This is a genomic window from Janthinobacterium leeuwenhoeki (assembly GCF_051380795.1).
GTDB lineage: Bacteria > Pseudomonadota > Gammaproteobacteria > Burkholderiales > Burkholderiaceae_D > Janthinobacterium.
This window is the reverse complement of sequence record NZ_JBNYXT010000015.1, coordinates 56061-111395: the sequence shown is the minus strand read 5'-3', so window position 1 is coordinate 111395 and position 55335 is coordinate 56061. Positions and strand designations below refer to the sequence as shown.

General features: G+C 61.8%; 55 protein-coding genes, 1 tRNA gene and 1 riboswitch (1 of these 57 cut by a window edge). Of the genes, 17 read left to right on the top strand and 39 right to left on the bottom strand.

All coding sequences use genetic code 11. From position 1 onward, the window contains the following. Nucleotides 1-83 precede the first annotated feature (83 nt). The 10 genes from ACQ4WS_RS14150 to lepA form a co-directional block, all read right to left on the bottom strand. A tRNA-Gly gene (locus ACQ4WS_RS14150) sits at nt 84-159 on the bottom strand. Nucleotides 160-322: 163 nt separating this feature from the next. Beyond that, entirely contained in the window at nt 323-907 is a 585-nt protein-coding gene (gene pgsA, locus ACQ4WS_RS14145) for a CDP-diacylglycerol--glycerol-3-phosphate 3-phosphatidyltransferase (protein WP_034749601.1), read from the bottom strand. A gap of 127 nt (nt 908-1034) precedes the next feature. After that, nucleotides 1035-2915: an excinuclease ABC subunit UvrC gene (gene uvrC / locus ACQ4WS_RS14140; RefSeq protein ID WP_436477190.1), complete on the bottom strand. Its 1881-nt coding sequence runs from the start codon at nt 2913-2915 to the stop codon at nt 1035-1037. A gap of 7 nt (nt 2916-2922) precedes the next feature. After that, nucleotides 2923-3324: a holo-ACP synthase gene (gene acpS / locus ACQ4WS_RS14135; protein WP_436477189.1), complete on the bottom strand. Its 402-nt coding sequence runs from the start codon at nt 3322-3324 to the stop codon at nt 2923-2925. A gap of 14 nt (nt 3325-3338) precedes the next feature. Continuing rightward, the gene (gene pdxJ / locus ACQ4WS_RS14130; RefSeq protein ID WP_436477187.1) at nt 3339-4100 is read right to left on the bottom strand and encodes a pyridoxine 5'-phosphate synthase; all 762 of its coding nucleotides are present in this window, start codon (nt 4098-4100) and stop codon (nt 3339-3341) included. Between the two features lie 42 nt (nt 4101-4142). Beyond that, nucleotides 4143-4964, bottom strand: a complete 822-nt coding sequence (gene recO, locus ACQ4WS_RS14125) for a DNA repair protein RecO (RefSeq protein WP_436477185.1) — start codon at nt 4962-4964, stop codon at nt 4143-4145. A 27-nt stretch (nt 4965-4991) separates the two neighbouring features. Next, on the bottom strand, nt 4992-5894 hold the full coding sequence (era, locus tag ACQ4WS_RS14120) for a GTPase Era (protein WP_034749612.1): 903 nt from the start codon (nt 5892-5894) through the stop codon (nt 4992-4994). A gap of 1 nt (nt 5895) precedes the next feature. Continuing rightward, entirely contained in the window at nt 5896-6711 is an 816-nt protein-coding gene (gene rnc, locus ACQ4WS_RS14115; protein ID WP_034749615.1) for a ribonuclease III, read from the bottom strand. A 91-nt stretch (nt 6712-6802) separates the two neighbouring features. Further along, nucleotides 6803-7726 carry a signal peptidase I gene (gene lepB, locus ACQ4WS_RS14110; protein WP_436477183.1) on the bottom strand — a complete coding sequence of 308 codons (924 nt, stop codon included), beginning with the start codon at nt 7724-7726 and terminating at the stop codon, nt 6803-6805. A 3-nt stretch (nt 7727-7729) separates the two neighbouring features. Then, on the bottom strand, nt 7730-9520 hold the full coding sequence (gene lepA, locus ACQ4WS_RS14105; RefSeq protein ID WP_101481965.1) for a translation elongation factor 4: 1791 nt from the start codon (nt 9518-9520) through the stop codon (nt 7730-7732). Nucleotides 9521-9613: 93 nt separating this feature from the next. Here lepA and ACQ4WS_RS14100 point away from each other — a divergent pair, with 93 nt between their 5' ends. Next, complete coding sequence (locus ACQ4WS_RS14100) at nt 9614-9835, top strand: hypothetical protein (RefSeq protein ID WP_436477180.1); 222 nt, start codon at nt 9614-9616, stop codon at nt 9833-9835. 1 nt (nt 9836) lies between these two features. Here the strand turns inward: ACQ4WS_RS14100 and ACQ4WS_RS14095 are convergent, their stop codons facing one another. The 13 genes from ACQ4WS_RS14095 to ACQ4WS_RS14035 form a co-directional block, all read right to left on the bottom strand. Then, nucleotides 9837-10082 carry a glutaredoxin family protein gene (locus ACQ4WS_RS14095; protein WP_436477178.1) on the bottom strand — a complete coding sequence of 82 codons (246 nt, stop codon included), beginning with the start codon at nt 10080-10082 and terminating at the stop codon, nt 9837-9839. A gap of 112 nt (nt 10083-10194) precedes the next feature. Further along, nucleotides 10195-11697, bottom strand: a complete 1503-nt coding sequence (locus ACQ4WS_RS14090) for a DegQ family serine endoprotease (RefSeq protein WP_436477176.1) — start codon at nt 11695-11697, stop codon at nt 10195-10197. A 230-nt stretch (nt 11698-11927) separates the two neighbouring features. After that, entirely contained in the window at nt 11928-12215 is a 288-nt protein-coding gene (locus ACQ4WS_RS14085; RefSeq protein ID WP_436477175.1) for an RseA family anti-sigma factor, read from the bottom strand. Nucleotides 12216-12287: 72 nt separating this feature from the next. Then, nucleotides 12288-12911, bottom strand: a complete 624-nt coding sequence (gene rpoE / locus ACQ4WS_RS14080; protein WP_436477173.1) for an RNA polymerase sigma factor RpoE — start codon at nt 12909-12911, stop codon at nt 12288-12290. A gap of 66 nt (nt 12912-12977) precedes the next feature. Next, the gene (locus ACQ4WS_RS14075) at nt 12978-13499 is read right to left on the bottom strand and encodes a hypothetical protein (protein WP_436477171.1); all 522 of its coding nucleotides are present in this window, start codon (nt 13497-13499) and stop codon (nt 12978-12980) included. 133 nt (nt 13500-13632) lie between these two features. Then, nucleotides 13633-14883 carry a beta-ketoacyl-ACP synthase II gene (fabF, locus tag ACQ4WS_RS14070; protein ID WP_436477169.1) on the bottom strand — a complete coding sequence of 417 codons (1251 nt, stop codon included), beginning with the start codon at nt 14881-14883 and terminating at the stop codon, nt 13633-13635. 29 nt (nt 14884-14912) lie between these two features. Next, the gene (gene acpP / locus ACQ4WS_RS14065; RefSeq protein WP_008449912.1) at nt 14913-15152 is read right to left on the bottom strand and encodes an acyl carrier protein; all 240 of its coding nucleotides are present in this window, start codon (nt 15150-15152) and stop codon (nt 14913-14915) included. A 177-nt stretch (nt 15153-15329) separates the two neighbouring features. After that, nucleotides 15330-16073: a 3-oxoacyl-ACP reductase FabG gene (gene fabG, locus ACQ4WS_RS14060; RefSeq protein ID WP_436477167.1), complete on the bottom strand. Its 744-nt coding sequence runs from the start codon at nt 16071-16073 to the stop codon at nt 15330-15332. Nucleotides 16074-16122: 49 nt separating this feature from the next. Beyond that, nucleotides 16123-17064, bottom strand: a complete 942-nt coding sequence (fabD, locus tag ACQ4WS_RS14055) for an ACP S-malonyltransferase (RefSeq protein ID WP_436477165.1) — start codon at nt 17062-17064, stop codon at nt 16123-16125. A gap of 111 nt (nt 17065-17175) precedes the next feature. Next, nucleotides 17176-18174, bottom strand: coding sequence for a beta-ketoacyl-ACP synthase III (locus ACQ4WS_RS14050; protein WP_436477163.1), 999 nt, complete (start codon nt 18172-18174; stop codon nt 17176-17178). Nucleotides 18175-18189: 15 nt separating this feature from the next. Continuing rightward, complete coding sequence (plsX, locus tag ACQ4WS_RS14045; RefSeq protein WP_436477161.1) at nt 18190-19257, bottom strand: phosphate acyltransferase PlsX; 1068 nt, start codon at nt 19255-19257, stop codon at nt 18190-18192. 210 nt (nt 19258-19467) lie between these two features. After that, nucleotides 19468-19650 carry a 50S ribosomal protein L32 gene (rpmF, locus tag ACQ4WS_RS14040; protein ID WP_010399517.1) on the bottom strand — a complete coding sequence of 61 codons (183 nt, stop codon included), beginning with the start codon at nt 19648-19650 and terminating at the stop codon, nt 19468-19470. A gap of 324 nt (nt 19651-19974) precedes the next feature. After that, nucleotides 19975-20472, bottom strand: coding sequence for a YceD family protein (locus ACQ4WS_RS14035; RefSeq protein ID WP_101481975.1), 498 nt, complete (start codon nt 20470-20472; stop codon nt 19975-19977). A gap of 223 nt (nt 20473-20695) precedes the next feature. On the opposite strand from ACQ4WS_RS14035, the gene ACQ4WS_RS14030 reads away from it, so the two are divergent. Further along, nucleotides 20696-21304 carry a Maf-like protein gene (locus tag ACQ4WS_RS14030; RefSeq protein WP_436477210.1) on the top strand — a complete coding sequence of 203 codons (609 nt, stop codon included), beginning with the start codon at nt 20696-20698 and terminating at the stop codon, nt 21302-21304. A 94-nt stretch (nt 21305-21398) separates the two neighbouring features. After that, a complete protein-coding gene (locus ACQ4WS_RS14025; protein ID WP_436477158.1) occupies nt 21399-22148 on the top strand; it encodes an SAM-dependent methyltransferase in 750 nt (249 codons plus the stop codon). A gap of 76 nt (nt 22149-22224) precedes the next feature. Here ACQ4WS_RS14025 and ACQ4WS_RS14020 read toward each other — a convergent pair whose 3' ends face one another. Next, on the bottom strand, nt 22225-23142 hold the full coding sequence (locus tag ACQ4WS_RS14020) for a 23S rRNA (adenine(2030)-N(6))-methyltransferase RlmJ (RefSeq protein ID WP_034749665.1): 918 nt from the start codon (nt 23140-23142) through the stop codon (nt 22225-22227). Between the two features lie 280 nt (nt 23143-23422). Between ACQ4WS_RS14020 and ACQ4WS_RS14015 the strand changes: the two genes are divergently transcribed. Then, nucleotides 23423-23851 carry a thioredoxin family protein gene (locus ACQ4WS_RS14015; protein WP_436477155.1) on the top strand — a complete coding sequence of 143 codons (429 nt, stop codon included), beginning with the start codon at nt 23423-23425 and terminating at the stop codon, nt 23849-23851. A 6-nt stretch (nt 23852-23857) separates the two neighbouring features. Here ACQ4WS_RS14015 and ACQ4WS_RS14010 read toward each other — a convergent pair whose 3' ends face one another. Together ACQ4WS_RS14010 and ACQ4WS_RS14005 are read right to left on the bottom strand one after the other, a co-directional pair. Further along, nucleotides 23858-26131 (bottom strand): xanthine dehydrogenase family protein molybdopterin-binding subunit, encoded by a 2274-nt coding sequence (locus ACQ4WS_RS14010; RefSeq protein WP_436477153.1) that lies wholly within the window; start codon nt 26129-26131, stop codon nt 23858-23860. 18 nt (nt 26132-26149) lie between these two features. Continuing rightward, nucleotides 26150-29266 (bottom strand): bifunctional diguanylate cyclase/phosphodiesterase, encoded by a 3117-nt coding sequence (locus ACQ4WS_RS14005; protein ID WP_436477151.1) that lies wholly within the window; start codon nt 29264-29266, stop codon nt 26150-26152. 258 nt (nt 29267-29524) lie between these two features. On the opposite strand from ACQ4WS_RS14005, the gene ACQ4WS_RS14000 reads away from it, so the two are divergent. Continuing rightward, entirely contained in the window at nt 29525-30031 is a 507-nt protein-coding gene (locus ACQ4WS_RS14000; protein ID WP_034779265.1) for a DUF1993 domain-containing protein, read from the top strand. A 105-nt stretch (nt 30032-30136) separates the two neighbouring features. Here the strand turns inward: ACQ4WS_RS14000 and ACQ4WS_RS13995 are convergent, their stop codons facing one another. Both ACQ4WS_RS13995 and ACQ4WS_RS13990 read right to left on the bottom strand, forming a co-directional pair. Then, nucleotides 30137-30331 (bottom strand): DUF1289 domain-containing protein, encoded by a 195-nt coding sequence (locus ACQ4WS_RS13995; RefSeq protein WP_034779267.1) that lies wholly within the window; start codon nt 30329-30331, stop codon nt 30137-30139. Beyond that, nucleotides 30331-30903 carry a DUF1415 domain-containing protein gene (locus tag ACQ4WS_RS13990; protein WP_436477149.1) on the bottom strand — a complete coding sequence of 191 codons (573 nt, stop codon included), beginning with the start codon at nt 30901-30903 and terminating at the stop codon, nt 30331-30333. Before ACQ4WS_RS13990 ends, ACQ4WS_RS13995 begins: the two co-directional genes overlap by 1 nt. Nucleotides 30904-31242: 339 nt before the next feature. On the opposite strand from ACQ4WS_RS13990, the gene ACQ4WS_RS13985 reads away from it, so the two are divergent. The 3 genes from ACQ4WS_RS13985 to ACQ4WS_RS13975 all read left to right on the top strand — a co-directional run bounded on the left by ACQ4WS_RS13985 (nt 31243) and on the right by ACQ4WS_RS13975 (nt 35430). After that, a complete protein-coding gene (locus tag ACQ4WS_RS13985; RefSeq protein ID WP_436477147.1) occupies nt 31243-32655 on the top strand; it encodes a transglycosylase SLT domain-containing protein in 1413 nt (470 codons plus the stop codon). A 103-nt stretch (nt 32656-32758) separates the two neighbouring features. Then, the gene (gene fabI, locus ACQ4WS_RS13980; protein ID WP_436477145.1) at nt 32759-33547 is read left to right on the top strand and encodes an enoyl-ACP reductase FabI; all 789 of its coding nucleotides are present in this window, start codon (nt 32759-32761) and stop codon (nt 33545-33547) included. Between the two features lie 476 nt (nt 33548-34023). Continuing rightward, nucleotides 34024-35430, top strand: coding sequence for a DEAD/DEAH box helicase (locus tag ACQ4WS_RS13975; RefSeq protein WP_131686236.1), 1407 nt, complete (start codon nt 34024-34026; stop codon nt 35428-35430). Nucleotides 35431-35515: 85 nt separating this feature from the next. Here the strand turns inward: ACQ4WS_RS13975 and ACQ4WS_RS13970 are convergent, their stop codons facing one another. The 4 genes from ACQ4WS_RS13970 to ACQ4WS_RS13955 all read right to left on the bottom strand — a co-directional run bounded on the left by ACQ4WS_RS13970 (nt 35516) and on the right by ACQ4WS_RS13955 (nt 37140). Further along, complete coding sequence (locus ACQ4WS_RS13970; RefSeq protein WP_096238581.1) at nt 35516-35974, bottom strand: acyl-CoA thioesterase; 459 nt, start codon at nt 35972-35974, stop codon at nt 35516-35518. Between the two features lie 89 nt (nt 35975-36063). Beyond that, nucleotides 36064-36432: a hypothetical protein gene (locus ACQ4WS_RS13965; protein ID WP_436477142.1), complete on the bottom strand. Its 369-nt coding sequence runs from the start codon at nt 36430-36432 to the stop codon at nt 36064-36066. A gap of 129 nt (nt 36433-36561) precedes the next feature. Next, nucleotides 36562-36699: a hypothetical protein gene (locus ACQ4WS_RS13960; protein ID WP_219307004.1), complete on the bottom strand. Its 138-nt coding sequence runs from the start codon at nt 36697-36699 to the stop codon at nt 36562-36564. Nucleotides 36700-36966: 267 nt separating this feature from the next. Next, complete coding sequence (locus tag ACQ4WS_RS13955) at nt 36967-37140, bottom strand: hypothetical protein (RefSeq protein WP_436477140.1); 174 nt, start codon at nt 37138-37140, stop codon at nt 36967-36969. Nucleotides 37141-37276: 136 nt separating this feature from the next. Between ACQ4WS_RS13955 and ACQ4WS_RS13950 the strand changes: the two genes are divergently transcribed. The 3 genes from ACQ4WS_RS13950 to ACQ4WS_RS13940 all read left to right on the top strand — a co-directional run bounded on the left by ACQ4WS_RS13950 (nt 37277) and on the right by ACQ4WS_RS13940 (nt 40789). Then, a complete protein-coding gene (locus ACQ4WS_RS13950) occupies nt 37277-38509 on the top strand; it encodes a nucleotide disphospho-sugar-binding domain-containing protein (protein ID WP_436477138.1) in 1233 nt (410 codons plus the stop codon). A gap of 188 nt (nt 38510-38697) precedes the next feature. Continuing rightward, the gene (locus tag ACQ4WS_RS13945; RefSeq protein WP_436477136.1) at nt 38698-39681 is read left to right on the top strand and encodes an EDSAP-1 family PEP-CTERM protein; all 984 of its coding nucleotides are present in this window, start codon (nt 38698-38700) and stop codon (nt 39679-39681) included. Between the two features lie 115 nt (nt 39682-39796). After that, on the top strand, nt 39797-40789 hold the full coding sequence (locus ACQ4WS_RS13940) for an EDSAP-1 family PEP-CTERM protein (protein ID WP_436477134.1): 993 nt from the start codon (nt 39797-39799) through the stop codon (nt 40787-40789). A 44-nt stretch (nt 40790-40833) separates the two neighbouring features. Here ACQ4WS_RS13940 and ACQ4WS_RS13935 read toward each other — a convergent pair whose 3' ends face one another. The 5 genes from ACQ4WS_RS13935 to ACQ4WS_RS13915 all read right to left on the bottom strand — a co-directional run bounded on the left by ACQ4WS_RS13935 (nt 40834) and on the right by ACQ4WS_RS13915 (nt 47730). Continuing rightward, nucleotides 40834-41943 carry a nitroreductase family protein gene (locus ACQ4WS_RS13935; RefSeq protein WP_436477132.1) on the bottom strand — a complete coding sequence of 370 codons (1110 nt, stop codon included), beginning with the start codon at nt 41941-41943 and terminating at the stop codon, nt 40834-40836. Further along, nucleotides 41944-42813, bottom strand: a complete 870-nt coding sequence (locus tag ACQ4WS_RS13930; protein ID WP_436477130.1) for a ThiF family adenylyltransferase — start codon at nt 42811-42813, stop codon at nt 41944-41946. Between the two features lie 86 nt (nt 42814-42899). Beyond that, on the bottom strand, nt 42900-44459 hold the full coding sequence (locus ACQ4WS_RS13925) for a methyl-accepting chemotaxis protein (protein WP_436477128.1): 1560 nt from the start codon (nt 44457-44459) through the stop codon (nt 42900-42902). Between the two features lie 144 nt (nt 44460-44603). Next, complete coding sequence (locus ACQ4WS_RS13920) at nt 44604-44801, bottom strand: hypothetical protein (RefSeq protein ID WP_010399555.1); 198 nt, start codon at nt 44799-44801, stop codon at nt 44604-44606. 94 nt (nt 44802-44895) lie between these two features. Beyond that, on the bottom strand, nt 44896-47730 hold the full coding sequence (locus ACQ4WS_RS13915) for a M16 family metallopeptidase (RefSeq protein ID WP_436477126.1): 2835 nt from the start codon (nt 47728-47730) through the stop codon (nt 44896-44898). A 185-nt stretch (nt 47731-47915) separates the two neighbouring features. Continuing rightward, nucleotides 47916-48066, top strand: a riboswitch (FMN riboswitch). Between the two features lie 95 nt (nt 48067-48161). On the opposite strand from ACQ4WS_RS13915, the gene ribB reads away from it, so the two are divergent. The 6 genes from ribB to ACQ4WS_RS13885 all read left to right on the top strand — a co-directional run bounded on the left by ribB (nt 48162) and on the right by ACQ4WS_RS13885 (nt 53104). Continuing rightward, nucleotides 48162-48809, top strand: coding sequence for a 3,4-dihydroxy-2-butanone-4-phosphate synthase (ribB, locus tag ACQ4WS_RS13910; RefSeq protein WP_436477124.1), 648 nt, complete (start codon nt 48162-48164; stop codon nt 48807-48809). Nucleotides 48810-48854: 45 nt separating this feature from the next. After that, the gene (locus ACQ4WS_RS13905) at nt 48855-49052 is read left to right on the top strand and encodes a hypothetical protein (protein ID WP_436477122.1); all 198 of its coding nucleotides are present in this window, start codon (nt 48855-48857) and stop codon (nt 49050-49052) included. A 72-nt stretch (nt 49053-49124) separates the two neighbouring features. After that, nucleotides 49125-49940, top strand: a complete 816-nt coding sequence (locus ACQ4WS_RS13900; RefSeq protein WP_152254685.1) for an MlaE family ABC transporter permease — start codon at nt 49125-49127, stop codon at nt 49938-49940. Between the two features lie 56 nt (nt 49941-49996). Next, nucleotides 49997-51013 (top strand): MlaD family protein, encoded by a 1017-nt coding sequence (locus ACQ4WS_RS13895; protein WP_436477120.1) that lies wholly within the window; start codon nt 49997-49999, stop codon nt 51011-51013. Then, nucleotides 51010-51690: a hypothetical protein gene (locus ACQ4WS_RS13890; RefSeq protein WP_436477118.1), complete on the top strand. Its 681-nt coding sequence runs from the start codon at nt 51010-51012 to the stop codon at nt 51688-51690. The genes ACQ4WS_RS13895 and ACQ4WS_RS13890 overlap by 4 nt, the downstream gene beginning before the upstream one ends. Before the next feature lie 88 nt (nt 51691-51778). Further along, the gene (locus ACQ4WS_RS13885; RefSeq protein WP_436477116.1) at nt 51779-53104 is read left to right on the top strand and encodes an ATP-binding protein; all 1326 of its coding nucleotides are present in this window, start codon (nt 51779-51781) and stop codon (nt 53102-53104) included. Nucleotides 53105-53114: 10 nt separating this feature from the next. Here the strand turns inward: ACQ4WS_RS13885 and nosR are convergent, their stop codons facing one another. Together nosR and ACQ4WS_RS13875 are read right to left on the bottom strand one after the other, a co-directional pair. After that, on the bottom strand, nt 53115-54428 hold the full coding sequence (gene nosR, locus ACQ4WS_RS13880; RefSeq protein WP_436477114.1) for a response regulator c-di-GMP phosphodiesterase, NosR family: 1314 nt from the start codon (nt 54426-54428) through the stop codon (nt 53115-53117). Nucleotides 54429-54442: 14 nt separating this feature from the next. Further along, a protein-coding gene (locus ACQ4WS_RS13875; RefSeq protein ID WP_436477112.1) for an ATP-binding protein crosses the window boundary here: on the bottom strand, nt 54443-55335 show its 3' portion. 571 nt of this gene lie beyond the right edge of the window; the window shows 893 of its 1464 coding nt (coding positions 572-1464); its start codon lies off the right edge, out of view — the gene reads right to left on this strand; the stop codon is at nt 54443-54445.

Sequence of the window (55335 nt, the reverse complement as noted above, 5' to 3'; positions counted from 1 at the left end):
CATTGTATCAGAAGCTCTACCACATCGCCAGTACTACTTTTTACTGCATCTGCTGTTTTTACCTATGACACGATCCAGAAAACTGGAGCGGGAGAAGAGTCTCGAACTCTCGACCTCAACCTTGGCAAGGTTGCGCTCTACCAACTGAGCTACTCCCGCGTCATCAACAACAGGCCAGCATTATAGAGGGATTACAGGGGCTGTCAACGGGCAATATCTGGTCTTTTGCAAAATATTTGGGGTCAGACCCGTCGGGTCTGACCCCAGCTCTTGCGTTTGGGCTAAAAGGACGCCTAAGCAGCGCTAGCAGTATCGCCCCGTCTTAATGCAAGTTGCCGGCCTTTTCCTTGATGAGAGGCCATGCCAGGCGCAAATAATAGAACATCGACCACACCGTCAGCACGCAGGCGATCCACAGCAGCTTCTCGCCCCACACATGGGTGTCGATCGCGCCAAAGATTACTTCGTGATACAGCAGCAAGGGAATGGCCGTCATTTGCGCAGCCGTCTTGATCTTGCCGATCGAGCTGACGGCCACCGATTTCGAAGCGCCGATCTGCGCCATCCATTCGCGCAGTGCGGAAATGGTGATTTCGCGGCCGATGATGATAAAGGCCAGCACGGCATTGACACGGTCCAGCTGCACCAGCACCAGCAAGGCGCCCGCCACCATCAGCTTGTCGGCTACCGGGTCGAGGAAGGCGCCAAAGGCCGAAGTCTGGTTCCAGCGCCGCGCGAGGAAACCATCGAACCAGTCGGTGACGGCGGCAACAATGAAGACCAGGGTGGCAACCAGGTTCTGGTCGCCATGCAGCAGCATCGACGGCGGCAAATAAAACACGCCAACGACGAGCGGTATCAGGGCCACGCGCAGCCAGGTCAAAAGGATGGGAATATTAAAAGGCATAAGGAAGCAATCGGCCGACGGGTAAATTGAACATGAAGAAAGCATGAAGAAAGCGCCACTAGTCTACATGGCCCCAAGGTATTAGCCTAGTCCGGTTGCCGCAGCGCCGGACCAGGCCGTCCAGTCATTAGTGCAACTGCTTGTAAATTTCTTCCGCGAGTTGCGTGGAAATCCCCTCCACCGACATCAGATCCTCGACACTGGCATCGACCACGCCGCGCAAGCCGCCAAAGCGCGACAGCAGTTTCTGGCGGCGCTTGGCGCCGATGCCTTCTATCTCTTCCAGGCGCGAGGTCTGGCGCGTCTTGGCCCGCTTGGCGCGCATGCCGGTAATGGCGAAGCGGTGCGCCTCGTCGCGGATTTGCGCGATCAGCATCAGGGCCGCCGATTCCTTGCCCAGTTCCTGCGCCTGACGGCCATCGACAAACAGCAGGGTTTCCAGGCCCACCTTGCGCCCTTCCCCCTTGGCCACGCCGACAATCAAGCTGATATCGAGTCCCAGCTCGGCGAACACCTGGCGCGCCATTTCAATCTGCCCCTTGCCGCCGTCGATCAGTACCACGTCGGGCATCACGCCATCGCCATTGGCTACCTTTTCATAGCGGCGCATCAGCACCTGGCGCATGGCCGCATAATCGTCACCGGGCGTGATGTCGTTGATGTTGTAGCGCCGGTATTCGCCGTTCTGCATGGCGTGGTGATGGAACACCACGCACGAGGCCTGCGTCGCCTCGCCCTGCGTGTGGCTGATGTCGAAACACTCGACGCGCAGGCTGTCGAGATCTTCCGTTTCCAGGCGCAGCGCTTCGGCCAGCGCGCGCGTGCGCGACTGCTGCGAACCCTGCTCGGACAACAAGCGCGCCAGCGAAATCTCGGCGCCCTTCTGCGCCATCTCCAGCCACTGGCGGCGCTGCCCCTGCGGCTGGAAGATCAGGTTGATGCGGTGGCCGCACTGTTCCATCAGCGCCACCATCAGGGCCGGCTGGTCGAATTCGATATTCAGGATCAGGGTGCCGGGGATGAATTTTTCCGTGTAATGCTGCGCCAGGAAGGCGGCCAGCACTTCCACCTCAATGGGTTCCTCGGCAATCGCCGCCGCATCGCTGAGCTGGCTGGGGAAGTAGGCGCGGTCGCCCAGATGGCGTCCACCGCGCACCATGGCCAGGTTGACGCAGGCGCGCCCACCCTGCACCAGCACGGCGAGGATATCGACATCGGCGTCGCCCGTCGTCTCCATGCTTTGCTGGTGCAGCACGCGCGACAGCGAAGCGATCTGGTTGCGCACCACCACCGCCTGTTCGAACTTCAGCTCGGCGGCAAACGCATGCATTTTCTTTTCCAGGTCGGCCAGCACTTCGCTCTGGCGCCCGCGCAGGAAGCGCGCCGCGTTTTCCACGTCGTTCTTGTAATCGTCCTTGCTGATCAGGTCGACACACGGCGCGCTGCAGCGGCCGATCTGGTGTAGCAGGCACGGCCGCGTCCGGTTGGCGTAGACGCTATCCTCGCAGGTGCGGATCAAAAACACCTTTTGCAGGATCTGCATCGATTCCTTGACGGCCCAGGAGCTGGGAAACGGCCCGAAATACTGGTTTTTCTTGTCCACCGCACCGCGGTAATACACCATGCGCGGCGCGTCGCCATTGGTGATTTTCAGATACGGATACGACTTGTCGTCGCGGAACAGGATGTTGTAGCGCGGTTGCAGCGCCTTGATCAGGTTGTTTTCCAGGATCAATGCTTCCGCCTCGCTGTGCGTGACGGTCGTTTCCAGACGCGCGATGCGCTCGACCATCATGGCGATGCGGGGGCTGGCCAGGTTCTTCTGGAAGTAGCTGGAGACGCGCTTTTTCAGGTCGCGCGCCTTGCCAACGTACAACACCTTGTCGGCGGCGTCGAAATAGCGGTACACGCCGGGCAAGTTCGGCAGCTTGGCGACGGTGGCCAGCACCTGCGCGCGCGGGTCGGGTGGCGTTTCCACCAAGCTTGGTTCTGGGCTTGCTTCAGTCATTGCTGGCTCATTCTTGCGCTACTTGCTCCACGATCACGAACGCGACCGCATATTCTTCTTCATCACTGATCGTCACTTGCGCGCTCAGGCGGTGCTTTTCCATGAACTCAGCCAGCACGCCGCTGCAGACGATCATCGGCTTGCCGCTGGGATGATTCAGCATTTGCGCGGCAGGCCATGTCATCGGCATGCGCAAGCCCAGGCCGATGGCCTTGGAAAACGCCTCCTTGGCCGCGAAGCGCGTGGCCAGAAAGCGCACGCCGCGCACGGCGTTTTTTGCACTGCGGGCGCGGAATTTTTCCAGCTCCTGCGGCCCCAGTATCTTTTTCGCGAAACGCTCGCCGTGACGCGCCAGGGCCGCCTCGATGCGGGGGATCTTGCAGATATCGGTGCCGATGCCGTAGATCATGCCCTGCTCCTCTGTCAAGCCCTGTGGCCCAGGCGCGTGGCCACCATGATGGCCTTCATTTCGCGCACGGCATTTTCCCAGCCGACAAACACGGCATGGGCGACGATGGCGTGGCCGATATTCAGTTCAGCAATATCAGGAATGGCGGCGATGGCCTGCACGTTGCTGTAATGCAAGCCATGGCCGGCATTCACTTTCAAGCCCCGCCCCACGCCGAACAGCACGCCCGCCTTGATGCGCTCCAGCTCGGCCAGTTGCTCGGTGCCTGCCGTATCGGCATAGCGCCCCGTATGCAGTTCGATCACGGGCGCACCGAGTTCGGCGGCGGCAGCGATCTGCTGCTCGTCGGCATCGATGAACAGGCTCACGCGGATGCCCTCGCCTTGCAATTGTTTCACTGCCGCCTGCACTTCCTTGAAGTAGCGCACCACGTCCAGGCCCCCTTCGGTGGTCACTTCCGTGCGCTTTTCCGGCACCAGGCAGACGTCGGCAGGCTGGATACGACAGGCGAAATCGATCATTTCCTGCGTCACGGCCGCTTCCAGGTTCATGCGCGTCAATAATTGCGGTGCGATGGCGATCACGTCCGCATCCTTGATGTGGCGGCGGTCTTCGCGCAAATGCAGGGTAATGGCGTCGGCGCCCGCCTGTTCGGCCAGCAGGGCCGCGCGGATCGGATCCGGATAGGCAGTGCCGCGCGCATTGCGCAAAGTAGCAACGTGGTCGATATTGACGCCCAGGTCGATGACGGGGCCGGAAGGCTGCAAAAAGCTCATAGTGATGGTATCCGTAAAGTGCTGTCGTGTGGCAAACCGCAGCTACAGCTGCATTAAATCGATCAGTATCTGGCGCGTATTCAAGGTGGCGCCACCCAGTTGATGGGCCAGCAAAAAACGCATCAGCAGCTTGCTTTGCGCCTGCGTGGCCACGTCAAGATAATCTTCGCGCTCCATGTCGAGCAGGGTCTTGCCTGTGATCTTCGGCCAGGCGTCGGCGGCGCGCGCCGGGCGCGGCCCCCGTTCCGGGTCGACCACATACACCTGCCCCGCCTCGACGGCCTGGCGCGTGCCCGTGCAGCGCGTCAGGTCGGCCGCCACGCCCGTTTCCTTGAGCAGGGCGCGCTCGAACTTGCGCAGCACAATGGGCGGCGGCTCATTGTGCGCCAGTTGATTCAAGGTGGCAACGTAGTGGTCGAACAGGACAGGATGCGGGTCGTCGCGCGCCAGCAATTTGACCAGTAATTCGTTCAGATAGAAGCCGCACAGCAAGGCGGTCTTTTCCAGCGGCAACATGCCGCCCACCCATTCCGCGCCGGTGAGGATGCGCAGTTCGGATTTACCCGTCCAGCCCGCTTGCAGCGGCTGGAACGTCTGCAGCACGCCGCGCAACTGCGAATGGGGCCGCTTGGCGCCCTTGGCGACGAGCGCGATGCGGCCGTACTCGCGCGTAAACACGTCGACGATGAGGCTGGTTTCTTTATGTGGATAGCTGTGCAGTACGAAGGCGGGCTGGCCCGTGATACGGCCGTCGCGCGCGGGCGGACGGCTGCGCCGGGGTGGTACGGAAGGTGCGGCCGGCGGCGCGGGGACGGCGAGTGAGGCTGGCGCAGGATGGTGCTGCGCTGGCGTGGTGGTGCTCATGCGTGTGGCGTCGCCCCGGGTTGCGGATTACTCGTAGCCGTAGGCGCGCAAGCCCGCCTCGTTATCGGCCCAGCCCGACTTGACCTTGACCCAGATTTCCAGATACACGGGGCCGCCGAACAGCTTTTCCATATCCAGGCGGGCCTGGGTGGAGACTTCCTTCAGGCGCGCGCCCTTGTTACCGATGATCATGGATTTATGCGTATCGCGCTCGACCAGGATGGCGGCAAACACGCGGCGCAGATCGCCTTCCTGCTCGAATTTCTCGATCAGCACGGTGCTCGTGTAAGGCAGTTCGTCGCCGACAAAGCGGAAGAGTTTTTCGCGCACGATTTCCGAGGCGAGGAATTTTTCGCTGCGGTCGGTGATGTCGTCCGGCCCGAAGATGGGCTGGTTTTCCGGCAGGAAGCGTTTAATTTCGTTCTGCAAACCTTCCAGCTGGAAGTGCAGCTTGGCAGAAACAGGCACGATGGCGGCGAAGTCGCGCATGGCGGCAATTTTTTGCGCAAACGGCAACAATACAGCTTTATCCTTGACGCGATCAGATTTATTGATGACGAGGATGCATGGCACTTCCTTCGGCAGCAAATCCATCACTTGCTGGTCGGCCGGGCCGAAGGTACCCGCTTCGATCACGTACAGGATCACGTCCGAGGAAATCAGGGTGTTCGTGACGGTCTTGTTCAGCGTCTTGTTCAGGGCGTTCGAGTGGCGCGTCTGGAAGCCTGGCGTATCGACGTAGATGAATTGCGCGTCTGGCACCGTCTGGATGCCCGTGATGCGGTGGCGCGTGGTTTGCGCCTTGCGCGAAGTGATGCTGACCTTCGCGCCGATCAGCACGTTCATCAGGGTCGATTTGCCCACGTTGGGGCGGCCCACGATGGCGATATAGCCACAGCGGAAGTTGTCGGGCATTTTGGTGGCTGTCATGCTAGTGTCGATTCTGTTTAGTGTGAGCGGCGATCGCCGGGGCTGCAGGAGCTTGCGCGTCGTCGCTCTGGATGGTGGCAATGCCGGCCAGCTTGAGCTGGGCGGCGCGCGGTTTCGGCTTGCGGCTGGCGGCAGGCGACTTCAACAGCGCCTGCTCGGCCACGTCCAGCGCCAGTTTGGCGGCGGCTTGCTCACCGGCGCGGCGGCTTCCGCCACGGCCGTAGACCTGGATGTTCAATTTCGGCACCAGGCATTCGATCTCGAATTCCTGGCTGTGAGCGGCGCCGTGGGTGGCGACCACGTTGTACTGTGGCAGCGAAATTTTCTTGCTTTGCAAAAACTCCTGCAGCAGGGTCTTGGCATCCTTGCCCAGCGTTTGCGGATCGACCGAATCGAGGATGGGAATATAGAACGCGCGGATCACCGTGCTGGCGGCGTCAAAACCCGTGTCGAGGAAAATCGCGCCCAGCAAGGCTTCCAGGGTATCGGCAAGGATCGATGGACGGCGGAAGCCGCCCGATTTGAGCTCACCTTCGCCCAGGCGCAGGAATTGCGACAATTCCAGCTTTTGCGCGATTTCGTACAGCGACTGCTGTTTCACCAAATTCGCGCGCAGGCGCGACAAATCGCCCTCGTCGATGGACTTGAAGCGCTCGTACAGGATGGAAGCGACCACGCAGTTGAGGATGGAGTCGCCGAGGAATTCCAGCCGCTCGTTATGCAAACTGCTGTGGCTACGATGCGTCAAGGCTTGCTGCAACAGGCCAGCATCCTGGAACGTATAGCCTAAACGGGTTTGCAATAGCTGAAGATTCATTGTTGTTTCTGTATCATCTGAGTAATTCGGCTGGCCGCCGCGCGGGGAATCGGCGCGGCAGCCATGGTTGGTCTCTGGAGACCAGGCCGGCTTAGTGTATGCCGCCCACGCGTTTCGGATTGCTGAAGTTCATCCACACCAGGAAAGCCTTGCCGACGATATTCTCGTTCGGCACGAAGCCCCAGTAACGGCTGTCCGCGCTATTGTCGCGGTTATCGCCCATCATGAAGTAATTGCCTTGTGGCACTACACACGTAAAACCGTCTTCGTTGTAGTTGCACGCCTCCTTGTGCGGGAAATCCTTTACTTCACGCAAATTCAACGTAGGAGCGGGCTCGTCGTTGAGGATGCGGTGGCTCACGCCCGTCAGGTTTTCTTCCAGCTGCTTGTGGTAGACCGTGCTTTCATCGTCCAGGTAGTCGTCCAGCGGGGTGTACTGTACTTCCTTGCCGTTCACCGTCAAGCGCTTGTTTTCATAGGTGATTTTATCACCGGGCACACCGATCACCCGCTTGATATAGTCTTGCGACATATCTTTCGGATACTTGAATACCATCACGTCGCCACGCTGCGGATCGTTGACTTCGATGATGCGCTTGTTGACGATCGGCAAACGGATGCCATAGGTGAACTTGTTGACCAGGATCAGATCGCCCACCAGCAAGGTTGGCACCATCGAGCTCGACGGGATCTTGAATGGCTCGTACAAGAACGAACGCAGGCAGAACACCAGGGCGATGACGGGGAAGAAACTGCCCGAATACTCGACCCAGGTCGGCTGGCGCAACAGATCTGCCTCGATGGTGGCGCGGCGGCTGCTGCTACTACCATCAGACTTGATGCCTTCAGCCAACGACTTCGCTCGACGCTCATCGAACTCCGCCAGGGCGCGGTCGGCAGCCAGACGGCGCTGCTTGGACAGATAAAACACATCCAGGCACCAGACCAGGCCCGTCAACACCATCAGCACGAACAGGATTAAAGCGAAATTTCCTAAAATCACTTGCAGGTTCATTGATTAACCATCCACTTGTAAAATTGCCAGGAATGCCTCTTGCGGGATCTCCACGGAACCCACTTGCTTCATGCGTTTCTTACCCGCTTTTTGTTTTTCCAGCAATTTTTTCTTACGGCTGATGTCGCCGCCATAGCACTTGGCCAACACGTTCTTGCGCAAGGCTTTCACGTTCTCGCGCGAAATGATGTTCGCGCCGATGGTCGCCTGGATGGCCACGTCGAACATCTGGCGCGGGATCAGTTCACGCATCTTGGCAGCCACCTGGCGGCCGCGGTACTGGCTGTTCGAACGGTGGACGATGATGGCCAGCGCATCGACTTTTTCGCTGTTGATCAGCATGTCGACCTTGACCACGTCAGCCGCGCGGTATTCCTTGAACTCGTAATCCATCGAGGCATAGCCGCGCGACGTCGATTTCAGGCGGTCGAAGAAGTCCAGCACGATCTCGGCCATCGGCATTTCATACACGAGCTTGACCTGGCGGCCGTGGTAGCTCATGTCCATCTGGATGCCGCGCTTGCCGATACACAGGGTGATCACGGAACCGACATATTCCTGCGGCATGTACAGATTGACCGTGACGATAGGCTCGCGCACTTCCTCGATGCGCGACGGATCGGGCATCTTCGACGGGTTATCGACGTTGATCATGGTGCCGTCGCGCTGGATTACTTCGTACACCACGGTCGGCGCCGTGGTGATCAGGTCCATGTCGAATTCGCGCTCGAGGCGTTCCTGCACGATTTCCATGTGCAGCAAGCCCAGGAAGCCGCAGCGGAAGCCGAAGCCCAGCGCCTGCGACACTTCCGGCTCATACATCAGGGCCGCGTCGTTCAGCTTCAGTTTTTCCAGCGAGTCGCGCAGCGCGTCGTACTGGTTCGCTTCCACAGGGAACAGGCCGGCGAACACTTGCGGCTGCACTTCCTTGAAGCCAGGCAATGGCGCGGCGGCAGGACGGCTGACCAGGGTGACGGTATCGCCCACCTTGGCCGCCTTCAATTCCTTGATGCCGGCGATGATGAAGCCCACCTGGCCTGCCGACAGTTGCGGCAAGGATTGCGAACGGGGCGAAAATACGCCGATGTCTTCCACCAGCTGCACCGAATCGGTGGCCATCAGGCGGATCTTGTCTTTCGGTTTCAGGGTACCGTTGACGACGCGCACCAGCATGACCACGCCCACATAGGCGTCATACCAGGAGTCGACGATCAGCGCCTGCAGCGGCGCATCAGGGTCGCCCTTCGGCGGCGGTACCTTGACGATCAGTTGCTCGAGCACGTCCAGCACGCCAAAGCCCGTCTTGGCCGAGCAATGCACGGCGTCGGCAGCGTCGATGCCGATCACGTCTTCGATCTCGGCAATGGCGTTCGGCGGATCCGCGTTCGGCAAGTCGATCTTGTTCAGGACCGGCACCACTTCCACGCCCAGGTCCAGCGCCGTGTAGCAGTTGGCGACCGTTTGCGCTTCCACGCCCTGCGACGCGTCAACCACCAGCAACGCGCCTTCGCACGCCGACAGCGAGCGCGACACTTCATAGCTGAAGTCGACGTGGCCTGGCGTATCGATCAGGTTCAGGTTGTAGATCTGGCCATCGCGCGCCTTGTAGTGCAGGGCCGCCGTTTGCGCCTTGATGGTAATGCCGCGCTCGCGCTCCAGATCCATCGAATCGAGCACCTGCGCCTCCATCTCGCGGTCGGACAGGCCGCCGCACAATTGAATGATGCGGTCAGCCAGGGTCGATTTACCGTGGTCAATATGGGCGATGATGGAGAAATTGCGTATGTTATTCATTAACTAATATATGTGCGAGTGACAACACTGCTTTAACAGGAATCAGGGGGATCATGTCCGGGCCAAACAGGGCCAACACGGGGCGCCCCACTCATGATGAAAAAAGCGCTCCGAGCAGGACATCTGCATGCCCAGGCGAGCGCTTTTGAAGCGACAGAAGCTGCTGCCTCGGACAGTAGCTTTTTCGACCTCCCCATTTTACCGGATTTCAGAGTAGAAAGCCCGTCTTTCAGAGTCACGCACCGGGGCAAGCCGACATTTTCGGCTGTTTTCGACAGCAGAATGCTGCAACGCAGTGTCAATATTAACAATTAAACTACACCAGGCAGCGCCGCACAGCCCCCTCATCAAGGAAATAATGACATAGCTCGGGCTGCGCCAGATCGCCAAACAGTACCGGCACCAGCTCATCGAAACGCACCAGCAGCGAGGCGTCGGGCGACGCATCGATGTCGATCACGTCCACGGTGAACGGCTTGTCGGGTGGCTGCAGCAGGAGCAAGGCGTCCAGCATGTCCTGACATAAATGGCAATAACTGCGGGAATAGAGGGTAAAGTGCATATTTTAGTGACGGCGCAGAGGAAGGCTGGGGTCGGACGGGGACGCCTAGTCCCGACGGGGGAATTCAAGCCAGTGGCTTGAATTCCGATCCCGCAGGGACTGACCCCGGAATTTACTTCGCCGACGGACGCAGCGAAACGAATTGCGCCGTATCGCCACGGCGCACCAGCACGGCCGACGATTTTTTCGGATCGAGCTTGGCGACCAGGGCATTGAACTGCTTGGCGTCTTTCACGGCAACGTTGTTCAATTGCAATATCACGTCGCCAGGCTGCAGGCCGGCCAGGGCCGCCACGCCATCCGCATCGTCGACCAGCACGCCCGCGTCGATCTTCAATTCCTGTTTCTTCGCCGCCGGCACGTCGCTCACTTTCAGTCCCAGTGCATTGACGGCTTGCGCTTCCGGCTCCCTGGCGCCCTTCTTCGCCGTTTTCTCGCCTTCCAGCTCGACAACGGTGACGGGAATATCCTGCTGCGCACCCTTGCGCCAGACGGTGACCGTGGATTTGCCGTTGACGGCGGCGCCGCCTACCAGGCGCGGCAGGTCGGACGAGCGCTCGATTGCCGCGCCGTTGAATTTCAGGATGATGTCGCCCGGCTTGATGCCCGCCTTGTCGGCAGGACCACCCGGCTCCACCATCGACACTTGCGCCCCCTTGGCATTCGGCAAGCCCAGCGATTCCGCCACGTCCTTGCTCACTTCGCCGATCTGCACGCCGATCCGCCCGCGCACGACCTTGCCCGTCTTTTTCAGCTGCTCGCCCACGCGCATGGCTTCATCGATGGGCACGGCAAACGAAATGCCATTGTAGGCGCCGGACAAGGTGGCGATCTGCGAATTGATGCCGATCACCTCGCCGCGCATATTGATCAGCGGACCGCCCGAGTTGCCGGGATTGACGGCCACGTCGCTCTGGATCAGGGGCAGGTAATCGCCCGTGTCGCGCGACTTGGCGGAAATGATGCCGGCCGTCACCGTGTTTTGCAGATTGAACGGCGAGCCGATGGCGATCACCCACTCGCCCACGCGTATCTTGTTCGAGTCGCCGATGGTCAGGCGCGGCAGGTTGCCGCCCTCGATTTTCAGCAAGGCAACGTCGGTGCGCGCATCGGCACCGATCACCTTGGCCTTGAATTCGCGCTTATCCGTCAGGGTCACGTAGACTTCATCGGCGCCATCGACCACGTGGGCATTGCTCAGCACGTAGCCATCGCTTGAAATGATGAAGCCGGAACCGACGCCGCGCTGCACCTCCTGCTCCTGCGGCATGCCGCGGCGGCCGCCGCGCGGCCCCTGCTGGCGCGGCGTCGGCATGGCGCCGCCAAAGAAGCGGCGCAGGAATTCCTGCATTTCCTGTTCATCCTGGCCACCGGCGCCGACACCGGTGCCGCCCATTTTCAGGCGCTCGGTGGTGCGGATATTCACCACGGCCGGGCCGACGGCATCGACCAGGTCCGAGAAATCAGGCAGTTTCACGGCCGGCACGGCGGCCTGCGCCTGTGGCGCCAGGCCCAGCATGGTGGGAGCAAGGAAGAGGCCAGCTGTACCGAACAATAAGGCGGAAAGCGTCTTCACTGAAAACGACTTGCTGGCGACACACATGTTTTTTTTCATGGAAAGGATCTTTTCGAGTATATAAACGGATCAACCGATCAGGCGATTGCCTGCGTGCATGATTGGCCGTCATGACGGAATCTCAGGGGCAAACCCACCTGATAGCGCGCATGGCAGCAACAATATATCGCAAAAGCAAGATATTGCCTGCGCACAGTGTCAATCGTACCGAAGGCCAATGTCAAGAGGACAAAAGAGGAGTTAAGCCTGGCATAAGATGGAAAATCACCCTAGCGCTGCGCCAGCGGGCCCGTCTCCAGCGGTTCGACATGAACAGCCGGCCCCTCAGGCGCCGGCTCGGCAGCCAGGCGGCTGGCCAGGCGCGCGTCGAATTGGGCACTCAGTGCATGGCCGCATTGCTCCGAACGCAGCACATCACCGATATGGCGATAGGCATCCCAGGCTTGCCGGCCCGATGGCGTATCGAGGCCGGCAAAAGCCAGTTCCAGCTCGCTCGCCGCCAGCTCGCCATCGGCCAGCGCGGAAATAGTCTCGTGCAATCGTGTGTGCGTATCCATGATGGGTCCTGCCATTTCAAGAGGATAGTTGCGGAAACCAGACGCAGCCATGTCAAGCTCATGCTCCCCAGATTACCAGCGCTTGTCAATCGGCATGTCCAACAACGGTTTCAATTTCTCCGCAATCACTTCGCGCGCGCGAAAAATGCGGCTGCGCACGGTGCCGATGGGGCATGCCATGATTTCCGATATCTCTTCATAACTGAGGCCATCGATCTCGCGCAGCACGATGGCCGTGCGCAACTCGATGGGCAGCACATCCATGGCCGCATTAACGGTGGCCGCAATCTGCTTGCTGGCCAGCACCGATTCGGGCGTATTGTTGTCGCGCAATTTATTGCCATCATCGAAGGATTCCGCCTGCTCGGCGTCAGCATCGCTGGACGTGGCGGCGCGCCGCCCCTGCGTGACGAGATAATTCTTGGCCGTATTGATGCCGATGCGATACAACCAGGTATAAAAGGCGGCCTCGCCGCGAAAGTGCCACAGCGCACGGTATGCCTTGATAAAGGTTTCTTGTACCACATCTTCGGCCTCCGCCGGGTCATGCACCAGGCGCGACACAAGGCGCATCAAGCGGTGCTGATATTTCGATACCAGCACATCAAATGCCCGCTTGTCGCCAGCCTGCACCCGCTCGACCAGCAACTGATCATACTCGCGCTCTGTGCTCACGCCCAATGTCCCTGTAGTCATGCAGCGTGGGCGCCTGTATGGATATAGAGTTGGCCCGCTGCAAGAAGTTCAGTGTTCGCCCCACTTTTATTCTTCCCTGTTCCGCGCCGCAATGGCCCGGCAAGCCACGGCCAGCGGGCGGAAGGCGCAGCAGCTGCCGCGCTGCACCAGCACATCCGTGCGCCGTCCGGCGGCATCGGCCAGGCACAGCACCAGCAGTGACGGCCACAAGGTCGAGCCCGGCAACAGGCGCAGCGCCGGCACCACCACAGGCCCAGGCCCGGCCGGCTGCGCCACCCCGGCAGCAGCAATCCCCGGCGCCGCGCCATGCTCCAGATATACCGCCAACCGCAGCTGGCCAACCGGCGAAATATCAAGCGTCTGCGGCTTTCTGCGCCGGCGCAGCAAAGCCAGCAAAAACACGCCGCCTGCCGCACTCAGCAGCGCACCGCTCCAGCCCAGCGCATAGCCGCCCACCAGCTGGCCGGGACCGGACAGGGCCGCAGCGCGCCACGCGCCGCTCAAGGGCCAGCCGGCCAGCAAGGCGCACAGTCCCAGTACCGCTTGCAGCAGGCGCAAACAGACAGGCGTGCGAATAACAGCCGCCACCGCGATTGACATACTTCATGGGATAAAAAAGGCGCGCCGACACCATGCCGGGCAAATTCAGGCGCCAACGAACGTTGGCGCCGAATCAGCGCTCACTACGGTTTGACCGTAGCGAGTGCTTGAAAGTTCCTGCTTATTTCGTTTTACCGAAAATCAGCGTGCCATTCGTTCCGCCGAAGCCGAACGAATTCTTCACTGCATAATCGATCTTCATATCACGCGCCGTGTTGGCACAGAAATCGAGATCGCAAGCCGGATCCTGGTTGAAGATGTTAATGGTTGGTGGCGACACCTGATGGTGCAATGCCAGAACCGTAAACACCGCTTCCAGACCGCCAGCACCGCCCAGCAAATGGCCCGTCATCGACTTCGTCGAGTTGACGACCAGATTCTTGGCGTGATCACCGAAGGTGCGCTTGATGCCCATCACTTCCGCCACGTCGCCTTGCGGGGTCGACGTGCCGTGCGCGTTCAGGTATTGAATCTGATCCGCGTTCAAGCCGGCGTTGTTGAGGGCCGCGATCACCGATTTGCTGCCGCCGCTACCATCTTCCAGCGGCGAGGTCATGTGATAAGCATCTGCGCTCATCCCGAAACCATGCACTTCGGCATAGATCTTGGCACCACGGGCCACCGCGTGCTCGTACTCTTCCAGCACCATGACGCCAGCGCCCTCGCCCAGCACGAAGCCGTCGCGGTCGGTATCCCACGGACGCGATGCCGTTGCCGGATCGTCGTTGCGGGTCGACAAGGCACGCGCCGAAGCGAAACCGCCCAGGCCCAGCGGCGACACGGTCGATTCAGCACCACCGGCAATCATGACGTCGGCATCGCCGTACTCGATCATGCGCGCTGCGGCACCGATGCTGTGCAAACCGGTGGTACACGCTGTAACAATCGCCAGGTTCGGGCCCTTCAGACCATATTTGATCGAAAGGTTGCCAGAGATCATGTTAATGATCGAGGCAGGCACGAAAAATGGCGAGATACGGCGCGGACCGCGCTTTTCGTACTCGGACTTGGTGTCTTCGATCAGCGGCAAGCCACCGATACCGGAACCGATGATCACGCCGATGCGCTCGGCGTTTTCTTCGCTTACTTCCAGGCCGGAGTCCTGCATCGCCTGGATGCCCGCAGCCATGCCGTAATGGATAAAGGTATCCATATGGCGGGCTTCCTTACCGGAGATGTACTCTTCGATATTGAAACCTTTGACTTCACCAGCAAAATGCGTGGTGAATGGCTGTGCATCGAACTTGGTAATCGTGGCAATGCCGGATTTACCTTCAATGATTGCGCCCCACGCCTCGGCAATAGTATTGCCGACAGGTGAAACACAGCCCAGGCCGGTGACAACAACACGACGGTTTTTAGAACGGCTCAAGCGATTCTCCTGAAGTCGGTCAGACAGGCTTAGGCCTTGACGTGTGCGGTGGCGTAGTCGATCGCCTGTTGCACGGTGGTGATTTTTTCAGCTTGTTCGTCAGGGATTTCCATTTCGAATTCGTCTTCCAGGGCCATGACCAGTTCCACGGTGTCCAGGGAATCGGCGCCCAGGTCGTCGACGAAGGAGGATTCGATTTTGATGTCTGCTTCTGCAACGCCCAGTTGCTCAGCGACGATTTTCTTAACGCGTTGTTCGATATCCGACATGTTATGGCTCCAAAGTGTGTGTTACGGAAAGTGCGCGCATTTTATCAGGTTTGCGCGTCCGAATACTAATTTCGGTGTCTGCTGCTAATTCGACCGAAGCTGCTGCTAAAAGATGCGATTATAGACAAAACGGCCCTTGAATCATGCCACAAACGCCCGCCCTGTCTAGCGTTCACATCAATTCATGTACATTCCACCGTTCACGTGCAGGGTCGTGCCCGTGATATACGCCGCTTGCGGCGAGGCCAAAAAGGCCACGGCCGCCGCCACGTCTTCCGGTTTGCCCAGGCGGGACAGGGGAATTTGCGTCAACAGGGCTGCGTGCTGCTCTTCGCTCAAGGCCTTGGTCATGTCGGTATCGATGAAGCCGGGGGCGATGCAATTCACGGTAATGTTGCGGCTGCCGATTTCGCGCGCCAGGGCGCGGCTCATGCCTTCCACGCCGGCCTTGGCCGCCGCGTAATTCATTTGCCCCGGATTGCCCGACGAAGCCACCACCGACGTGATATTAATGATACGCCCAGTTTTGGCTTTCATCATGCCGCGCAGTACTGCGCGCGACAGGCGGCCGACGGCCGACAGGTTGGTGGAAATGACGCTGTCCCACTCTTCGTCCTTCATGCGCATGGCCAGCTGGTCTTGCGTGATGCCCGCATTGTTGACCAGGATCGACAGGCTGCCGTAGGTTTTCTGCACTTCATCGACGACTTGCGCGCAGCGCGCCGCATCGGTCACGTTCAACACCAGGCCTTTGCCCGCCACGCCTTCGGCGGCCAGGTAATCGGTGATGGCTTGCGCGCCGCTTTCCGAGGTGGCGGTGCCAATGACGGTGGCGCCCTGTTTGCCCAGTTCGGTGGCGATGGCGCGGCCGATGCCGCGCGAGGCGCCCGTGACCAGCACGACTTGATTTGCTAAATTCATGAGTATCCTTAAGAGCAAGCGCGGCAGGCAAGCTGCCGCGATCTGATGTTTATTTGAGCTGCGTCAAAATGCGTTCCAGCGATGCCTGGTCAACGATGGCATCGCCCACCAGCACCGGATCGATGCGCTTGGCCAGGCCCATCAGGACCTTGCCCGGACCGCACTCGATCACTTGCGTGATGCCGTCGGCCGCCACTTTTTGCATGGTTTCCACCCAGCGCACGGGGCTCGCTGCCTGGCGCACCAGCGCATCCTTGATGCCGGCGACATCGTTGACGATGGCCACGTCGACGTTGTTGATCAGGGCGATCTGCGGCGCAGCGAACGTCAAGCCGGCCATGTACTCGCGCAAGCGGTCCGATGCCGGTTTCAGCAAGGACGAATGGAATGGCGCCGAGACGGGCAGCTTCATGGCGCGCTTGGCGCCCTTGGCCTTGGCCAGTTCGCAGGCGCGCTCGACGGCCGCCGTGTGGCCGGCGATGACGACTTGCGCAGGCGCATTGAAATTGACAGGCTCGACCACCAGGGCCGGGCTCTCCGCCGCCGCGGCCAAGCAGGCGGCGCGCACGTCGTCATCCGACAGGCCCAGCACGACCGCCATCGTGCCCTGCCCTACCGGCACGGCTTCCTGCATGGCTTGCGCGCGGAAGCGCACCAGCGGCACGGCATCCTTGAACGAGATGACGCCGGCGGCGACGAGCGCCGAGTATTCACCGAGGCTGTGGCCAGCCACCACCGTCGGCACGGGACCGCCGGCCGCCAGCCAGGCGCGGTAGAAGGCCACGGCCGCCGTCAGCATCACCGGTTGCGTGTTGGTGGTCAGGTCCAGCTCTTCTTTCGGACCTTCGGCGATCAGCTTGCCCAGGTCGAATTGCAGGGCGTCCGACGCTTCGGCCACGGTCTGCGCAACCACGGGGTTGCCGGCGAAACCGTCGAGCATCGCAATCGCTTGCGAGCCTTGGCCTGGGAAAACAAATGCAAATTGTGTCATGGTGACTCCGTTTTGAATTTTTGGTATTCGAGTTGCCGTAAAGTAGTTTCTTTACCCAAAAGGCAAAGGCTGGGGTCAGACCCAGCGGGTCTGACCCCGGTGCTAACCAGTTTACATTCTTGCGAGCACGGCGCCCCAGGTAAAGCCGCCGCCCACGCCTTCCATCATGACGTTGTCGCCCTTCTTGACGCGCCCATCGCGCACGGCGATGTCGAGTGCCAGCGGGATCGAAGCGGCCGAAGTGTTGCCATGCTGGTCGACGGTGACAACCATCTTTGCCAAAGGCAAGCCGAGCTTCTTGGCCGTGCTGTTCATGATGCGGATATTCGCCTGGTGCGGGATCAGCCAGTCGATCTGGTCCGAAGTCATGTTGGCGTGCGCCAATGCTTCGTGCGCGACCTTTTCCAGCACGGACACGGCCAGCTTGAACACGGCCGGGCCATCCATGTAGAGGAAGGCGCTGCCGTCCAGCGCGCCGCCAGCCAGGCTGCCTGGCACGCTGAGAATGTTCGAGTGGCGACCGTCCGCGTGCAGCTTGGTGGCCAGGATGCCCGGCTCCTTGGAGGCCGTCATGACGATGGCGCCGGCGCCGTCGCCGAACAGCACGCAGGTGCCGCGGTCGTCGAAATTGAGGATGCGCGAAAACACTTCGGCGCCGATCACCAGCACATTTTTATGCATGCCCGACTGGATGAAGCTGTCGGCCGTGGCGACCGCATACACGAAACCGCTGCAGACGGCTTGCACGTCGACGGCGGCGCAGTTATTCGTGATGCCCAGCTTGTTTTGCACGATGCAGGCGGTGCTGGGGAAGCTGCCGAAGAAATCGGGAGTCGAGCTGGCGACGATGATCAGGTCCAGGTCGTTGCCGCTCAGGCCAGCCATTTCCAGGGCCTTTTTGGCCGCTTCCACGCCCAGGTCCGAGGAGTTTTGCGATGGCGCCGCGTAATGGCGCGCCGAAATGCCGCTGCGCGAGACGATCCATTCATCCGAGGTCTCGATGCCCTTGGCGGCGAGCTGTTCGGTCAAATCCTGGTTGGTGACGCGCTTCTCCGGCAAGTAGCTGCCGGTACCGATAATTTTGCTGTAAGTTTTGCTAAAAACAGTCATGCAAATACCCGTCCACTAAATGGTAGAGCTTGTTGAAGTAGGTTCGTCCGGTACTGGCGTGCGCGGCATCAGCTCGGCGATGAGGCTGGCCAGGTGTGCTTGCACGTCATTTTTTGCCGCATCAAAGGCGCGGCGCAAGGCCCATTCAAACGAATAGGCATCGGCGCTGCCATGGCTCTTGAAGACGAGGCCACGCAAGCCCAACAGGCTGGCGCCGTTGTAACGCGATGGATTCAGGCGGTTGCCGATGGCTTTCAGGGCCCCGCGGGCAATCAGCGCGCCCAGCATGGTGATCGGATTGCGCTTGAATTCGGTAGTGAGCACGTCCTTCATGAGGCGCGCCAGGCCTTCGATGGCTTTCAGGGTGACATTGCCGACAAAACCGTCGCAGACGACGATATCGGTCGTGCCCTTGAAAATATCGTTGCCTTCCACGTTGCCGTAGAAGTTCAGCGCGCCACGCTCGTGGTCGGCCTGCAACAGCTTCGACGTGAGTTTCACCACTTCATTGCCCTTGATATCTTCCGTGCCCACATTCAGCAGGCCGATCGTCGGGCGTGCTATGCCTTCCATGGCGGACACCAGCACGGAACCCATGATGGCGAACTGGTGCAAGTGATGCGGTTCGCAATCGACGTTGGCACCCAGATCCAGCATATAGGTGGGGCCGTTCTTTTGATTCGGCAAGATGCTGCAGATGGCCGGGCGGTCGACGCCGGACATGGTTTTCAATACATAGCGCGAGACGGCCATCAGGGCTGCCGTATTACCGGCGGAAACGGAGGCTTGCGCCACGCCGCTCTTGACCTGTTCGATGGCTACGCGCATGGAGGAATCCTTCTTGCGGCGCAAGGCCACTTCCAGGGGATCGTCCATGGTAACTTGTTCGGAGGCATGCAACACCGACAGGCGCGGATGCGTGTCGGCTTTATGTTTTTTCAATTCGGCACGAATCACGTCTTCCAATCCAACAAGGATCAGTTCGGCTTCAGGCTCATGTTTTACGAAGGAAATTGCTGCGGGGATAGTGACTGAGGGACCGTGATCTCCGCCCATGCAGTCGATAGAAATTTTGATTGTCATTTGTGTTGATTCAATACCGCTGCGGGCGTGCGGCAAGATGTGAATCGGACTGGAGCATATGCAGGGCGCAGCATGTCATGCACCGCCTGAGCAAGCTTGATTCAAAATGACGGGTGCGCAAGATGAATTGCAGCCGATAAAAAAGAAGAAGCGGCGCCACGCCGAATAACCACGCAACACCGCTTTCATCTTACCCAACAAAAACGTCGATTACTCGTCGTTTTTGGTCTTCAACACTTTACGGCCACGATAGAAGCCGTTAGGGCTGATATGGTGACGCAGGTGTGTTTCGCCGGTAACTGGCTCGACGCTCAATTGCGGCGCGACCAGGAAGTCGTGCGAACGGTGCATGCCGCGCTTGGAAGGGGTTTTCTTGTTCTGTTGAACTGCCATGATGACTCCTAATACATAAGTTCTAAAATTTTAGCACAATCGATTGGCAAATACATGCTAATCGAGTATCCCAGCGGCAAAGACTACCCGAAAATAGCCCGGACCGACATCGTTTGTTACACTACATTTCACTACACTTGCCATACTCGATTACTACACGCGTTTGACACGTTCTCTAAACGGGACCTCACAAACCTACTGCGCGTCCCACTATCGCCTCGGCGTTGCTCAGCGTACTTCCGTACGCTTGCGCTACTCAAGACGATATTGGACCGCTCGCTACGGTTTTTGAGGCCCCCCTACAAACTACCACTACTACTTAACTTATTCTGGCTTCAAGTCTTTCAGTGCCGCAAACGGCGACTTCTTTTCAGTCTTGAGAGCATCGAGCTGCGCCGTATCGGGGCAGACGTCGTGTTTGGGTACCTGCGGCAGGGCCAGCAAGGCTTCATCTTCGATCAGGGCCGCGGCATCCATGCTGCGGCTGCCGACGATCACGTCGATCGTTTCATCGTTGATGATTTCTTCGATCTCGTCCGCGTGCTCGTCATCCTTGCCCAGCATCAGAGTGGTCGTCGAATCAATTGCGTAAGCATACGGAGTCAGGCAGCGCTGGCAAACCAGCTGAACGGTGCCGTTGACCGACAAGGTCAGTTGTGGGTAGCCCAGCTTGCTGGTGCCGCCGACGATCTTCCAGGCGATTTCGCCGGAAGCATCTGCACAATCCTTGGTCAACCGGGTCATTTCAGCGACAGGAGTTACACCCTCGCGGCTCCCGCTGATACGACAAAAATCAAAGGCGTCGATCACAAAAGCATTCATTGGTAGAAAATTTCCCCGGAAAACCTGCGATAATAACAGGGTTTTTAGCACCGAGTCAAAGGCTAAGCATCTTTTTTGACGCAATCATTGCCATAAACATGACATATTCATCAATACCGCCATGCCGCATGGAGCCTCAGTTATGGGCTCAGCGCCCTGGAATTTGCGTGAAATTCCCCTGACATCGACCAGCGCGGCCATGCCGGCCGCCATCCACTACCGAATGATACCAACTTCCGCCCCATTGCGCTTGATTCTTGCATCGAGTTCGACCTACCGCAAGGAACTCCTGCAACGCCTGCGCCTGCCTTTCGAGGTCGCCGTGCCCGATCTCGACGAAAGCCCCCTGCCAGGCGAAAGCCCCAGCACCACGGCCCTGCGCCTGGCGCAAGCGAAGGCACAGGCCGTGCTCGATCGCTATCCTGGCAGCCTCGTCATCGGCTCCGACCAGGTCGCCACCCTGGATGGCGCGCAGATCGGCAAACCGGGCAATCACGCTAATGCCCTGCTGCAACTGCAAACCATGCGCGGGCGCCAGACCGTGTTCCACACGGCACTATGCCTGCTCGACGGGCGCCAGACGCCGGCCGTGGCGCAAGTGGAAGATATCCAGACCCTCGTCACCGTGCGCGACTTGCCCGATGCGGAACTGGACGCCTACCTGCGCATCGAGCAGCCGTACGACTGCGCCGGCAGCGCCAAGAACGAGGGCCTGGGCATTGCCCTGCTCGAACGCATCGACAGCGTTGACCCGACCGCCCTCACCGGCCTGCCGCTGATCGCCCTGACCGGCATGCTGCGCAAGGCTGGCGTGGCGTTTTTCACATTTTAATCACCCTGGGGTCAGACCCGACGGGGCAGTGCGTTCGAGTGGAGCGCACTGCGATCCCGGAGGGACTGACCCCGGCCAATACAAAGCTAATAATATGACCGGCACCCTGTACCTGATTCCCAACCACCTCGGCCTGTCCGAAGGCGCAATCGATCCACTGTCCTGCATCATCCCAGAGCAAGTACGGCAGATCACCTCGCAGCTCGATTATTTCGTCGCGGAAAACGCCAAGACGGCGCGCGCCTTCCTGAAATTGATTGGCAACCAGCATCCGCTGGCCAAGCCGCTGCAGGAAATCACGATTTCCGAACTCAACGTGAATACCCCGGCGCAAGCGCTGGCCGGCTTGCTGGCGCCCCTGCTGGCGGGCCGCGATGCGGGCCTCGTGTCGGAAGCGGGCGTGCCGGCCGTGGCCGACCCGGGCGCCGACCTGGTGCGCCTGGCGCATCAGCACGGCATCAAAGTACGCCCACTGGTGGGGCCGTCGTCGATCCTGCTGGCCGTGATGGCCAGCGGCTTGAATGGCCAGAGCTTCGCCTTCAACGGCTACCTGCCCACGGACGCGGCCCTGCGCGCCAAGCGCATCAAGGAACTGGAAGTGCGCTCGCGCACGGAAAAGCAGACCCAGCTCTTCATCGAAACGCCGTACCGCAACGCCGCCATGCTCGAAGCGCTGGTGGCGCAATGCGCGCCGTCGACCCTGATCTGCGTCGCCACCGACCTGAGCCTGGACACGGAAAGCGTGCAGACGTGGAACGGCGGACAGTGGAAGAAACAATTGGCCGCCGGCAAGGCGCCTGACTTCCACAAGAAACCGACAGTGTTCTTGCTGCTGGGACAGTAATCCCCCGCCCATAAAAAACGCCACGGTCGTATCAACCGTGGCGCTTTTTATTACAGCACTACCAAGACAAGCAGGATTACACTCTTCTTGTGCCCGTATTCTTCTGTCCGCCCTTGCCCGTTTCCAGCACGAACTTGGCGCCATCGTCGCGGCCCAATACCTTCACCAGGTACGGCATGACTTCGCGCAACATCGGCTCCAGCGTGTACGGCGGGTTCAAAATGAACATGCCGCTGCTGTGCAAGCCGAAACCGTCCGGCGACGGGGTGTTGACCGTCAGGGTCACGTGCAGCCAGTCCGAGCTGGGCAATTGCTTCAGCTTGTCGGCGAACTGGCGCGATTCCATGCGCTGCAGCACCGGGTACCAGACGGCATACATGCCGGACGGGAAGCGCACGAGGGCGTCGGCCAGGGTGTCCTTGACCTTGCGGTAATCCATCTTGTCTTCATACGGCGGGTCGATCAGCACCAGCGCGCGGCGCGATGGCGGCGGCAGCAGGGCTTTCAGGCTCTGGAAGCCGTCCGCCTTGGTGATGAGCACGCGCTTGCCGCGCACGGTCGGACGCTCGCCCTGGGCCAGCGCATGCGCCTCGACCTTGCGGAAGTTGTCGGCCAGAATCTTGGCATCGGCAGGATGCAGCTCGAACAGGCGCAAACGGTCTTGCTCGCGGCTGACCTTGTCGGCACAGTACGGCGAACCCGGGTAGTAGCGCATCTTGCCGCTCGGATTCATTTCCTTGATCAGCTTCATATACTCGGCCAGCGAGGCCGGCAAGTCCGTGCGGTCCCACAGGGGGGCGATGCCCGTTTCGTACTCGGCATTTTTCGAAGCATAACCACCGTCGAGCGCATACACGCCCGCGCCGGAGTGGGTATCGATATAACTATAGGCGGTATCTTTTTGATTCAGATATTGCAACAACTGAATCTGCACATAATGCTTCAACACATCGGCGTGATTACCCGCGTGAAAGGCGTGGCGGTAACTCAACATAAGCTGGCTAATTCCATAATAAAAATAAACAAAGGCGGGGCTGCGCTGACACCGGGCAGGGCATGAAAACAGACTGGGGGAGTCAGGCTGCGGGGCCAGGAAACAGCATGGACCAGCGTAATCAGCGCGCAATTACCAGCATTATCCACCAGAAAGGTGTATTGCATCAAAAAACACCGATAAACAAGGCCATGCATTCCCGCGACTGGCGCGCTCGGGCGCGGTAGAATACGCGCATCGTGCGCCCCGCGCCCATCCGCCTACTACTATAGATACAGCCATGCACAGCCTGACCCTCACTACCGATAACCGCGCCGATGTCGCGGCAGCCCTGGCCGGCCCGCGCTGGACGGTGGCTTGCCTGTGCGCGCTGTGGTGCGGCACTTGCGGCAGCTACCGCGCCACGTTCGAGGAACTGGCCGCGCGCCATCCGGACACCGTCTTCGTCTGGGTCGACATCGAAGACCAGGCCGACGTGGTGGGCGACCTCGACATCGACAACTTCCCCACCCTCTTGATCCAGCGCGAGGACAACGTGGCCTTCTTCGGCACCGTGCTGCCCGACGGCGGCCTGGCGCACCGCATGGTGCAGGCGCAGCAGGCGCTCAGCGGGGAAGAACTGGCGGCGCTGGCCAGCAGCACGCAGGAACGGCGCGACTGGCAGCGCGACTGCAATCTGCGCACGCTGCTGGCCGCCACCCTGGCATAGCAAACATCAGGCCAGGCGCAGCGGCAGGCTGCGCAGCCGTTTCCCTGTCAAACTGAACACCGCGTTGGCCACGGCCGGCGCAATCGGCGGCGTACCGGGCTCTCCCACGCCTTCCGGATGCTCGGCGCTGGCGATGATGATGGTTTCCACCTCGGGCGTTTGCCCCATGCGCAGCACGGGATAGTCGTGGAAATTGCCCTGCTCGACTTTGCCCTCCTTGAAGGTGATCTCGCCACCCAGCGCCGCCGACAGGCCAAACAGCACGGCCGACTCCATCTGCTGGGCGATGATGTTCGGATTGACGGCGATGCCGCAATCGATGGCGCACACCACGCGCTGCACGCGAATCTCGCCGTTTTCCACGGACACCTGCGCCACTTGCGCCACGATGCTGCCAAACGACTGGTGCAAGGCCACGCCATGCGCATGGCCGGGCGGCGCACTGCCGGCCCTGGCCACTGCCGCGTCGAGCACGGCCAGGTGGCGCGGATGCCTGAGCAGCATGGCGCGGCGCAAGGCGACGCCGTCCTGCCCCGCCGCGTGCGCCAGTTCGTCGATAAAGCTTTCCTTGAAAAAGGCGTTGTGCGAATGCCCCACCGAGCGCCAGTAGCCTATCGGCACGGGGCTGTCGGCGATCACGTGGGCGATGCGCTGGTTGGCGATTTCATACGGCATGTCGAATTCGCCTTCGGCCGTGGTCTTGTCCGGCCCCGCGCCGGGCAAGCCGAAATTACGCTGCAAAAACTGGTGCGTGATGGAGCCGCTGACAGATTTGTTGTCCCAGGAAGCGATGCGTCCGTGCTCGTCGAGGCGGGCCGCAAAGCGGGCCAGCGCGGCGGGACGGTACATATCGTGCTGTGTGTCCTGCTCGCGCGTCCACACCAGCTGCACGGGCGCGCCGCCGCACTGCAGCGCGATGGCGACGGCCTGCGCCACCATGTCCACTTCCAGGCGGCGGCCGAAACCGCCACCGAGCAGCAGCACCTCGATCGTCACATCCTTCGCATCGACGCCAGCCACCTTCGCCGCCACGTCGACGGCGATGCCGGGCGCCTGCGTCGAGACCCACAGCATCACCTTGCCATCTTTTACCTGCGCGGTGCAGTTGACGGGCTCCATGGCGGCGTGCGCGAGGAACGGCGCGCGGTACTCGGCCGTGACGCTGCGCATGCCTTGCACGGCTTTACTTTCCACCTCGCCGCTGGCGTGGTAGGCATAGCCCGCTTCGCTATCGAGCAGGCGGGCAAACTCCGCGTACACGCCGGCGCTGGACAAGTTCGCCTGCGGGCCGGCCTTCCACTGCGTCGGCAAGGTGGCGGCGGCCTGCTTGGCGCGCCACCAGGTATCGGCCACCACGGCGGCACACGAGACGCTGCGCTGCGCCAGGTGCGGCGTCAGGTCCAGCACTGTTGTCACGCCGGGCATGGCCAGGATGGACGCAGCATCGAACGCGGCCAAGATATCCCCCAGTCGCGGCGGCAGATGCAGGGCCGCGTACAGCATGCCGGGCGGACGCGCATCGATGCCGAAGCGCGCGCTGCCATTGACTTTGGACGGCGTGTCGCGGCGCGGCGCCGGCTGGCCGATCAGCTTGAAATCCTTGGGCGACTTCAGCACGGGCGTGCCCGGGTCGATGGCGGCGGCGCGCTGCGCCAGGCTGGCGTAGCTGGCGCGCCGGCCATCCGGATGGATCACTGCGCCATCCTGCGTGCGGCATTGCGCCACCGGCACCTGCCACGACGCGGCGGCGGCTTGCAGCAGCATGGCGCGCGCCGACGCGCCCGCCTCGCGCATGGGGCCCCAGCCATCCTTCACGCTCGACGAGCCGCCAGTGACGATCACGCCCAGTTCGCGCGCCGCCTTGGCCACCGTCCACTGGGCCAGCGCTTTTACGCGGCCCTGGTCGTCCGGGTGGAACGGCAGGCCATCCTGAAGCATGGCCACATTGCCGAAGATTTTATCCATCGGCGCCTGGATCAGCTTGACGCTGGACAATGGCACGTCGAGTTCCTCGGCCACCAGCATCGGCAAGGCCGTGTGCACGCCCTGCCCCATCTCGCTGCGCGGCATGGCCAGGGTCACCGTGCCATCCGTGCCTATGGCCAGCCAGCCGTTCAGCGCCACGGCGCCATCCTGCAGCGGCAGCGGCGCGCTGCCATGCAGGCGCTGGCGCGGCGGCAGCACGCCCCAGCCCAGCACCAGGGCGCCCACGCCGGCCACGCCAAGGCCCAGGCCACCGAGCAGGAAACGGCGGCGCGACGTATTTTTTTCTCCGGCCATGGGATACCCTTCAATGAGTTAGTGACCGCTCCAGCACTCCAGCATATCCTGTGCCGACACCGGACGGCTATAAAAATAACCTTGCGCCAGCTTGCAACCATGGCGCAGCAGGAAGGCGGCCTGCTCTTGCGTCTCCACGCCTTCGGCAATCACCGACAAGTGCATGCTCTTGCCCAGCTGGATGATGGCAATCGCAATCGCTTCGTCATTCACGTCCGTCGAAATATCCTTGATGAAGGAGCGATCGATCTTCAGCGTCTGCACGGGCAGCTGTTTCAGATACGCGAGCGAGGAATAGCCGGTGCCGAAGTCATCGATGGCCAGGCCCACGCCGATGGCGTGCAAGTCGTTGATGAAACCCAGCGCGTCGCCCGTGTTCATGATCACCGATTCCGTCACTTCCAGCTGCAGGCGCTGCGGCTCGAGGCCCGTTTCCTTCAGAATATCGGCCACCATGCCGGCGATGCTGCCCCGCTCGAACTGTTTTACGGACAGATTCACGGCCATCTTTGGCACATGCAAGCCCTGCGCCTGCCAGCGCATCATCTGGCGGCATGCTTCATCGAGCACCCATTTGCCCAGCTGATTGATGAAACCGCTGTCTTCGGCCAGCGGGATGAAGCGCACCGGCGGCACCAGGCCCAGTTCCGGGTGATTCCAGCGTACCAGCGCCTCCACGCCGACCAGGCGGCCCGTGTCGATTTCCACCTGCGGCTGGTAATTCAGGAACATCTCGTTTTTCTCGAGCGAGCGGCGCAAAAAGGTTTCCAGGCGCAGCCGCTCGACGCCCTCGCCCGTCATCGACGGCGCATAGAAGCGGTAGCCATTGCGCCCGCGCGCCTTGGCCTGGTACATGGCCACGTCGGCGTTGCGGATCAACATGTTCAAGTCCAGCGCATCGTCCGGATACAGGCTGATACCCACGCTGCAGGTGACGAACAGTTCGTGGCCGGCCACCGTGAACGGCTGGTCGAACATGGTCATCAGCTTTTCCGCCACCTGCGTCGCACCATACTCGCCGTCGATGCCTTCGAGCAGGACGATGAACTCGTCGCCGCCCAGGCGCGCCAGGGTATCGCCCTCGCGCAGGCGGGCCGCCAGCTGGCCAGCCACCTTTTGCAGCAATTCGTCGCCCACATGGTGGCCCAGGGTATCGTTGACGTTCTTGAAGCGGTCCAGGTCGATAAACAGCACGGCCAGTTGCTCGCCGTCGCGCGCGGCGCGCAGCAGGGCATGCTGCAAACGGTCGTGGAACAGCAGGCGGTTCGGCAGCGCCGTCAGCGGATCGTGGTGGGCCATGTGGTCGAGCTTTTCCTGCGACGCCTTGACCAGCGTGATATCGCTGAACACGCCCACGTAATGCGTGGTGCCGGCGCGCCCGTCGCGCACGGCGCTGACGGTCAGCCACTCCAGATACAGTTCACCGTTCTTGCGCTGGTGCCAGACTTCGCCGCGCCAGAAGCCGCTGGCCTTCAGCTCCTGCCACATGGCCTCATAGAACGCCGCATCGTGGCGCGCCGAGCGTGTCAGCGACGAGTGCTGGCCCACCGCCTCCGCTTCGGTATAGCCGGTGATCTGCGTGAAGGCGGGATTGACGGTGACGATGATGCCGCTGGCGTCGACCACCATCACGCCGTCGGCGATGTGTTCGAGCACGGTGGCCGACAAGCGCAGCTTTTCTTCCGCTTCCTTGCGCGCCGTGATGTCCGCATACACCCAGATGCTGCCTTCGTTGGGGTGCAGGGGATCGAGCGCGCAGCCGCTGACCAGCGCCCAGAACAGGCTGCCGTCGCGGCGCCGGTACTGGCGCTCCTCGCTGAAATCGCCGCCCGTCGCCAGCACCGGATACTGGCGCTCGCCCGCCTCCTCGAAGTCATACGACGTCATGAATACGATGGAGGTTGAACTGCCCGTCATTTCGGCGTGGCCGTAGCCGAACAGCTCTTCGCAGCGGCGGTTGACGGAAATGATGCGGCGGTGGCGCACGAACATCACGCCGAACATCACGTTGTCGAGGATGGCGCTTTGCTCCGTCAGCAGTGCCTCGATGCGCATCTCGTGGTGCTTGCGCTGGCTGATGTCGGCAATGATGCCGTCGACCCAGGTGACGCCCTGCTCGCCCGCCTGCGGCTGGCCATTCTCGGCCACCCAGCGCTCGATGCCGACGGCGTCGATGATGCGGTATTCCAGCGCATACGGCTGCACCTCAAGCACCGCCTGGCGCACGGCGCGCCGGTGCTCGCGGCGGTCTTCCGGGCAGATCAGGTCGGCCCAGGCGTGCGTGCTGCCGCGCATGAACTGCCGCGCCGAATAGCCGGCGATCTCTTCGATGGCATCGCTGACGAAATCGATGGGGCCGTCGGGCCGGTAGCGGAAGACGGCGCCCGGCACCTGCGTGACGATGGTGCGAAAACGCTCTTCGCGCTGGCCCACATCCTCGAACAACTGGCCGATGGCAGCGCGCATTTGCTCGAGCTGGGCCGTCAGGCGACCCAGCTCGTCATTGCTGTGCGAAGCCAGGGGCGTGTCGAAATCGCCGTGCGACAGGCGGTCGGAAAAGCGCGTCAGGCGACGCAGCGGCGTCAACAGGCGGCGGTTCAGGAACAGCACGATCAGCGCCATCGACACGGCCAGCTGTGCGCCCAGCACGAAAATATACGACATCTGCTTTTCGCGCAGCTCCTGCTGGCTGCGCGCATCGTCCATCTCGACGACGACGTGGCCGATGCGTTCGCCACGCACGAGGATGTCGCGCTCGGCGCGGTACAGATTGCCCACGGACCGCTGCGGCGCCTGCAAGCTGATGAATTCCGTGTCGCCCTGCCCCAGCACCTTCACCAGCAGCACGGAACGGTCGCGCATCACCGACTCGACCAGAGATTGGGCCGATTCCGCATTCATGTTCCACAGCGATTCCTGCATGCCCAGCGCCAGGATATCGGCATTGCGCTGCAAGGCTTCGTTCAGACTCGTGCGCGCCGACTGACGCTCATGCACGCCAACCAGCACATAGCTGCCGAAGATGGCGGGAACGACGAGGCCGCCAAATACCACCAGCAGCAAGGCGCCATAGATCGACGAGCCATACAGCACACGCAGGCTGGCGCGCAGGCGCTGGTAAGGTGAATTAAACATGCGGCAACAGGGCAACAGGGGTCAGGCGGGCGATCATTGACTTTACAGGGGAATCGGGTGGTCAGGCGGGAAGAAGCTTTATCAGGAGCAATTATGCATGGAAAAAGCGGGGAAAGTCACAATAAACACGCGCCAGCGCTTCCCTCATAGCATATAGACAGGGTTAAAAAACCACACGCCGGCCGGCGCGCCCGGCCGGCGCCAGCAGAAAAACGCGCAGCTTGCTATCATCGCGCCACTTTACCTAGAGGAACCACCATGACCTTCTCCATCTACTCCGCTTCGATCCCCGTCTTCAAACAGATCCTGGGCAGCCTGGCCGCCATCCTGGACAAGGCGGAAACGCACGCGCAAGACAAGAAAATCGACCCGAACGCCCTGCTGCAATTCCGTTTGTTCCCGGACATGCTGCCGTTCGTGCGCCAGATCCAGATCGCCACCGACTTCGCCAAGGGCTGCGGCGCGCGCCTGGCCGGCGTGGCCGTGCCACCCTATGAAGACAGCGAACAGAGCTTTGCGGAACTGAAAGCGCGCATCGTGAAAACCATCGCCTTCCTGGAAAGCCTGCCGCAAGCGGACATCGATGGCAGCGAAACGCGCGCCATCACCACCGGCAGCGGCGAAAAGACCAAGCACTTCACGGGCCAGACCTACCTGTTCCACTACGCGCTGCCACACTTCTTCTTCCATGCGACGACGGCATACGACATCCTGCGCCATAACGGTATCGAAGTAGGCAAGAAAGATTTCATCGGCAGCTATTAATAGTTGACCCCAATAGTACCGGGGTCAGACCCTCAATGCCGTCCACACAAAAGTCATCGCTGACATGTGAGGGGGTCTGACCCCAGCAGTTGCAGTTGGGTTAAATCAGGTATTCCTGCGCGGATACCCCTGCGCCAGAATCCGCACCCACACCACTTCCTTCTCCTCATCCGTCATCGACACCCAGTGGGCCACTTCCACCACGCTGCGACCGCAGCCGCGGCAGATTTCATCGAAGGTCGTCGAGCACACGGCCACGCAGGGCGTATCGGGACGCGGCGGCAATTCCTTGTCAGCCATCAGGACACCTTCGGCAAGCCGAGCTTTTCCCAGCCTTCGGTGCCCAGCGCTTCCAGGGTGGCAATATTCTTGTCAAAAATTTCCGACGCTTCCGGAAACGCCTCGACGGCGCGCGCTATGCTGTCTTCGCGCAGCAGGTGCAGGGTCGGGTAGGGCGAACGGTTGGTGTAGTTGCTGATGTCGTCCTCGAACGTCTCGGCAAACTGGTAATTCGGGTGGAAACTGGCCACTTGCAGTTCGCCAGCCAGGTGCATGTCTTCCACGGCCGCATCGGCCACGTCGAGAAACTCGTTGTAGTCGAGGAAATCGTTCAAGGTATACGGATGGATCAGCAAGGTCGTGTCGATCTGCTCGGGATCCGTGTCGGCCAGGATTTGCAGCTCGTCCATCAGCATCGCCAGCAGATCTTCCGGATTGACCGATTCGCACACCACATAGCGTATCTGCTTCTTAACGTGCACGGCCTTGGCGAACGGGCACAGGTTCAGGCCGATCACGGCCTTTTCCAGCCAGGCAACGGTATTGGCGATGATGACGGCGTTGTCGTCGTCGTGGCGCGGCGGGGTGTTCATATACTTGACTCTCTATCAATAAGGCGGCCGGCAGCCGAATGGCCAGCCAAAGCCAAATTGTACGCACTCTTTGCGCAGTCTCATACCGGACGGCTGCCAGGCTTGCGCCAGCCTCCCCGGCTTGTATGCTATAACAGCGGCCGAATCCCGCATCGGGCAAATTAAATTTGCAATAATGACAGCATTTGCGAATGGAAACCCAGCCGTCTCCCGCTTATTGCCGCTTATTTCCTGTCATCATGCTGACATAATTCTTGACTCCGGCATGTGGATATACGTACACTCGCTGCTTGATCATGGGTCTGTCCGATGTTTCTCCGACGACAACAATGGAACACTATGCACGAAAACTCCTTTAAATCTACCGTCCTGGCGGCGTTGGCCCTGGCGCTTGCGCCCGCCCTCAGCCAGGCGTACGAAGCCGGTGTTGAGAGCGATAACGCGCCAGTCGCTGCAACCACACCTGCCCTGATCCCGATGACCGCCCAGGTCACGGCGAAACTCCCCACCCTCGACAACCGCCTGCAAAAAACCGACCGTCTGCTGAAAAATCTCAGCGACAATTCCGATCCGCTGCGCGAAGCCGACGTCTGGGGCCGCATCCGCAGCGGTTATGCGATTCCCGACATCAACAACCAACTGGTGGCGAACCACGTCAACTGGTACGCCACCCGCCCCGACCACCTGGCCCGCACCACGGCGCGCGCCTCGCGCTACATCTTCCACGTGGTGCAGGAACTGGAAAAGCGCGGCATGCCGACGGAACTGGCCTTGCTGCCGTTTATCGAGTCCGCCTTCAACCCGCAGGCTTTCTCCAGCGCCAGTGCAGCCGGCCTGTGGCAATTCGTACCCGCCACCGGACGCGATTTCAACCTCAAGCAAACCATGTTCAAGGACGACCGCCGCGGCGTGCTGGCCTCGACCGATGCGGCCCTGACGTACCTGCAGCGCCTGTATGACATGTTTGGCGACTGGCAACTGGCGCTGGCTGCCTACAACTGGGGCGAAGGCTCGGTGCAGCGCGCCATCAAGAAAAACCAGGCGCTGGGCAAGCCGACCGACTTCGAAAGCCTGGCCGACCTGATGCCGGCTGAAACGCGCAACTACGTGCCGAAACTGCAAGCGGTGAAAAACATCATCGCCAATCCGGCCCAGTTCGGCCTGACCCTGCCCGTGGTCGACAACCAGCCGTATTTCACGGCCATCGACAAGACCAGCGACATCGACATCACCGTCGCGGCCCAGCTGGCCGAACTGTCGACCGACGAATTCAAGGCGCTGAACCCGCAATTCAACCGCCCCGTCATCATCGGCGGCGAAAAGACCAAGATCTTGCTGCCGCAGGAAAACGCGGCCAAGTTCACCACCAACCTGGCGCAATGGGGCCATGCCTTGTCGAGCTGGACGACGCACAAGATCACCAATGCACGCGAACGCATCGAAACCCTGGCGTCGAAATTCGGCACCACGGCCGACGTGCTGCGCCAGGCCAACAATATTCCCCAGCGCACCAGCCTGCGCGCCGGCTCCACCATCCTCGTACCGAAAACCTCGGCCACGATGAACAAGGACATCACCCAGGAAATCGCCGACAGCGCCACCATGCTGCTGGAAGCGGACCGTCCAGAACGGGCCGCCAAGGCATTGCGCCGCGCCGCCAAGGGCGGCAAGGTGCGCGCCGCGCCAATTTCCCTGGTGAAAGCACGCATCCAGCGCGGCGGCAGCAATAGCCGCGCCAAGGCTCGCCACTGATTGCCTGAGCTGTATAGACGCACCTCACCGGCCGCCACAGCTTTGCTGTCGCGGCCGGTTGCACATCCGCCCACCCCGCCCACCATCCCAGACAGGAGTCGTCATGGCGTTCTTGCAAGGCAAAAAAATCCTTATCACGGGCTTGCTGTCGAACCGCTCCATTGCCTATGGCATCGCCAAGGCATGCCACCGCGAAGGCGCCACCCTCGCCTTCACGTATGTGGGCGAACGCTTCAAGGAGCGCATCACGGAATTTGCGGCGGAATTTGGCAGCGAACTGGTATTCGACTGCGACGTTTCCAGCGATGAACAGATCAGCGCCGTCTTCAGCGACCTGGCGCACCACTGGGATCAATTGGATGGCCTGGTGCACGCCATCGGCTTCGCGCCGCGCGAAGCGATCGCCGGCGACTTCCTCGACGGCCTGTCGCGCGACAGCTTCCGCATCGCGCACGACATTTCCGCCTACAGCTTTCCCGCCATGGCCAAGGCCGCCCTGCCCCTGCTGCACCCGGGCGCCTGCGTGTTGACCCTGACCTACCTGGGCGCCGTGCGTGCCGTGCCCTACTACAACACCATGGGCCTGGCCAAGGCCTCGCTGGAAGCGTCCGTGCGCTACCTGGCCGAGTCGCTGGGCCCGCGCGGCATCCGCGCCAACGCTATTTCCGCCGGCCCCATCAAGACCCTGGCCGCCTCCGGCATCAAGGATTTCAGCAAACTCCTGGGCTTTGTGGCCGAGCACGCCCCGCTGCGCCGCAACGTCACCATCGAGGAAGTGGGCAACACGGCCGCCTTTCTGCTGTCCGACCTGGCCTCGGGCATCACGGGCGAGATTACCTACGTCGATGGCGGCTTTTCGCAAGTGATGGCCGTCAATCCCGAAGTAGACTGATGCGGTGATGGGCGCCGCGTCGCCACACTCCATGAGCAGCGACGCGCATAGCCACGGCGGAGGCTGCTGACAATCGCCATCGTGGGCAGACGCAAAAATGCTCAAAAACTACGTATTCCTACTGATTTCACATAGGAAACATGCGCAAAACGTGGTAGGACTTTCGTTTCTTCCCATTTAGCCCGTGCAAAACGGCATCAAATACGGTATAGTGTCGTTGTGCGCTGCAATATGTTCCCTTGAAGCGATGGCAACACCGCAGTACTGCACTACAAACTTAGCAGCTTCGCAAGCCTTAGCGCATCCACAGGATGCCGCTTATAAAGCCCTCCCGCCTTGTGTGTCGCACCTGACACCGTCCCGGCGCAAAGCTTTTGTGCCGAAATTTCTTTCTAGTTGAGTCATTTCGTTTTGGTTGGCGTTGCTATTTTGCGTTCTGCTTTTTGCAAGAACGCTGATTTTTACGAAAGAAAAGAATGACATTTGAATCCTTAGGCCTGCATCCGTCCATCATCGCCGCTCTGACCGAATCGGGCTACACCGCGCCAACCGCGGTACAGTCGCAAGCGATTCCAGCCGCGATCGAAGGCCGTGACCTGCTGGTCTCGTCGCAGACCGGTTCGGGCAAGACGGCAGCTTTCATGCTGCCATCGCTGCACAAACTGGCCAGCGCCGAACAAAGCACCGCCGGCAAGACGCCGAACCAGGAAATGCAAGCATCGCGCGCCCGCGGCGAGCGTCCACGTTTCAAGGCTGCCCAGCCAAAAATGCTGGTGCTGACGCCAACGCGCGAACTGGCCCTGCAAGTGACCACCAACACCGACAAGTACAGCACCGGCATCCGCCGCATCAAGGCCGTGTCGATCCTGGGTGGCATGCCTTACCCTAAACAGATGCAATTGCTGGCCAAGAATCCTGAGATTCTGGTCGCTACCCCTGGCCGTCTGATCGACCACATGGACTCGGGCAAGATCGACTTCTCGCAACTGGAAATCCTGGTGCTGGACGAAGCCGACCGCATGCTGGACATGGGTTTCATCGACGACATCGAAAAAATCGTGGAAGCGACGCCAGAAGGCCGTCAAACCATGCTGTTCTCGGCAACGCTGGATGGCGTCGTCGGCAACATGGCCCGCCGCATCACGAAAAACCCGCTGGTCATCCAGATCGCCGGTTCGTCGAACAAGCATGAAAACATCACCCAGCGCGTCCACTTCGTCGACGATCTGTCGCACAAGAATCGCCTGCTGGACCACCTGCTGCGCGACGAAACGCTGGACCAGGCGGTTGTGTTCACCGCCACCAAGCGTGACGCCGACACCATCGCCGACCGTCTGAACATCGCCGGTTTCTCGGCTGCCGCCTTGCACGGCGACATGCACCAGGGCGCGCGTAACCGCACCCTGGACGGCATGCGCCGCGGCCAGGTCAAAGTGCTGGTTGCCACCGACGTTGCCGCCCGCGGTATCGACGTGCCGACGATCACCCACGTGTTCAACTACGATCTGCCGAAGTTCCCGGAAGACTACGTCCACCGCATCGGCCGTACCGGTCGCGCTGGCCGCAATGGCCTGGCCATCTCGCTGGTGAACCACGCTGAAGGCATGAACGTCAAGCGCATCGAGCGCTTCACCAAGCAATTGATTCCGGTCAATGTCATCGAAGGTTTCGAGCCTAAGAAAACGGCGTCGGCACCACGTTCGAGCGCCCGTCCAGGCGGCTGGAAACCAGGCGACAACCGTGGCGGCGCGAAGCCAGCGCAACGCACCTTCAGCAAGCCAGGCGCACCACGCAAAGACGGCGCACCGAGCACCGGCGGCGGCTACAAGGGTTCGAACCCGCGCAGCACCGACGGCGCACGCCGCAGCTACGGCGACCGTTAATCACGGCGCACCGCCGCCGAGGCGGTAGTCAATAAAAAGCGGCCACCAGATCACTCTGGTGGCCGCTTTTTCATGTCCGCTGCATTTATTTCTTCGACACCTTCTGGCGCGACAGCTTGCGCAGCTTGGCTTGCTCGAAGCGCACCTGCTGCTCCGGCGTCTCGAGCACCAGCGGCGGCACGGCCACCGGCTTGCGGTTGGCATCCACGGCCACCATCGTGAAATAGCAGCTGTTGGCATGGCGCACCAGGCGCTGCTGGATATTTTCCGTCACCACGCGGATGCCCACTTCCATCGACGTCGTCCCCGTGTAATTGATCGAGGCGAGGAACGTCACCAGTTCGCCCACGTGGATAGGCTGCAGGAACATCACCTGGTCTACCGACAGGGTGACCACATAGCTGCCCGAATAGCGGCTGGCGCAGGCATAGGCAACGCTGTCGAGGTATTTCAGGATGGTGCCGCCGTGCACGTTACCGGAAAAATTGGCCATATCGGGCGTCATCAAGACCGTCATCGTCAGTTCGTGGGCCGACCAGTTCATCGCGCTGTCCAAAGTGTTCTCCAAGGGGAAATTAAAAGTGAGGGAGGATGTGAAAACCGGCCCCAGGGGCCGGTTGCCGGGACAGGCGGTTACAGTCCCAGGGTGTCGATGTCGGCCAGCGACTCGCGGCCCTTGTCAGAAATGTCGTGACCCTCGCCGTCGGCGCGCGCCACGATATGGGCTTTCTTGCCCAGGAAATAGGACACGTCCGATTCCAGCTTGGTCAGCGGATCGGTGGCGACGGCGCGCAGCCCCATGATGCAGCGGCGCAGAAACAGCAGTTGCTGGGCTTTCTCGGTGATGGACAGACGGCCATCACGTGCATAGCTGAGCAGCTTCAGGCCGGACAGGCGCTTGGCATTGCGGGCAACGCAAGCGCTGGGGCGCTCGGTCTTGATGCCGCGTGCAACTTGCTCCAGCGCGTCATATTCATCGGTTGTTAATTTCTCGTTCTTCATTACTTTTCCATAAAAGGCCAGGTGTTCGGCCCCCATGGTACGCGCCCCGCTGCGCATCGGCAACAGGCAACGTGAATCAGTCACCGCCCGCGCCGCGAACGGACGACTGAAGAGCGAGCTGGACAGCCCTTATTTATAGCTGCGCAGCAGCAGCCATGCCAGACCACAACCCGCTACGGCGCCCGCCAGCGCCAGTGCCAAAAGGTTTTTGCTGGTCATCACAGGACGACGTCCCAGGTAGATTTTATTATGCAAGGAATTGCCCATGATGGTCTCCTGTACAAGAATTTTTATGATGTCTTATTATAAGAACAGAATCGTGACGGCCGCATGACACTCGACAGTTAGAGTTTGATTTGTATCCACTCGGCAACACTTATGAGCATTTTTGTTGTTTAAATGGCGTGGCGCCGGCGGCGGTGCCCCAGTCCATTTCCGATTCGAAATAAACACGACGCAGCTCTCCCCGCAAGCGCGCATGACGGGTCGCCATGCGCGCTTGCGGGCCGCGAGAACTTGCCGCGGGCGATCCGGTCAATGCATTTTCACGGGCAGTGGTGGCGGCATCGGCTCCTCGACCGGCACGGGGTCGATGTGGGGCGGCTGTTCCGGCGGCGGCGTGACGGGATCGCCTTCCGGCGGTGGCGGCATATCGGGTTCTGGCGTGCTATGCGCACGCAACGGGGCAAGATGGGATTGTGGCTGCATGGTGGCCTCCTTTACCCCACTGTAGCCGATACGGCCAAATCCTGGCGCCCGCCAGTGGCAGGCTGCTGGGGAACCAAACGGCGTGGCGCCACTCCAACTTGGCAGGTATCTCCTCCTGCGAGTGCAAGCGATCGCCATGGCACGCAAGAAAATCCTCTTTATGGCCGAGGCAGTGACCCTGGCCCATGTTGGCCGCCCCCTGAGCCTGGCCCAGGATCTGGACGAGCAAAAGTATGAGGTGCATTTTGCCTGCGCCGATGGCTATGACTTTTGCTTCAAGCACGCTCCCTTGCGCCGCTGGCGCATCGACAGTATTTCATCGCTGCAATTCCTGCAAGCGCTGGCGCACGGCAAGCCTGTCTATACGGAAAGCACCCTGCACGCGTATGTGGAAGACGACCTGCGCCTGCTCAATGCCGTCCAGCCCGATCTCGTGATCGGCGACTTTCGCCTGTCGCTGTCGGTCAGCGCCCGCTTGCAGCGTATTCCCTACATCACCCTCAGCAATGCCTACTGGAGCCCTTACGTGCGCCAGCACTACACGGTGCCCAGCCTGCCCCTGACAGGCATGCTGCCCATCTGGCTGGCCGCCCCCCTGTTCCGCCTGATCCGCCCGCTGGCCTTCGCCTCGCATGCCGTGCCCCTGAACCGCGTACGCCGCCGCCATGGCCTGCCATCGCTGGGCAACGACCTGCGGCGCATCTATACGGATGCCGACCGCACCTTGTACGCGGACATTCCGCAACTGTTCCCACCGCAGGCCATGCCGTCCACGCACGACTACCTGGGCGCCATCATCTGGGCGCCGCCGCTCGACTTGCCGGACTGGTGGCAGCACCCTGAACTGAGCAGCGGACGGCCCATCATCTATGTCACCCTGGGCAGCTCCGGCCAGGGGCAGTTGCTGCCGCGCGTGCTGCGCGCGCTGGCGTCCCTGCCCGTCACCGTGCTGGCGGCCACGGCCGGCACCATCCGCGTCGACGCCGTGCCGCCGAACGCCTATGTCGCGCCCTTTTTACCGGGTGACGCGGCGGCCCGGCGCGCCAGCCTGGTGATCTGCAACGGCGGCAGCCCCACCAGCCAGCAGGCGCTGACGGCAGGCGTGCCCGTCATCGGCATCGCGGGCAACCTCGATCAATTCCTCAATATGCACGGCATCGCTGGCGCCGGCGCCGGCTTGCTGCTGCGCGCCGACCGCTTGCAGGAAACCGCCCTGCGCCACGCCGCCACGCGCATGCTCGACGATGGCCGGGCCACGCTGGCGGCGCGTCAACTGGCCACGGCCATGCGCGACTATGTGCCAGGGCAACGCTTGCTGCCGCATATGCACGCCCTGCTGGGTCCCGTCCCGCAAGGCGGCCAGCCGTGACGGGTAGCGTCGGTTTTTCTGACAGTGCGGCCGGCAAGACCTGCATCGCGTCAACAAAAGCGCGCCAAGCCCTTGATTTCAAAAGAACCTCATGCGTTGGCATGGAAGTCGCTAGGTACTGGCCATGAGCACCTGCCGACAGGACTCAGGCAAGACTTCCAGACTCACTCAACCACGAGGTGAATACAATGAAACTCTCTAAACTGAAACTGCTTCCGGCCGCAGCGGCACTGGCCATGCTGTGCGCCGCCGGTAGCGCACAGGCGGGCGCCTACGGCTATGCCTACAACAACATCTTTGGCCTGCAGATCGCCGCCACCACGGGCTCGATCACCGCCCTGAACAGCACCACGATCTCGCGCGCCACGGCCACCCTGAATGGCGTCAGCGTCATCACTGGCGGTCCCGGCCTGCTCGACTCGCCCCGCGCCGCCGTTGGCGCCGTGACCAAAGGGCAAAACGATTTCACGCAACAAGGCCCCGCGGGCAACTACTCGCGCGGCGATGCGCAGATCGTCAGCACGCAATTTCCGTCATTCCCGCCCGGCTCCACCTCCACGCAGGCCGTGAACGTGGCCGAAGCCCATCTTGACGGGCCTGCCGGCACGGCCGATGCGTCCGGCCGCAACGGCTCGACCACGGGCTTCTCCGTCAACTTCGTCGTCGGTTCGCCAACGGCAACGCTGAGCTTTGATTTCCTGGCCTCGCCCTTCATGCAGGTCTTCCTGCAAAGCACGGTCGGCCAGCTGTCCACCGCGACGGCCAACCTGGTGATGACCATCTCCATCACCGACTCGACCGGCGCGACCGTCTTCAACTGGACGCCCGATGGCGTCATCGGCTCGGGCATCTTCGGTGGCACGGAGAACGCCGATGCGGCCAACCTGAACACCGGCCTGGCGACCAACTTCCTGACGCGCGGCAACATGTTTACCTATGATCCCACCGGTTGCGGCACACCTGGCGGTACCGGTGTGGGCACGGCTTGCGGCGGCAACTTCAGCGCCGTCAGCAATGCCCTCGCGACTGGCAACTACACCTTGACCTTGAATGCGGTGGAGAGCGTTGACCTGGTGAAACAGGCGGCGACACCGGAGCCGGGCACCTTGGCCTTGCTGGGCCTGGGTCTGGCTGGCCTGGGCTATGCCCGCCGCCGCAAGGCTAGTGTTTGAACCAGGCAACAGGGGGGATTCACAGGCGAGGGGGCTCTCCTCGCCTTTTTTATGCCGAGCCCTGTCGGTTTTCCTTACAGCGCAGCGGCCAGCAAAGGAGTTCCAAAAGATTTCCATGAACAATTTTTCTCGCACCCGACTTCGCGCTACCCTGCTCGCCCCACTGCTGTTGGCATGCAACGGCGGCGCAAGTGCCGCCGCCTACGGCTATTCGTACACCAGCGTCTTTGGCCTGGTCATCAGCAATCCCACCGGTTCCACCACCTTGATCAACAATATCGACCTGTCGCGCACCGCCGCCACGCTCAACGGCAGCAGTGTCATCAATGGCGGCAGCAATGAGATCGACGCGCCGCAAGCGACCCGCGGCGCCGTCACCAAGGGAGAAAACGACTTTAGCCGGCAAGGCATGGGCAATGCCGCGTATGCGCGCGGCGAGGCGCAGATCATCACTTCGCAAATCCCGCCCTTTCCACCGGGTTCGACCAGCACGCATACCGTGAATGCGGCGGAAACCTTCCTCACAAGCGGCGGCAATGCCGACGCCTCGGGACGCAATGGTTCCAGCACCGCGATGCGCGTCAATTTCGTCGTCGGCCAACCGGGCGCGAGCCTGGCCTTCGACTTCCAGGCCCTGCCCTTCATGCAACTGTACCTGGACGCGCTGGCCGGCACGGGATCGACGGCCACCACCAACATGGCGCTGACGTTTACCATCATCGATGAAAATGGCCAGATCGTCTTCAACTGGGCGCCCGACGGCAAGCTCGGCTCCGGCATCCTGGGCGGCACCGAACTGGCCGATGCCGCCAATCTCAATACCGGCTACGCGCAAACGCCGCTCACCAGCGGCAGCATGATCACCTACGACCCCAGCGGCTGCGGCGCGCCCACGGGTACGGGCGCCGGCACCACGTGCGGCGGGCAGTATGGCGCCGTCACGAACAAGCTGGTGGCGGGCAACTACACCCTGGTGTTGAACATGCTGAACAGTTCCGAACTGGCCTACGTGCCGGGCGCTACGCCAGTGGCGCTGCCGGGCACCTTGCCGTTGCTGGCCGCTGGCCTGGCGGCGCTGGCCAGCCTGGCGCCACGGCGGCGCCGCTGACGAGGCTGACGAAGCTGAGGCGCCCGCATGGCCTCACGCACGCTTCACTGTCCCGCCGTTGGCGCCACCAGCAAGTCTTGCAGCGGACGGCGCAGCGAGCGCGCACTGGCTGCCGGCCCCGCACCGATGCGCCCAAGGAACACGGCCCGCTCAAACGCCGCCTCCCCCAGCACGGCCTGGCACTGCACGGCCAGTTCCTGCGCCATTTCCTGCATGCCATCGGTGCGTGAAAAAGTACGCCGTTCGCGCACATAGCGGGCAAAGATCAGCGGCGTCAGTTCCGGCTGCAATTGCAGGCCCAGCTGCGTGGCCGTCAGCCAGAAACGCTGCATGGCGCGGCCGGCCGCCACGTAATCGTCGATGTGGCGCGGGGGCGCATCGGCCAGCAGCACGAAATGCGCGGCGCAATACAGGCCCGGCAGCAAGTCCATCTGCAGGCGCGGCGCGAGGATGCCCGCCAGCCAGGTATTGAAAAAATCCACGCGGCGCCAGCTGTGCATGACCCAGCGCATCAGGCGCGCCGTCATCGGGTCGACGCCGAGCGCCTGTTCCGGGATGCGGTCGCTGCTGTAGCGCGCCCCCCATTCGATGACGTCGCGGTGCACCTTGTGCGCTTCGGGCATGGTCAGGCGCAGCTTCGCATTGTCGAACATCAGGCGTGCACAGGCCAGGCGCGCGCGTGCGCCTTCGAACCATTGCACACCGTAATCCGGCGGCAAGCTGGCCGCCAGCGCCGCCTTTTCGCTGGCGCGCAGGCGGCGCGTGCTGAGCCGGCGCCGCTGCACGCTGCGCTGCGGCAGGAAGGCCGCCAGCGGATCGGCCAACATGCCGGGGCTGTCGACAAAGTGCACAGCGAAGGTGGGCAAGGTATCGGGCAGGCCGCCGTGCCGGCGCGCTTCCATGCGCAAGCCATGGCTGCTGGCCGCCAGTGCCATGCTTTCGAGCAAGGCACCCAGCGACAGCTGGCTGGGATGGCCGTCGAGGTCATACACGCAATGGCTGCGCGTATCGAAGCCATGCACGACGACATGGCGCCGGTCCACGACTTCAAAGCGCCACGGCTGCGTGTTGTCGCCACTGGGTGCCCAGCGCGCCTGGTCGAGAATGTTTTCCAGCACAGAATCGATCTGCGCGATCAGCGGTGCTTGCGCCATTTATGCCCCCTGCGCCGCGCGCCGGCGCTTGATGATGGCCATCGCCAGCCGCTGCAGGGGATGACGGTTGCCGCCCGGACGCCAGGTATGCACGAGCTTGTTGCGGTAGGCGTCGAAATGCATGCCGTGCGGTGCCGCCATCACCTTGCCACGTTTCAGCAAGATCTTCAGTGCCTCGGTGGCAGCCGCGCCGGCGCACAGCTGGCAGCCCATGATGGTCGACGGCCCGCGCCGCTGCTTCAGGTTGATGGCCGACGGGTCGACCAGATAGGGGCCGTGCAAGCCGGCCGGCGCCAGTCCGACGAGAAAGCGCAGGGCCTTCTCTTCTTCAGGCAAGTCGCCCCAGCCAAAATACGCTTCGAACGTCATGCCGCCCGGCAGGAAGCTGAGCACGGCCGTGCCCATGCCCAGCGGCGCGGCCGTGATGGCGGGGATGCCCAGACGGGCACAAGTGGCGAAGGTGGCCTGGCGCGCGGGGAAGGCGAAAAAATCCAGGCCGTCCACGTACAGGTCGACACCGGCGAAGAACTCGGCCAGATTGCTGTCGTGTATGCCGTCTGGAAATTGTTTAATCTCAAGTTCCGGATTGATGTCCGTCGCCATCTGCGCCAGCACGGCCACCTTGGGCTGGCCCAGGGTCGATACCATGGCGCCGGCCTGGCGGTTGAAGTTGGCGATATCGAAGGTGTCGAAATCGGCGATGTGGAAAGCGCCGATGCCCAGCCGCGCCAGGGTCAGCAAGTGCACGCCGCCCACGCCACCCATGCCGGCGATGGCCACGCGCTTGCCGCGCAAGCTGTCCTGCTCCGCCTGCGTGACCCAGCCCAGGTTGCGGGCAAATGCCGCGTGATAGGAAAAACCGTCTGTCATGCTCACCTCTTCTGTACGTCTCTTGCGGACGCAAAGGTTTGGACAGGTGAGCCAGGGATAAGTTCCCCAATGACAGACGAAAGCGCTTAGCGCGCCAGGCGCCGCGGCGCCGCTGCAGCTGCCACTGCGCCCACCTTGAACACGCTGACGATCTGCGCCAGTCCCGCTGCCTGCTCGTTCATGGCTTGCGCCGCCGCCGACGCCTGCTCGACGAGGGCCGAGTTTTGCTGCGTCATGTTGTCCATTTCGACGATGGCCTGGTTGATTTGCTCGATACCGGCACTTTGCTCCGCGCTGGCCGAGGAAATCTCGGCCACGATATCGGTCACATGCTGCACACTGGAAACGACTTTTTCCATCGTTTCGCCCGCCAGCGCCACGAGTTTTTCACCGGCGCCCACTTGCTCGGCGGAACTGTCGATCAATTGCTTGATTTCCTTGGCGGCCGCAGCCGAACGCTGCGCCAGATTGCGCACCTCGCTGGCGACGACGGCGAAGCCACGGCCCTGCTCGCCCGCGCGCGCCGCTTCCACGGCCGCATTCAGGGCCAGGATATTCGTCTGGAAGGCGATGCCGTCGATGACGGCGATGATGTCGCCAATCTTTTTCGACGAGGCATTGATGGCGCCCATGGTGTCGACCACCTGGCTCACCACGCCGCCCGCCTGGGTCGCCACTTGCGAGGCAGAAATGGCCAGCTGGTTGGCTTGGCGCGCATTGTCTGCATTCTGGCGCACGGTCGAGGTCATCTCTTCCATGGTCGAGGCCGTCTCTTCCAATGATCCCGCCTGCTGTTCCGTACGCGCCGACAGGTCATGGTTGCCAGAAGCGATTTCTCCCGACGCCGTGGAAATGGCATCGGCATCGTTGCGCACCTGGCTCACCAGATGCGCCAGGTTGTCGCGCATGGCCTTGATCGCCATCAACAGACTGGATGTATCGCCGGGACGCGTGTCGATCTGCGTGGTCAGGTCGCCCTGCGCGATCTGCGCCACGATGGCCGCCGCATAGTCGGGTTCGCCACCGAGCTGGGCCAGGATACGGCGCAGCATCAGGGTCGCCAGGGCGCCCACCACCAGCATCAGCGCGCCGCCGATGGCCAGCAGCACGCCGGCCTGGGCCCAGAACTTGTCGTTGATGTCATCGATATAGGTGGCCGTACCGATCACCCAGTTCCACGGTGCAAATTTCACCACGGCATACATCTTCGCCACGCGCTCCGTCACGCCGGGACGCGTGCCATCGGCCTGCACCAGGGCGATGCGGCTGTTGGCCAGCGCGGCACGGTAGCGGTCGCCCGACTGTTTCATATTCTTTTGCGGCGTACCGATGCGCGAGGCGTTCGGATGCACGTACAGCAAGTCGGTGCTGAAGTCGCGCACAAAATAATACATTTCGTCCTTGACGAAACTGCCGATGGCCAGCTTGGCCTGCTGCTGAGCCTGCTCACGCGTCAGCTTGCCCGACTGTTCCAGCGCATATGCTTTTTCCACCGAGGCATTGGCCAATTCCACCAGCACCGTCAATTGCTCGACCCTTTCGGCCATCATGGTCTGGCGCAAGGAATACAGGGAAAACGAGGCGATGAGGACGATGCCCAGCAAGGTGCTGAAACACAATAAAAGTATACGCGAACGGAGAGTCATGGGAGCCTGGGTAAAGAATAAAATGTGGAATTATAAACAATTTCCATGTGGAAATCTTTTTAAAAAAGCAAAGCGGGCGGCGCTACCAGGCTGATGCCCGGCAGGCACCGCCCGCATATGTCTTGCTAAAGTCTTGCTGAAAGGTCAGGCCAAGGCTTCCTTGGCTGCCTCTTCCGGCGTCAAGCCGTCGTAGAACTGGTCGGTAAACCACTCGACCTGCTCTTCGATGTGGTCCTGCGCCTGCGCCACAGTGGCGCCGCCGGCCACGAGGAAGCCTTCGACCTCGATACACCAGTTGATCAACTCCAGGGTTTCCGGATCAAGTTCTTCTTTCTTAGCCATCGTGCATTCCTTGCTTGTTAAATTGCGATCACATCAATCCGCAGCAGTTTAACAGCATCGGCACCGTGCCGCCCCTGCATTTGACCCATAAAGCTTACTTAAGGGCAACTTTTTTGCGTTCCGGGTACAGTACCACCTGTACATAATTATGCATGTCCAGGTAGCGCTGCGCCGCCAGCTTGACGGCTTGCGGCGTGATGGCGCGCACGCGCTGCGCGTAGCGCAGGATGTGCGCAGGATCGCGGCCCTGCGTTACCGAACCCATCAGTTGGTTCATCCAGTAGTTATTTTCCCGCATGAATTTCTGCTGGCGCGTGATCCAGTTCAGCTTGACCTTTTCCAGGTCGGCCACAGACGGCCCCTCGGCCTTCATCTTGTTGATTTCGGCAAAGGCGGCGGCGATCACCTTGTCCACATTTTCCGGCCCCGTCGGCAAGTTCAGCCCCACCGAATAATGGCCATACGGATGCTGGCCCATGGAAGTGTCAAAGCCGCCGCCATAGATCATGCCCATCTTTTCGCGCAGCACTTCGATGACTTTCAGATTCAGCACTTCGCCCAGCGCCTGCAAGGTCAGCTTTTGCTCATCCGAGTACGCCACGTCGCCATTGAAGGTGATGGAAATCGTGCTTTTGGGCTCGCTACCCATGTAGATATCCTTCTTGACGACCCCCGTCACCGGGCGCATGCCCACGTCGCGGTAGGCATGCGGCACCTCGGCCACGGGCAAGGTGCCCAGGTAGCTGGCGATCAGCGGCTTGATCTTGTCGAGCTCGAAGCTGCCTGCGAAGATGAAGGTCATGTCGCGCGCGCTGGAAAAACGCTGGCGGAAGATTTCCAGCGAGCGGTCCAGGCTCACTTTATCGAAGTCGGCAGCGCGCGGCACGCCATCGACGCGCGGATTGTCGCCAAACATGGCGTGCTGGATGGCATCGTAAAATACGGCTTCCGGCTGCGCCATGCTGTTTTTCGCCAGGTCCTGCTGCTTGCCGATGAAAGATTGATACAGGCCCGCATCCTTGCGCACGTCATGGAAATACAGCGTCACCAGCTGCAACATGGCTTCCACGTCGGCGCTGCTGGATGAGCCGCCAAAGCCTTCGCTCAATTCGCCCAGCGAAGCGCCCACATTGACCGTTTTTCCTGCCAACACTTTCTGCAAGTCCAGCGGCGCCAGGTCTTTCAGACCCATGCTGCCGACCACGGCGCTGGCGTAGCGGGCGTTATAGATATCGGCGTCGCCAAACAGCGACTGGCCGCCGAAGCGCGTCGAGCCCATCAGCACCTGGTCATTCTTGAAATCCGTGGGTTTGAGCAGCACGCGTACGCCATTGCCCAGGGTCAGCTCGGTCACGCCTATGGCGCCATTCAACTTTTCAGCGACGATGCTGCCGCCCGCCGGCGGGCCATCCATCAGCTTGCTGGCCAGCACTTTTTCCGTGCGCGGTTCAACCTTCTGCTGCTCGGCCTTCGCCACGGCATCGAGCAATTGCTGCTGCGTCGGCACGCTGGCGCCCGCTTTCGGCTCGGCGCCCATGAAGACCACCAGTTTCTTTTGCTGGTCAGGGATGACTTTGGCCACCGTCTCGTTGATTTCCTGCAGGGTTACCTGCGGCAAGAGTTCCTGTGCGTACAGCAATTCATTGGCGATGCCGGGGATGGCTTCCTGCTCCAGGAAGTTGCGCGAATACTCGGCCACGAAACCGGCCGAATCGGACTTGTCGCGCTCGCTGTATGCGCGCTCGTAGTTGCGCAGCATGTTCTTGCGTGCGCGGTCCAGCTCATCCTGGCTGAAACCGAAGCGGCGCGCCCGCTCATCTTCCTGCACCAGCGCGTCGACGGCCGGCTGCACGCCGCCCTTGCCCAGCAAGGCATACGCGCTAAACGATTCATAGCCACGCACCAGCTTGCCCATGCTGCTGCCGCCCTGGATGAACGGCGGGTTGGCCTGCTGCGTCAATTCCTGCATGCGCGCGCTGAGCATTTGCCCATACAGGTTTTCGATCATCTGGCGGCGATAGTCGGCAATGGTGACGGGTTCCTGCGCGGCGCGGATCGGGTAGCGGATGAAGACCATGTCATCCGGCGCTTCCTTGTCCGTGATCACCAGCGCTTCCGTTTGCGAGCGCTGCGGCACTTCCGCATACAGGCGCGGACGCGGTTGCAAGGGATTTTTCAGCTTGCCGAAATGCTGGCGTATCATCGCTTCAGCTTGCTTCGGCTCCACGTCGCCGACCACCATCACGGCCATCAGGTCGGGACGGTACCAATCCTTGTAAAAGCGCTTGATGGCTTCCGGCTTGAACGTTTTCAGCACGGATTCCTTGCCGATCGGCATGCGCTGCGCATAGCGCGAACCGTTCAGCAGCTTCGGATACAAGACCTTGTTCATGCGGTCGCTGGCGCCCTTGCCCAGGCGCGCCTCTTCCAGCACGATGCCGCGCTCGCTGTTGATGTCGGCCGGATTGAATTTCAAGCCATGCGCCCAGTCTTCCAGCACCAGAAAACCCTTTTCCAGGTTTTTCTTCTTGTTCGTCGGAATTGGCAGCACGTACACGGTTTCATCGAAACTCGTGTAGGCGTTCAGGTCGGCGCCGAACTTCACGCCGATCGATTGCAAATAGGAAATGAGCTCATTGCGCTTGAAATGCGTGGAGCCGTTGAAGGCCATGTGTTCCGTGAAATGCGCCAGGCCTTGCTGGTCGTCATCTTCCAGGATGGACCCGGCTTTCACCACCAGGCGCAATTCCACTTTCTGCGCGGGACGGGCATTTTTCTTGATGTAATAGGTCAAGCCGTTCGGCAGTTTTCCGACGGTAACTTCTGGTGCCACTGGCAAGGGATCGCTCAAACGGATTTCTGCCTGGGCCATGCAGGCGCACGCCAGCAGGACGGCGCCCGAGATCAGGCGTAATTTACTCAGCTTCATGTATTCTCAACGGTAAGATTCAGTAAGCGTACCTTACACTGAAATCGTCTTTCCGCCATTAAAAACAGCTTAGGAAAACCTGCTTTTCCCAGGCAATTTTGCCGAATGACAAACTCAGCAGTGCCCTGCCTGGTTTTTTCAATTGTGCTAAAGTATTGCCGCCGGTCATGTGGACCGGCACAACAATACGTCTTCGGGGCGGGGTGTGATTCCCCACCGGCGGTAAGACCGGCAACGGTCAAGCCCGCGAGCGCTTGTCAGGTTTCGCCTGGTGAGGTCAGCAGATCTGGTGTGACTCCAGAGCCGACGGTATAGTCCGGATGAAAGAAGATGTGCAGTAAACGCGATGTCCGCTCGACCTGTCGATGCGGCCGGCTGCGTCTATTCGCTTGCCCTGCAGCGTTTTTCGCCTATGCGAGGAGCGTTTCACCATGTTAGTCAACAGCTATACCCTGCTTTCCAACGACCTGGAAGGTCGCATCCAATCCGCCCTGGCCGCCATGCGCGCCGGCATCCCCGTCATCCTGCTCGACGATTTCGACCGTGAAAACGAAGCCGACCTGATTCTGTCTGCCGAGAAACTCACGCATGAAACCATGGCCTTGCTGATCCGCGAATGCAGCGGCATCGTCTGCCTGTGCCTGCCGACGGACGTCGTCAGCGCGCTGGAATTGCCGCCCATGTCGTCCGACAACGGCAGCCGCTATGGCACGCCGTTTACGGTATCGATCGAGGCGCGCGAAGGCGTCACGACGGGCGTGTCGGCCGCCGACAGGGTCACCACCATCCGCGCCGCCATCGCGCCGAATGCCAAGCCAGCCGACCTGGTGCGCCCCGGCCACGTGTTCCCCCTGCGCGCCGCGCCCGGCGGCGTACTCGAGCGCCGTGGCCACACGGAAGGCTCCGTCGACCTGTCGCGCATGGCGGGCCTGAACCCGGCGGCCGTGCTGTGCGAGCTGATGAACCCGGACGGCAGCATGATGCGCGGCGACGCTATCGAGCGCTTCGCCGAGCTGCACGGCATGCCGATCCTGACCATCGAAGAACTGGTGGAATGGCGCAGCACGCGCGAGCAATAACGCTTCAATAACGCTACACGCGGCCACGGCCTTGGGCAGATGCACGTGCCGGTAGACGAGGCCCGCGTCGCCATGGAATTGAACTCGGCGGCGATGCTGCAGGAAGCCTCGCGCGCAGGACTGGGCGTGGCTGAGCGGGCGGAAAGCTACGACGTGTGGCTGGTCATGCATGCCGACCTGAACCGCTCTGCACGCGTGCGCGCGGCGGCCGACGCCATCATTGCCAGCGTGGCGGGCCAATAGCTGGCCACCCGCGCACGGCTGCACGGCTGGACAATCACTTGTATCGAACGCATCCAATGTTAAGATGCCATGATGACCCTATCCGTCTCCCTCATCATCAGCCTGCGCCGCCTGCACCGGGCCACCATGGCCTGGCTGGTCAGCTGGTGGCGCATGCTGCACTTCGCCATTCTCGTGTTTTCGCTGGCCCTGTCGCCATCGAGCTATAACCGCGACAACCGCCCTATCCTCGCGCACCGCCTGGTGACGAACACGGCGCCGAACCTCGTGTGGTTCAGCGTGGCCTGCGCCCTGGTCAGCCTGGTGCTCATCCGCATCGTCGTCGTCAGCGCGCAAAGCTACGGCCTGTCGCGCTATGCGCTGGAAATGGTGGTGCGCGTGCTGGTGCTGGAACTGATCCCGCTGACGGCCGCCCTGTTCGTCGCGCTGCGCCTGACCTTGCCTGACGGCATTGCGTTTGCGCAAATGCGCTCTTCCGGCATGCTCGATACCATGCAGCGCCAGGGCGTCGACCTGCTGCGCCGCGAATACTTTCCGCGCGTCATGTCCGGCATCTTCGCCGTGTGGATGCTGGCCATCGTCAGCTGCGTCACTTCGCTGATCCTCGCCTACCTCACCATCTACGGCTTTACGCCGTGGGCGCTGCAAGGCTACACGCGCGTCGTCGGGCAAATCTTCAATCCGGCCGTGGCCCTGATCCTGATGCTCAAGGTCATCTTCTTCAGCTTTGCCGTGGCCCTGATCCCGCTGGCCTCGTCCTACTATCCGGAAGAGCCGCACGGACGGCGCAACCGCCTGTGGGCCGCGCACGGCCTGTCCGAAATGCTGCGCCTGTTTTCCGTCATCCTGCTGATCGAAGTGGCTTCGCTGATGGGCAATTACTACTGATGCCCCGCCCGCCACCGCCAGCGATCCCCGAACCACCCCTACGAGAGCCAGAATCCATGAGCCAGAGCCAGCCCCCCAATCCCGACCAGACCGACGTCACGGCGCCGGACGCCATCCTTCCCGCCCCGCCGCCCGTGCGCCACGCCGAACTGAAGGCAGCCATCCTGCTCGTCTTCATGTTCGTGCTGGTGGTCGGCTCCGTCGTCTACCTGATGTATGCGCGCGGCGCCTTCGAAGCCACGCAGACGCTGGTGCTGACGACCGACGATTCCGATGGCGTCGGCGTGGGCGCCGACCTGACCTTTTCCGGCTTTCCCATCGGCCGCGTGCAGCGCATCGAACTGGCGCCGGACGGCAAGGCCCGCGTCATTATCGACGTACCGCGCAAAGACGCGCACTGGCTGCGCAGCAGCTCCATCTTCACCCTGGAACGGGGCATCGTGGGCGGTGCCAAGCTGCGCGCCTACAGCGGCATCCTGACGGATCCGCCACTGCCAGACGACGCCACGCGCGACTTGCTGGTGGGCGACATGGCGGCGGAAATTCCCCGCCTGCTGGCCGCCGCGAAGGATTTGCTGAACAATGTGGCCAGCCTGACGGGCACCGATTCCGCCCTCGACGGCACCTTGCGCAATGTGCAGGCCGTCACCGGCAAGCTGAGCGGCCCGGGCGGCGCCATGGGCTTGCTGACGGGCGACGACAAGCAGTCGCGCCTGCTCGTCGAGCGGGCCAACGCCCTGCTGGTCACGGCGGATCAGCTGGCGCGCCGCACGGATGGCCTGGTGGCGAATGCCGACACGCGCGTCTTTGGCGACAAGGGCGTGATGACGGATGCGCAGGCGACCATCGTGCAGCTCAATGCCCTGCTGGCCGACACGCGCAACAGCCTGAAAAAGGTCGACGCCGTGCTGGTCGAGGCGCAAGCCGTGGGTGCCAACGCCAAGGCGGCGACAGCCGACCTGGGCCCGCTGCGCGCCGACGTGGAAAGCAATCTGCGCAAGGTCGAACAGCTGGTCAATGAAATCAACCGCAAATGGCCGTTCAAGCGCAATCCGGAGATCACACTGCCATGAGAAAACGCAATGTCACCTTGTCCGCCCTGGCCGCATTGTTGTGCGCAGCGCTCGCCGCCTGCTCCAGCGGCCCGCCCGTGCCAGACTGGAAAATGAATGCGCAAAGTTCCATCGAGCGGTTTCAAGCGGCTTATTTGAGTGGCAATGCCCTCGTCGAACAGACGGAATTCCGGCGCGCCCGCAACCAGGTGGCCGGCACGGGCAAGCTCGAACTGGTGGCGCGCATCGAACTGCTGCGCTGCGCCGCGCGCGTGGCCAGCCTGGCATTCGAAGACTGCGCCGGCTTTGACGCCCTGCAAGCCGACGCGACAGCCGCCGACCGCGCGTATGCTGCCTGGCTGGCTGGCAAGGGGCAGGCGGCCGACGTCGCCCTGTTGCCGCAAGCGCAGCGGGCGGCAGCCAGCGCCAGCTCGGACACGGCCGCCGCCAGCGCCGTGGCAGCCATCAAGGACCCGCTGTCGCAGCTGGTGGCAGCCGGCGTGCTGCTGCGCTCGGGCCGCGCCACGCCGGAGCTGCTCGACACGGCCGTGGCCACCGCCTCGGATCAGGGCTGGCGTCGTCCGCTGCTGGCCTGGCTGGGCGTACAGCGCCTGCGCGCCGAACAGGCGGGCGACACGCAAGCGGCGCAACGCATCGCGCGGCGCATGGCAATCGTCGAGCAGCCGCTGGCGCCCTGAGCGCGCCGATGGGCGGCCCAGGGCAGGCGGAATCAGGCATAATCGAGCCTGGATGATAGCTATTGCGCGCAGGCAGCGAGGTGTGACGATGCAGTTCGAGGATTTCGACCTTTCCACTCCCGATACCGGCCGGCATGCGGCGGCGCCTGGCGACGATGCGTCGGCCGCCACGGCCGTGCGCCTGCAATACCTGCTCGACAATACGCCCTCCATCATCTATTGCACCGTGCCCAGCGGCGACTTCAAGATGACGTTTGTCAGCAACAATGCCTTGAATGTGCTGGGCTACCAGCCCGAGGAGATGGTGACAGATCCCAATTTCTGGTTCGACCACATCCACCCCGACGATGCGCCCGGCATTTTTTCCAGCCTGGCGCAGATTTTCGTCGAAGGCGCGCGCGCCTACGAATACCGCTTCCGCGTGCGCGACGGCAACTATCTATGGATGCACGACAGCCTGCGCCTGGTGCGCGACGAGCATGGCGTGCCGTTCGAGGTGATCGGCTCGCTGACCGACATCACGGAACGCAAGCGCATGGAAGCGATGCTGCAGGCGCGCGGCGAAGAGCAGCAACTACTGATCAGCAAGCTGCAGGAAGCGCATGACCAGCTGCTGCAATCGGAAAAGATGGCCTCCATCGGCCAGCTGGCGGCCGGCATCGCGCATGAAATCAACAACCCGATCGGCTTCGTCAATTCGAACATGAGTTCGCTGCAAGGCTATGTCGGCACCCTGTTCGACGTCATCGACCAGTATGAAGCGACAATGCGCGAGCCGCTCGATGGCCCGGACCTGGCCGCGCGCGTGGCGCAAGTGCGCGCGCAGGCCGACCTGGCCTTCCTGCAGGACGACATCGGCGACCTGGTGCGCGAATCGATGGATGGCCTCAAACGCGTGCGCGACATCGTGCAGGCGCTGAAGGATTTTTCCCACGTGGGCGAAACGGACTGGCAAGTCGCCAACCTGCATGCGGGCCTGGACAGCACCCTCAATATCGTCGCCAACGAATTGAAATACAAGGCGCGCATCGAGAAACACTATGGCGAGCTGCCGCCGATACTGTGCCTGGCCTCGCAGCTGAACCAGGTCTTCATGAACCTGCTCGTCAACGCGGGCCAGGCCATCAGCAGCCATGGCGTGATCAGCATCCGCACCGGCCACGCCGGCGACTGGGTGTGGGTGGAGATCGGCGACACGGGTGCCGGCATCGCACCCGAGCACCTGCACCGCATCTTTGAACCATTCTTCACCACCAAGGCCGTCGGCAGCGGCACGGGCCTGGGCCTGTCGCTGTCGTACGGCATCGTCAACAAGCACGGCGGACGCATCGAAGTGGCCTCGGAAGTGGGCCGCAGCACGCGCTTTACCGTGCACCTGCCCGTATCGCCGCCGGCGGCCCAGGCAGCATCCTAGCTTTCCCGCCCTAGCATTCCTTCAAGGGCGCATACACGCGGATGCTCAGGCGCCCGCCATTCTTGCTTTCGAAATCGAGCAGCTGGGCGATCACGCGGGCCGTCAGCACGTGTTCGGCCGCCAGCAACATCAGGCCATCGCGGCTGATCAGGTCGCGCGACAGCACCATGCCCGGCTCCAGCTGGCCCGACAGCACGGTCAGGTCGCGCGCCGGCGGCTCCGTCTCGTCCATGATGCTGCGGAAGGCGGCCACCACGGCCGGGTCGTAGCGCTTGCCGACGCTGTCGTAGATCAGGGTGCGGGCCTCGTCGGCGCGCAGGCTGCGCTGCACCATGGCGCCGATCTGCAAGCCGTCGTAGTCCGACGCCAGCGCCAGGATGCGCGCGCCCAGCGGAATGGCCAGGCCCACCATGCCATCGGGAAAGCCGCCACCGTCGAAGCGCTCCAGCTGCGAGCGCAGGATCACGGAGACGGCGCGCAGCTCGTCTAGCGCCATCAGCAATTGTTCGGCGCGCAGCGGATGCTTGCGGAACGCGGCCAGCTGCTCGCCCGTCCAGGCGCTGGCCGGCAGTTCCAGCACATCGTCGCTCAAGCTGAGCTTGCCGATATCCTTGAGCAGGGCCGCGATGAACACGTCGCGCGCTTCCTGCCCTTGCAAGCCCAGCGCCTGCGCCAGCTTGCGCGCCAGTTCCGCCACGCGCCGCGCATGGCCGGCCAGCTTGCCGCCGCGCATCTCGATCAGGTTGGAAAACACCTTGATGGTCGTCACGAACGTGGCCTTCAGGCGCTCGTTGGCCGCCTGTACCTCGTCGTGCGACTGCTTCAGCTGCTGCGTGCGCGTGGCCACCTTCGCTTCCAGGCTGGCGTTGAGCGCCTGCAGCTGCACGTTCTGGCTGGCCGTCAGCGCTTCCAGGCGCCGTTTTTCCTGCTCCAGCGCGCGCCGCTCCAGCGCGTGGCGCACCACCAGCACGATATCGTTCTCGTCCCAGGGCTTGGTCACGTAGCGGTAGATCTCGCCCTGGTTGATGGCGTCGAGGATGGACTGGATGTCGGCATAGCCGGTCAGCAGCAGCCGCATGGTGCCGGGCCAGCGCTGGCGCACCTGGGCCAGGAACTGCGCGCCATCCATGTGCGGCATGCGCATGTCGGAGATGACCAGGTCCACCGTCTCGCTCTCGAGCAGGGCCAGGCCGGCCGCGCCGCTCTCGGCCATCAGCACGCGGTAGCCGTGCGGGCGGAACAGGCGGCGCAGCGACGACAGGATATTCGGTTCGTCGTCGACGCACAGGATGGTCGGTGGCGTCTTCCCGGTGCTGATATTCATGCTGTCCTGTTCAGTCATGGTGCGACGGCCTGAGCCTGGCGCACGGGCAAGGTGATGCGGAAGGTGGTGCCGCGGCCGATGATGCTGCGCACGTCGATGCGGCCGTGATGTTTCTGCACCGTGGTGTAGGCCAGCGACAGGCCCAGCCCCGTGCCCTTGCCGACGGCCTTGGTGGTGAAGAACGGATCGAAGATGCGCGACAGGTGTTCGGGCGCGATGCCGCCGCCCGTGTCCTCGACCTCGATCCACACTTCCGTCGCGTTGTCGCTGCCCGTGCGCAGGGTGATGCATCCGCGCGCCTCGCCCATGGCGTGGGCCGCGTTGACGACCAGGTTCATGATCACCTGGTTCAATTCGGAAGGCTGGCATTCGATATCGGGAATGTCGCCATACTCGCGCACCACGTCGGCCTTGTACTTGATTTCGTTATTCACGATATTGAGCGTGGTATCGATGCCCTGGCGCAAGTCGGCCCAGACCCATTCCTGGTGCGCATCCGTGCGCGAAAAATCCTTCAGATCCTGCACGATGCGGCGCACGCGCGAAATGCCTTCCTTCGATTCGCCCATCAGCATCGGTATGTCGGTGCGCAGGAAATCGAGGTCGATCTGTACCCGCAGCGCGCGCAGGCGCGCCGCCACCACGGGGTCGGCGACGGCCGGCTCGGCTTCCTCGTAGGCGTCGAGCATGCTGAACAGGTCCTCCAGATACCCTTCCAGGGTGCCGACATTCGAAAACACATAGCCAATGGGATTGTTGATCTCGTGCGCCACGCCGGCGGCCAGCTGACCGATCGAGGCCAGTTTTTCCGACTGCAGCAGCTTTTGCTGGGCCAGCGACAGCTTGCTGTTCAATTCCGTCAGGGCCAGGTTGCGCTCGCGCAATTCCAGATCGGCGATCTGGCGCT

What these genes read in the sequence shown, in the direction of transcription:
- ACQ4WS_RS14090 (WP_436477176.1), bottom strand. Translation starts at nt 11,697, where the DNA reads ATGAAAAAAAACATGTGTGTCGCCAGCAAGTCGTTTTCAGTGAAGACG.
- ACQ4WS_RS13885 (WP_436477116.1), top strand. Translation starts at nt 51,779, where the DNA reads ATGCAGTTCGAGGATTTCGACCTTTCCACTCCCGATACCGGCCGGCAT.
- ACQ4WS_RS14030 (WP_436477210.1), top strand. Translation starts at nt 20,696, where the DNA reads ATGATACCAACTTCCGCCCCATTGCGCTTGATTCTTGCATCGAGTTCG.
- ACQ4WS_RS14085 (WP_436477175.1), bottom strand. Translation starts at nt 12,215, where the DNA reads ATGGATACGCACACACGATTGCACGAGACTATTTCCGCGCTGGCCGAT.
- ACQ4WS_RS14035 (WP_101481975.1), bottom strand. Translation starts at nt 20,472, where the DNA reads ATGAATGCTTTTGTGATCGACGCCTTTGATTTTTGTCGTATCAGCGGG.
- ACQ4WS_RS14010 (WP_436477153.1), bottom strand. Translation starts at nt 26,131, where the DNA reads ATGGCCGGAGAAAAAAATACGTCGCGCCGCCGTTTCCTGCTCGGTGGC.
- lepA (WP_101481965.1), bottom strand. Translation starts at nt 9,520, where the DNA reads ATGAATAACATACGCAATTTCTCCATCATCGCCCATATTGACCACGGT.
- acpP (WP_008449912.1), bottom strand. Translation starts at nt 15,152, where the DNA reads ATGTCGGATATCGAACAACGCGTTAAGAAAATCGTCGCTGAGCAACTG.
- ACQ4WS_RS13895 (WP_436477120.1), top strand. Translation starts at nt 49,997, where the DNA reads ATGAGCCAGAGCCAGCCCCCCAATCCCGACCAGACCGACGTCACGGCG.
- ACQ4WS_RS14050 (WP_436477163.1), bottom strand. Translation starts at nt 18,174, where the DNA reads ATGACTGTTTTTAGCAAAACTTACAGCAAAATTATCGGTACCGGCAGC.
- ACQ4WS_RS13985 (WP_436477147.1), top strand. Translation starts at nt 31,243, where the DNA reads ATGCACGAAAACTCCTTTAAATCTACCGTCCTGGCGGCGTTGGCCCTG.
- ACQ4WS_RS13945 (WP_436477136.1), top strand. Translation starts at nt 38,698, where the DNA reads ATGAAACTCTCTAAACTGAAACTGCTTCCGGCCGCAGCGGCACTGGCC.
- lepB (WP_436477183.1), bottom strand. Translation starts at nt 7,726, where the DNA reads ATGAACCTGCAAGTGATTTTAGGAAATTTCGCTTTAATCCTGTTCGTG.
- ACQ4WS_RS13940 (WP_436477134.1), top strand. Translation starts at nt 39,797, where the DNA reads ATGAACAATTTTTCTCGCACCCGACTTCGCGCTACCCTGCTCGCCCCA.
- ACQ4WS_RS13990 (WP_436477149.1), bottom strand. Translation starts at nt 30,903, where the DNA reads ATGAACACCCCGCCGCGCCACGACGACGACAACGCCGTCATCATCGCC.
- plsX (WP_436477161.1), bottom strand. Translation starts at nt 19,257, where the DNA reads ATGACAATCAAAATTTCTATCGACTGCATGGGCGGAGATCACGGTCCC.
- ACQ4WS_RS13950 (WP_436477138.1), top strand. Translation starts at nt 37,277, where the DNA reads ATGGCACGCAAGAAAATCCTCTTTATGGCCGAGGCAGTGACCCTGGCC.
- ACQ4WS_RS14025 (WP_436477158.1), top strand. Translation starts at nt 21,399, where the DNA reads ATGACCGGCACCCTGTACCTGATTCCCAACCACCTCGGCCTGTCCGAA.
- pgsA (WP_034749601.1), bottom strand. Translation starts at nt 907, where the DNA reads ATGCCTTTTAATATTCCCATCCTTTTGACCTGGCTGCGCGTGGCCCTG.
- ACQ4WS_RS14095 (WP_436477178.1), bottom strand. Translation starts at nt 10,082, where the DNA reads ATGCACTTTACCCTCTATTCCCGCAGTTATTGCCATTTATGTCAGGAC.
- ACQ4WS_RS13915 (WP_436477126.1), bottom strand. Translation starts at nt 47,730, where the DNA reads ATGAAGCTGAGTAAATTACGCCTGATCTCGGGCGCCGTCCTGCTGGCG.
- ACQ4WS_RS14000 (WP_034779265.1), top strand. Translation starts at nt 29,525, where the DNA reads ATGACCTTCTCCATCTACTCCGCTTCGATCCCCGTCTTCAAACAGATC.
- ACQ4WS_RS13925 (WP_436477128.1), bottom strand. Translation starts at nt 44,459, where the DNA reads ATGACTCTCCGTTCGCGTATACTTTTATTGTGTTTCAGCACCTTGCTG.
- pdxJ (WP_436477187.1), bottom strand. Translation starts at nt 4,100, where the DNA reads ATGAGCTTTTTGCAGCCTTCCGGCCCCGTCATCGACCTGGGCGTCAAT.
- ACQ4WS_RS13890 (WP_436477118.1), top strand. Translation starts at nt 51,010, where the DNA reads ATGAGAAAACGCAATGTCACCTTGTCCGCCCTGGCCGCATTGTTGTGC.
- ACQ4WS_RS14005 (WP_436477151.1), bottom strand. Translation starts at nt 29,266, where the DNA reads ATGTTTAATTCACCTTACCAGCGCCTGCGCGCCAGCCTGCGTGTGCTG.
- era (WP_034749612.1), bottom strand. Translation starts at nt 5,894, where the DNA reads ATGACAGCCACCAAAATGCCCGACAACTTCCGCTGTGGCTATATCGCC.
- ACQ4WS_RS13930 (WP_436477130.1), bottom strand. Translation starts at nt 42,813, where the DNA reads ATGACAGACGGTTTTTCCTATCACGCGGCATTTGCCCGCAACCTGGGC.
- ACQ4WS_RS13900 (WP_152254685.1), top strand. Translation starts at nt 49,125, where the DNA reads ATGACCCTATCCGTCTCCCTCATCATCAGCCTGCGCCGCCTGCACCGG.
- ACQ4WS_RS14015 (WP_436477155.1), top strand. Translation starts at nt 23,423, where the DNA reads ATGCACAGCCTGACCCTCACTACCGATAACCGCGCCGATGTCGCGGCA.
- fabI (WP_436477145.1), top strand. Translation starts at nt 32,759, where the DNA reads ATGGCGTTCTTGCAAGGCAAAAAAATCCTTATCACGGGCTTGCTGTCG.
- rpoE (WP_436477173.1), bottom strand. Translation starts at nt 12,911, where the DNA reads ATGACTACAGGGACATTGGGCGTGAGCACAGAGCGCGAGTATGATCAG.
- ACQ4WS_RS13965 (WP_436477142.1), bottom strand. Translation starts at nt 36,432, where the DNA reads ATGAAGAACGAGAAATTAACAACCGATGAATATGACGCGCTGGAGCAA.
- ACQ4WS_RS13920 (WP_010399555.1), bottom strand. Translation starts at nt 44,801, where the DNA reads ATGGCTAAGAAAGAAGAACTTGATCCGGAAACCCTGGAGTTGATCAAC.
- rpmF (WP_010399517.1), bottom strand. Translation starts at nt 19,650, where the DNA reads ATGGCAGTTCAACAGAACAAGAAAACCCCTTCCAAGCGCGGCATGCAC.
- nosR (WP_436477114.1), bottom strand. Translation starts at nt 54,428, where the DNA reads ATGAATATCAGCACCGGGAAGACGCCACCGACCATCCTGTGCGTCGAC.
- recO (WP_436477185.1), bottom strand. Translation starts at nt 4,964, where the DNA reads ATGAGCACCACCACGCCAGCGCAGCACCATCCTGCGCCAGCCTCACTC.
- ribB (WP_436477124.1), top strand. Translation starts at nt 48,162, where the DNA reads ATGTTAGTCAACAGCTATACCCTGCTTTCCAACGACCTGGAAGGTCGC.
- ACQ4WS_RS13935 (WP_436477132.1), bottom strand. Translation starts at nt 41,943, where the DNA reads ATGGCGCAAGCACCGCTGATCGCGCAGATCGATTCTGTGCTGGAAAAC.
- fabD (WP_436477165.1), bottom strand. Translation starts at nt 17,064, where the DNA reads ATGACACAATTTGCATTTGTTTTCCCAGGCCAAGGCTCGCAAGCGATT.
- ACQ4WS_RS13970 (WP_096238581.1), bottom strand. Translation starts at nt 35,974, where the DNA reads ATGAACTGGTCGGCCCACGAACTGACGATGACGGTCTTGATGACGCCC.
- ACQ4WS_RS14020 (WP_034749665.1), bottom strand. Translation starts at nt 23,142, where the DNA reads ATGTTGAGTTACCGCCACGCCTTTCACGCGGGTAATCACGCCGATGTG.
- acpS (WP_436477189.1), bottom strand. Translation starts at nt 3,324, where the DNA reads ATGATCTACGGCATCGGCACCGATATCTGCAAGATCCCCCGCATCGAG.
- ACQ4WS_RS14100 (WP_436477180.1), top strand. Translation starts at nt 9,614, where the DNA reads ATGATGAAAAAAGCGCTCCGAGCAGGACATCTGCATGCCCAGGCGAGC.
- rnc (WP_034749615.1), bottom strand. Translation starts at nt 6,711, where the DNA reads ATGAATCTTCAGCTATTGCAAACCCGTTTAGGCTATACGTTCCAGGAT.
- ACQ4WS_RS13960 (WP_219307004.1), bottom strand. Translation starts at nt 36,699, where the DNA reads ATGGGCAATTCCTTGCATAATAAAATCTACCTGGGACGTCGTCCTGTG.
- ACQ4WS_RS13955 (WP_436477140.1), bottom strand. Translation starts at nt 37,140, where the DNA reads ATGCAGCCACAATCCCATCTTGCCCCGTTGCGTGCGCATAGCACGCCA.
- fabG (WP_436477167.1), bottom strand. Translation starts at nt 16,073, where the DNA reads ATGAATTTAGCAAATCAAGTCGTGCTGGTCACGGGCGCCTCGCGCGGC.
- uvrC (WP_436477190.1), bottom strand. Translation starts at nt 2,915, where the DNA reads ATGACTGAAGCAAGCCCAGAACCAAGCTTGGTGGAAACGCCACCCGAC.
- ACQ4WS_RS13995 (WP_034779267.1), bottom strand. Translation starts at nt 30,331, where the DNA reads ATGGCTGACAAGGAATTGCCGCCGCGTCCCGATACGCCCTGCGTGGCC.
- ACQ4WS_RS13975 (WP_131686236.1), top strand. Translation starts at nt 34,024, where the DNA reads ATGACATTTGAATCCTTAGGCCTGCATCCGTCCATCATCGCCGCTCTG.